The sequence below is a fragment of the Streptomyces sp. NPDC053673 genome, from assembly GCF_055585225.1.
The window spans coordinates 55415-103962 of record NZ_JBVJKN010000028.1; the positions used below are offsets into that span (position 1 = coordinate 55415).

A 48548-nucleotide genomic window follows, 5' to 3' on the forward strand; every position below is an offset into this window, starting at 1 on the left:
GAGCGCGCTCAGGACTTTGATGGCGTCGAGGTCGCCGGGGAGCGGCGCGACTCCTGTCCGCGTCAGGGCGACGTGCAGATCCAGGCGGCGCCGGTCGGGCGCTGCCAGCGCGAGGGGCACTCGCCTGCTCGGGTCGGGCGGCGGCAGAAGCTCGTCCTCGCCCGTCGCCACCGCGCTGTGAAGCCAGTCGCCGTCGCAGTCGCGCGTGCCGGGGAATCGGTAGGGATCCATCCCGGTCTCCGGCATCGCCGACGGCATCGCGAGAAGGGGCTCAGCATTCATGGAAGCCTCCCAGGTTGTGTCACTGACACCACACAAGGCGCACTGGAGCCCCGGCTGGTTGCACCCCGGAACACGCCTCACCCGAACACCGTAAAAGGCATGTCGTCACACCATCCCCGCGGCGCCCCGGACGGTCCACGGAAACGAGACACACCCCGAGCGAGGGCCACGAGGGCAGGACAACGGGTTCCTCGTACCAGCGGTGTTCAGCGCGTCGCCCGAATGGCGGAGCCTCCGGAGACCTCGGAGCAGGAAGAGATCCGGAGTGTCGCACGTGTACGAGATCTTCGGTCACTCGGTGCACCTGGTGGCGGACCTCTCGGGCATCTTCATCTTCGCCGTCACCGGGGCGCTGGTGGCTGTCCGGATGAGATTCGACGTCTTCGGCATCATGGCCCTCGCCGAGATCACCGCACTGGGCGGCGGGGTGTTCCGCGACCTCGTCATCGGCGATGTCCCTCCTGCGGCTTTCCGGGACATGGGCTACTTCATCACGCCGATCATCGCGGGCACCGTGGTCTTCTTCCTGCATCCGGTGGTCAACCGCATCAGTGGAGCGGTCCAGGTCGTCGACGCGGCGGGGCTCGGCCTGTTCACCGTCTCGGGGACGGTGAAGGCGGCTGTGTGGGGCATCGAACCGTTCCATGCCGCGGCCATCGGGATCGCGACCGCGGTCGGTGGCGGAGTGCTCCGGGATCTCCTCGCGATGGAGATCCCTTCGCTGCTGCGCCGCGACCGCGAGATGTACGCGCTGCCGGCCGTCCTCGGGGCGGGCACCGTGGCGGTGCTGCTCGAGTTCGGTCTGCTGGGTCCGATCAGCAGCGGCGCCGCCATGCTGGCCACTTTCGTCCTGCGGTTGCTGGCGCTGCGGTACGGCTGGCGCGGCCCACTGGCCCGGAAGAGCGGGGAACCTGCCGCGCCAGGTGAGGTCCCGCAGCAGGTCGGCTGAGGCAGGCGGCGAGCGCCGGCAGCGCGCTGAGCAGGATGAGCGCGGCCAGGGTCAGGAAACTGACCTCAAGGGCGGTGACGAACGCATCGTCGGCGGCGGCGCGGACCCGGTCCTGCGAGGTGCCGGGCAGCCGGGCGAGCAGATCGGACGGTGCCTGCTCCCGTGACAGTGCGTCATCGAGGGCGCCATGCTCCTCCGGGGTGAAGTCGGCACCGGAACGCTTCAGCAGTTCGTTCCGTTCCCGCCATTCGGCAGTGGTGAACAGCGCGTTCATCAGCGCGAGCCCGATCGTCGCACCGATCTGGCGGCTCTGGACCGACAGGCTCGCCCCGACTCCTCGCGCGGATTCGGGCAGAGCGTCGATGATCAGTGCGGTGGCCGATGGGTAGACCAGTGGTGGTGCCAGGCCGAAGACCAACAGGGCCGGGACGAGCAGGGCGCCCTGGTGCATCGACACGCCGTGGGCGAGCCACAGCAGGCACCCGCCCAGCAGGGCCAGGCCGGTGACGAGCAGCCACGTGCCGTATCCGCGGTCGGTGAGCCGTCCGACGACCGGCGAGAGGGCGATGGTGCCCAGGCTGGTGGTGATGAGCAGCAGGCCTGTCCGCAGGACCCCCAGGTCGAGGACGTGCTGCAGGTACAGCGTCACGTAGATGACGAGAGCGAGCGATGCGCACTGGATGAGTGCCAGGGCGGCCATCGGGACAGAAACTGCCCTGCTGCGCAGCGGCCTGAGGTCCAGTAGCGGGTCGGCGGCCCGGCGCTCCACCGCGACGAAGGCGGTGAGCAGCACGAGGCCTGCGGCCAGTGGGAGCAGGGTGCCGGGTACGGCCAAGCCCCAGTCCGAGGACCGCTCGCAGGCGAAGGCCATAAGAGTGAGGCCGGAGGCGATGAGTGCGCAGCCGGCCACGTCCATCGTCGCCCCGGCGGGCCCGTGGGTCTCGGCCAGATACCGGAGGCTGAGGACAACGACCAGAGCGGTTGCCGGGACGGTGGCGGCGAAGGCCCACCGCCAGCTCGCGTACTCCACCAGCAGGGCGATTCCCAGCGGCACCGCGATGCCGAAGCACGTGGTGACGGCGGTCTGCACACCGATCGCCCATCCGTGTCTGTGCTCGGGCAGTGCGGCCGTAAGGTTCGCCAGCGCGAGCGGCACGGCCAGCGCGATGCCCAGGCCCTGTACGCCGCGGGCCGCCACGAGGAAGGTTCCGCCCGGGGCGATCGCGCACAGCGCCGAGCCCGCCCCGAAGCAGATCATGCCCAGGAGGAATACCCGGCGGCGCCCCACGACATCACCCAGCCGGCCGCTGACCACCGCCACGGCGCAGAGGGGCAGCAGCGCCGCGACGATCACCCAGTGCAGTGTGGAGCTGTCGATGCCGAAGTCCCGCTGGATGGCGGGGAGCGCGACGATGATGCTGGTCAGGCTGGAGAACAGCAACGCGTTCGCGGTCACGGTGGCGACCATGGCCGCGCGCTGCCGGGACGTCAGTTCCCCGAGGTTGCCCATGTCGTCCCACTGTCCCGCGGCCCGCGCCGACCGGCACCCGGCCGCGGGCCACACGCGTGACGGCGTGTACGAGCGACACGGCTATCAGGCCAAACCAGTCAGGCTGACCAGTATGGACCGGCTGGACCGACTGGACCGGCATGGAGAGCGGCATGGGACTGAAGGGTGCCGGATCAGATTTCCGACATCACGCGTTCAATTTCAGTACCCCGATTCGCACATGTCTGGCGCAATGAGACCTGCGCTCGTAGCTCCAGCCCTGTTCGCCGTCATTCGTGGCGAACCAGCCACGCATCCGGCATTTCGTTGATGTTTGACTTTGTTCGGGGAAGCCTGAAGGATCATTCTCCCTCAGATGGGATCGGATTCTCGAGGATCAGCGGATGACAGCAGAAACATGTCCCCAGACTCGGTTTTCCCCTGAACGGACAACGGCACGCACGCTGGGTGTACGCGTTGCACGCTCCTACCGGCAGGCGGAGGCAGCGCTCATCGCTTTTGTTTCCTGCAAGATGGTTGCGATCGCCTGGATTTCACTAAAGTCCCACGATCCTCATAAGAGTCTGAGTTCGCTCCTCGGCTACGTCTGGGATGCCCAGTGGTACCTCGGCATCGCCAAACACGGTTACGGGCACGCCGACCTCATTCCCGGTTACGGAGGCGGTCCTCTCGGCCGACTGCAGGACCTGGCCTTCTTTCCGCTCTACCCAGGCGTGGTCCACGCGGTCGACGCGCTGCTGCCCCTCGGAGTGGTAGGCGCCGGGCTGCTGGTCACCTGGGTCTCCTCGTGCATCGCCGCCTGGGGGATTCATGCCCTGGCCGCACATCTGTACAACCGGGATGCCGCACTGATTCTCGTGACCTTGTGGGCACTGTTGCCGCAAGCCTTCGTGCAGTTGATGGCCTATCCCGAGGCCCTGTTCACGGCGTTGTGCGCCTGGTCGTTGTACGCCCTGGTGCGCGAGCGGCCGCTGACCGCCGCGGCGCTGGCAGTAGCAGCGGGCCTCACCCGGCCGCTGGGGGTCGCCATGGTCGCCGCCGTCGTGATCACTGCAGCGCTGGCCGCCCCCCGCAACCGGCGCACTTATGCCACCATTGCCCTCGCCCCACTGGGCTGGCTCGGCTACCTGATCTGGGTGGGCGCCCGCACCGGCCACGCACTCGGATACTTCCAGGTGCAGAAGGACTGGAAGACCCACTTCGACTTCGGGAGCTCGACGTTCCAGGCGGTGACGAGCGTCGTCGACGGGACCTGGTCGGCACCCATCCTGACCGTATCCGTCATTGTCGTCGCAGCCTGCGTTGTCCTGCTCGCCCTCCTCCTCCGCTCCCGGCCGCCGCTGTCCCTGGTGATCTACACCCTGGCCACCGCCGTCATCGCCATGGGCACCAGCGGGTTCATCCAGTGCAAGCCACGCTTCCTGCTGCCGGCCTTCACTCTCCTGATCCCCCTCGCCACCACCTTGGCCAAGGCCAGACCCGCGGCCATGGCAATCGCGCTGGCTCTGCTGGCCGCCGCGTCCTTCGAGTACGGCGCCTACATCGTCACCGGCGGATACACGCCCTGATCGAAACCGGCCAGCCGGCACCCCGGGCGCCACGTGGGCGAACAGACCAGTGAGAACACTCTCTCCAGCACCCTCGTGCCGTGCTCTCGAACCACGCGGTAGCGGGCCACTAAAATCGAACGCATTCGAATGCCTCCCGGTGGGACGCCGCGGGGGGGGGTCCTCACCACAGACACGAGGAAGGGACAGCACCTCCCGCAGCCGGTCGGCCGCCGGCCGTCGGTTCGCATTCTTCAGCGTCCTGCCGATCATGTCCGCGTGCGGCTGCCCCTTTCCATCAGCTGGTTGAGGGGGCCGTCGTTCAGGGTGGCCCGCTGGTCCGTCACGACCGGGAGGTCCGAGAGCGTCCCGGCTTCGACGAGTCCGGCCTGGGCGAGGACCGAGGCCTGGTCCCAGTAGATGTGTTCGCTCGAGATCAGCAGCCCGTCGAAGGACACGACGGCGATGACCGCGATGCTGACGGACCGGCCGGTCGGGGGGATCGCCGGCAGGATCCAGGGCACCGGGATGTCGTGGGTGAACGAGACGAGCATTTCGTCGACGATGCGGTCGCGGCCCGTCGTGCGGGTCAGCGGTGTGATCGTGAAGTCCTGTGGGTTGTGTCCGATGAACCACCGCCGGTAGAAGTCGCGTACGGCCGCCCGGCCCCGGGCGCCCATGGCTGTGGGGACGTGAAGCACGACTGGGCTGTCCGTCATCGTGGACATCGTCGTCTCGACGTCGAGCGTGCTGAACTCGCTGCTGGTGTGGAGCTCCCAGACGCGTTCCAGCTCCGCGGGGTCAGGGGCGGTGGTCATCGGCGGCCTCCTCGGGCTTCCATCCCCAAGCGGTGATCATTCCTGGTGAGAGCGCGGCGCAGTCGGGCGAGTCGAGCCCGCGAATCGCCTTGTCGATCGTCGCGTCGTCGACGAGGCCGGTGGCCACGATCCGCTCCCGCGCCCGGTCCCAAGTCCCGGCCCAGAAGCGGTTGATGGGGCTGCCCGGCAGCAGCGGAGGTACATGGATCTCGGCGGCCACGGGTGCGAGTCCCGCTGCCCGCAGGAGCTGCGGGTAGTCCGGCACCCAGGAGATGTCGGTGCCGATGGAGTCCCGCAGTCCCTGCCACATCGCCCGCATCACCTGGGTGTACGGGGTGTCGGCGGACGCGGCGGCGGTGGTGAGGTCGATCGCGTCGCTCAGGACCAGCACACCGCCGGGGGCGACCAGGCCGGCGAGCCTGCCGATCATGTGGTGCCAGGAGGGCAGGTGCATGAGGACGAATCGTGCGTGGACCAGCTGGAACTGGCCGGGATCGAAGTCCGGGTCGGTGATGTCCGCCTCAAGGGCGGTGAGCCCGGCGGTGGGACGGCCGGTGAGACGGCCGGTGAGAAAGCGTACGTCGCGGTCGACGGCGAGCACGGCCGCGACATGGGCCTGGCTCAGGAGGCGGCGGGCGACCGTGCCGGTTCCGGCGCCCACGTCCAGGCAGTGCCAGCCGGGACCGGCGCCCAGCAGCGTCAGCCGTGTCAGGGTGATGTCGTCGTAGGTGAGGGCGCCGAGGTCGATGCGGTCGTCCTCGCCCGGCTGCTCCGGCCGGAACACCGCCTCGCCGTAGCGGCCTTCGCGACTCGTGTCACCGCCTGTGCCGTCCATCCCGTCAACGCCGTCCATCCCGTACACGCCGTCAATGCCTGAGTGCCGTCGATGCCGTCCAGTGCCGTCAGTGCCGTCAGTGCCGTCAGTGCCGTCAGTGGAATGCTCACTCTGCCGCGGGGGCAGCGGCGGCAAGGAACTCGCCGATGGCCCGGGACCGGCGCCCGGATACCTGATCTGGGGCCGCCGTCCCGTCGATCCTGGACCCGCCGGGCCACGCGTGGCCGAGGCGCGCCGAGCGGCGGGCATCCGGGTCCCCCGGTTGCCGTTCCTCCGCGCCGGGGTGCCGTTGCGCGCCCCGCGCCCCGGCCATGGACGCCGGGCTCATGGCGGGCTCAGCCGTAGCGGAGGAAGATCTCCTGGAGGTAGTCCTCCAGCCGCCGGGTGAGCAGTGCGGGAGTCAGATCCAGGCGGCCCAGTTCGCGCCAGGGCACCGCGACCTTCTCGGCGTCCGGGGCGAAGGCGAGCGCGTCCAGGACTCGCCAGTACAGGTGGGCGGCGGGATCGTCGGTCAGCCGGCCGCCCGCGGCGAGGTAGTGGTCGGCCAGGCGCATCGCCGCGCGGGGGCCGTGCAGGAGGGCGAGGGCGGTGGAGCAGTGGGCCACGTCGAGGTCGGCGGGGCCCCAGGACGTCTCCACCCAGTCGACGACGCCGGAGATCGCGAGCCCGTCGCCGTCCTGGGTGAACAGCACGTTGCCGGGATGGAAGTCGCGGTGCAGGAAGCAGCCGGTGTAGGGCGGCGGGTCGTCGCGGATGAGGTCCACGGCGCGCTGCCACAGCTCCGGCCGGCCGGTGGCGTCAGGGATCCGTACGCGGTCCGGCGCGGTCCACGCCTGGTACGCGCGGGGGCGGGCGTCGGCCGGGACGCGTACCCGGTGGATGGCGACCAGCTGGCGGGCCAGGAGTGCGATGCGCCGGCCGGCGCCCTCGTCGCCGAGTCGTACGGTGCCGGGCAGCAGCGACATCAGCAGCGAGGGATGGTCGCAGTGCGCCGCCGTCGCGTCGAGTGCGTGGAACACGGCCGCGGGCACTTCGGTGTTCCCGAGCAGGCGCAGCACGTCCGCCTCGCGGGTCAGGAGTCCTTCGGCGTGTTGCAGGAAGAACGGCTTGACGAAGGACCGCAGGACCAGCCAGTGGGGGTCACCCCCTCCTGTGACGCGCAGTCTTCGCATGTCGGAGGTCCAGCCGCCACGCAACCGTTCCGCGGTGTCGACGCGGGCTTGCGGGTGCAGGTGCTTCTCCACCCAGGCCCGGGTGGAGGACCAGCCCTGGTCGTCGATGTCCGCTCCGTTCACCTGTGCGGGCTGCCCCTGCGTCATGCGGGCAGCCTACGACCTGTCCGTCGGACCTGCTGAGCCCCCTACTGCTTGTCGTGCACCGGTTCGTGCGGCAGTTGGCCTGCGGGGCCGACGATCCTGGGCTCGGCGAAGTCCGAGTTGTCGATGACGACATCCATCATGCGCAGCGGCTCGACTTCATCGAGATAGATGTGTTCCGCGACCAGGTACCGATTGCGGTGGATCGACTCGGCCTCGGACCCGGCCCACCCGTCCCCGTCCCGTTCGGCGCCGCGCCGGACGGACAGTTCCACGTCCACGTCGAGCCAGACGCGGAAGTCCCAGTAGTCGTTGATCTCCGGGCGGAACGCGAAGATGCCGTCCACGATCAGTACGGCGTCCGCGGCCACCGCCGTCTTCGTCGAGGAGTGGTCCCGCTGGGTCAGCGGGTCGATGCTGCACAGGGCGCAGAACTCCGCCTCCTGCGAGCGGCACGGATCGAGCAGCAGCCGCCTGGCCGCTTCGTAGTCGTAGGCGTTGCGGTAGTAGCCCTCGCCCGACTCCCGGTCGTACAGGTGCCGGTCCCTCCACGGATTCTTGAAGTCGTCCAGGGAAGCGCGCAGTACGGGGCGCCCCGCCGCGCTGATGCCTGCGGCCAGTTCGTGTCCGAAGCTCGTCTTGCCAGCGGCGGTGAAGCCGTCGATGCCCACGAGCAGACGGCCGCCGCCCAGGGCCAGGACGCGCTGTGCGACGTGTTCCACGAGCGCCTCTCGCTCGGGGGATGCCGGAGCGGGGCACGGCTGCTGCCAGGTCGAGACCGAGTGGTGCACTGCTGCTTCCTGCGACGTCATTGGGTAAACGTATCTTCGCCTTTCACCTGCGGGAAGTCCGCGTCGACTGGACCGGTTCGCGATCTTTCGCATGGCTGTCCGGGTGGCTACGATCATCAGTGACGGTGCCGTCCACCGTCACCTGCGCCCATGGAGGTCAACCATGTCCAGGACTGCCGGCAGCCATCGCGCCCACCCGATCCGTAACCTCGCGACAGCCGGCGCCGCGGTGGCCGGGCTGTTGCTCGCCGTCGGCTGTTCCTCGGGAGGCGAGGGACCCGGTGAGGCCGCGGGCGGAGTGCCCGTCGTCGAGAAGGGCAAGCTCACCACCTGTACGCACCTGCCGTATCCGCCGTTCCAGTTCGAGCAGGGCGGCAAGATCGTCGGCTTCGACGTGGCGCTGATCGATCTGGTGGCGAAGAACCTGAAGGTCGAACAGAAGATCCTCGACACGCCCTTCGAGAACTTCAAGACCGGTGCGTTCCTGAACTCCGGGGAGTGCGACCTCGCCGCCGCGGGCATGACGATCACCGATGAGCGCAAGAAGAACGTGGACTTCTCGATCCCGTACTTCGACGCCACCCAGGCGCTGCTCGCGTCCAAGAAGAGCGGTGTGACCTCGCTCGCCGACGTCAAGGCCAAGAACGCGAAGCTGGGCGCGCAGGCGGAGACCACCGGTGAGAGCTACGCGAAGTCGCAGGGGTTCGACCCGGTCGCCTTCGAGAGCTCCGACGCCGTGCTCAACGGGCTGCGTACGGGACAGGTCGACGCCGTGGTGATCGACTATCCCGTCGTCCAGGGCTGGCTCAAGGACCAGGCCAACGCCGACGCGTTCGTCCTCGGGCAGAACATCGAGACCGGTGAGCAGTACGGCTTCTCCGTGAAGAAGGGCAACGAAAAGCTGCGGGCCGCCATCGACAAGGCGATCACGGACGCCAAGGCGGACGGTACGTACAACAAGCTGTACGAGCAGTGGATCGGGCCACTGCCCAAGGGCCAGTCGTGACCTCTCGGCTGACCAGGCGGCAGCGTCGCCGTGTCTCGCAGGGCATCCAGTACGCGGTCTTCGTCGCCGCGGTGGTCCTGGTCGCCGTGCTGGCCGACTGGGACAGGCTGCAGAACCAGTTCGCCCAGAAGGACCTGGCGAGCGAGCTGTTCCCGGACATCATCACCATCGCACTGCGCAACACGGTGGTGTACACGATGTCCGGCTTCGCGTTCGGCCTGGTCCTGGGCATGGTCATCGCGCTGATGCGGCTGTCGTCGGTGGCACCGTACCGATGGGTCGCCAGTGTCTACATCGAGCTCTTCCGCGGTCTGCCGGCCCTGCTGATCTTCATTTTCGTGGGTGTGGCGGTGCCGCTGGCGTTCCCGGGGACGGAGATCCCGGGCGGCGTGTACGGCAAGGTCGCCCTCGGTCTCGGTCTGGTCGCCGCCGCGTACATGGCGGAGACGATCAGGGCCGGGATCCAGGCCGTGCCCAAGGGCCAGATGGAGGCGGCGCGCTCGCTGGGGTTCTCGCACGCCCGGGCGATGGTGTCGGTGATCATCCCGCAGGCGTTCCGGATCGTCATCCCGCCGCTGACGAACGAGCTGGTGCTGCTGTTCAAGGACTCGTCGCTGGTGCTGTTCCTCGGTGTCACGCTGAACGAGCGGGAGCTGACCAAGTTCGGCCGGGATCTGGCCAGTCAGACCGCGAACTCGACGCCCATCCTCGTCGCCGGGCTGTGCTACCTGCTGGTGACGATTCCGCTCAGTCTCGTCGTACGCCGGCTCGAGGCCCGCACCGAGAAGGCCAGGTGAGGACGAGATGTCACGGAACGAGATCGAGATCCGGGGCCTGCACAAGTCGTTCGGTGAGAACGAGGTGCTGCGCGGCATCGACCTGGACATCGCGAGGGGCGAGGTGGTGTGCGTCATCGGGCCGTCCGGCTCGGGCAAGTCGACGCTGCTGCGGTGCGTGAACCTGCTGGAGGAGCCCACCGCGGGGAAGGTGTTCGTCGGCGGTACGGAAGTCACCGATCTCGATGTCGACCTCGATGCGGTACGGCGCCGGATCGGCATGGTCTTCCAGCAGTTCAACCTTTTCCCGCATGTGACGGTGACGGAGAACCTCACGCTGCCGCAGCGGCGGGTACTGAAGCGGGACAAGGCACGGGCGGCGGCCGTGGCGCGGGAGAACCTGGAGCGGGTGGGTCTCGCCGACAAGGCCGGCGCGTACCCGGCGCAGCTGTCGGGCGGGCAGCAGCAGCGTGTGGCGATCGCCCGGGCGCTGGTGATGGATCCGGAGGTCATGCTCTTCGACGAGCCGACGTCGGCGCTCGACCCGGAGCTGGTCGGGGAGGTGCTGGCGGTGATGCGGGTGCTGGCCGCGGAGGGCATGACGATGATGGTCGTCACCCACGAGATGAGCTTCGCCCGGGAGGTCGCCGACCGCGTGGTGTTCATGGACGGCGGCGTCATCGTCGAACAGGGCCCTGCGGAACAGGTGGTGGGCGACCCACGGCACGAGCGGACGAGGAACTTCCTCAACCGGATCCTGGATCCGGCGGCCGCGGAGGAGCCGGGGGCGGGCCCGCGTCCGGGTGGCACCGACGGGGACGTACGCAAGGAGAATCCCTGAGCGTTGGGGGCAGGCCTGTGAGGGCTCACGCCGTGGCTGCCCCGACGCGGCGCCCCGCACCCAGCCGAGGACTGTCACGGAGCGCCGGGCGTGGGCATGCCCGGCGAGGAGCATGCCGGCCGGCCTCGGGATCAGAACAATCTGGCGAAACTTCTGATTACCGTGCAACCATGTGATTTTCGGGAGTGTCTCCCCCTTGTGACACCACTGTCCCCGTATCAGGAGAAATGGGGGGACGTCATGTATTACCGTCCGCGCCTTGCGGCTCTCGCCGCGGGTGTTCTTCTCACCGCCGGGGTCGCCGCGACACTCCCGGCTTCCGCGGCTCCGCCGCACTCCACAGCACCGCAGACAGCACTGGTCACGAACGCCCGCTGGGGTGGTCACCTTCGGTGCCGCCTTCGACACCAAGCCGGTGTACAAGACCGCGAAGCTGCATGATCCGGAGCGCTTCGTGATCGATGTCCGCCGCCCGTCCCCCGGCTGCGGCGCATGACCGCGTGCGGAGCGAAGGCGCTGGTCGCAGTCGCACGCTGGGAGCTGCGACCAGGGCCTGTCCGGCCGGATCGACGCGGCGGATCGAGCTCCCTTCACCTGCTCGTCGCCGAGCACGACGAGCAGCGACGAGGTGGCCCAGGTGCTGGACGGTATCGCGAAGGAACTGCGGAAGATGATCGGCGGCAGGCCCGCCAACCGAGAACGCGAGGCCTTTCACGCCTCGGCTACCCGGACGCGCAAAAGCTCCGCCCGGGCCAGTGGGGCAAGACCTGGAAGGAGTGGGCCAGAGGCAGGCGGTCCGGTCGGTTGCCGCGCAGCGGCGCCACTGCTCGGCGGTGAGCGCAGTGGCGATGGGTGGGGCAACGGGCACCGTTCGGGCGATGATGCGGCGGACAACGGGCAGCGCCTGACCGCCCGGATCCCACGAGGGGCAGTGTGACCAGGACGAACACCCGATGTGAAACGGGCACGAACGGGCGCAGCCGATGCCGCGAAGAGCCTGGTCCAATGCGTGTGCTGCTTGTAGAAACGACGCATGGGCCCGAACGGGCGCAGAGCCGCAGCATCAGTGAGCAGCAAGGAAGTGTGCCGTGGACACCGAGGAGCGTCGCCGGGGCATTCTCGAGGCGGCCCGCAATGACGGGTCGGTCGAGGTCAACGGCCTGGCCGGACGGTTCCGGGTCGCCAAGGAGACCATCCGGCGCGATCTGCACGCGCTCGAGGAGCACGGGCTGGTGCGGCGTACGCACGGCGGTGCGTACCCGGTGGAGAGCGCCGGATTCGAAACCACACTGGCGTTCCGCACGACGCGGCACGTGCCGCAGAAGTCGCGGATCGCGGTGGCCGCTGCCGAGCTGCTGGGCGATGCCGAGACGGTCTTCGTCGACGAGGGCTTCACACCGCAGCTGATCGCCGAAGCGCTGCCGCGTGACCGGCCGCTGACGGTGGTGACCGCGTCGCTGGCGGTGGCGTCGGGTCTGGCGGGCGCGGAGCATGTGTCGGTCCTGCTGCTCGGCGGACGGGTCCGCGGAGGCACGCTGGCCACCGTCGATCACTGGGCCGTGCGGATGCTCGCGGGCTTCGTCATCGATCTGGCCTTCGTGGGCGCGAACGGCATCTCCCGGGAGTACGGGCTGACGACTCCCGACCCGGCCGTCGGTGAGGTGAAGGCGCAGGCCATGCGCAGCGCCCGGCGGCATGTGTTCGCCGGGGTCCACACGAAGTTCGGGGCGGTCAGCTTCAGCAGGTTCGCCGATGTGGGCGACTTCGAGGCGATCGTCACCGACAACGGGCTGCCCTCGGCGGAGGCGCGGCGCTACTCGCTCCTCGGTCCACAGGTCATCCGCGTCTGACCCGCCCGTTCAAGGAAATCCCCGCCGGAAGAGCCCGACGCGAGCAGATCCGGCATGCCCGAGAACAAGGAGAGAATCATGGCTCTGAGGCAACGACCATCCGCCGTACGCATCCGGCTCGGCGCGGTGACGGCCGCCGCCGCGCTCCTCGCGGGGTGCGCGGGGGCCGGCGGAAGCAGCGACGCCGCCGACGGTGACACGCTCAACGTCCTGATGGTGAACAACCCGCCGATGGTTCAGCTGCAGAAGCTCACTGCGGACCACTTCACCAAGAGCACCGGCATCAAGGTGCGCTTCACGGTGCTCCCGGAGAACGACGTCCGCGACAAGATCAGCCAGGACTTCTCCAACCAGGCCGGGCAGTACGACATCGCCACCATAAGCAACTACGAGGTGCCGTTCTACGCGAAGAACGGCTGGCTGCACCCCCTGGACTCGTACGCCGCGCAGGACAAGGCCTTCGACCAGGGCGACATTCTCGAGCCGCTGGCCGAATCGCTCACGGCCGCGGACGGCAAGCTCTACGCGGAGCCGTTCTACGGCGAGTCGTCGTTCCTCATGTACCGCAAGGACGTGTTCGCCGCGAAGGGGCTGAAGATGCCCGCGAAGCCGACCTGGCAGCAGGTCGCGGATCTCGCGGCGAAGGCCGACGGGGCCGAGAGCGGGATGAAGGGCATCTGCCTGCGCGGGCTGCCGGGCTGGGGCGAGGTCATGGCGCCGCTGACGACGGTCGTGAACACCATGGGCGGCACCTGGTTCACCAAGGACTGGCAGGCCCGGCTGACCTCTCCCGAGTTCACGAAGGCCACCGAGTTCTACGTCAAGCTCGTGCGCGAGCACGGCGAGGCGGGCGCCGCGCAGGCCGGATACGCCGAGTGCCTCAACAACATGACGCAGGGCAAGACGGCGATGTGGTACGACGCCACGGCCGGTGCCGGGTCGCTGGAGGCCAAGGACTCCCCGGTCAAGGGGAAGATCGGGTACGTACCGGCGCCGGTGGACAGGACAGAGAGCTCCGGCTGGCTGTACACCTGGGCCTGGGGCATGCAGAAGGCGTCCAAGAAGGCCGACAGCGCCTGGAAGTTCATCTCCTGGGCGTCGGGCAAGGAGTACGAGCAGCTGGTCGGCGATCAGGTCGGGTGGGCCGATGTGCCGGCCGGGAAGCGCAGCTCGACCTACGCCAGTCCGGAGTACCGCGAGCAGGCTCAGGCGTTCGCCGAGGTCACCCGGGAGGCGATCGGCGCGGCCGACCCCGTGAACCCGGGAGTGCAGCCGCGCCCGGCGGCAGGCATCCAGTTCGTCGGCATTCCGGAGTTCACCGATCTCGGGACCAAGGTGTCGCAGGAGATCAGCGCGGCGATCGCGGGCCGCAAGTCGGTCGCGGAGGCGCTGGCGGCCTCGCAGAAGCTGGCCGAGAAGGTCGCTGAGGAGTACCGGTGAGTACGTCCGTCGGGACGGCGGCTCCCCTGTCGTCGTCCGCCCGCTCGGCGGTCCCTGTGCGCCCGCGACGTGGCCCGCGCGCCTGGGCCACCCGCGCGCCGCTGCTGCCCGCGCTCGTCTTCCTCATCGCCGTGACGCAGCTGCCCTTCGTGGCGACGCTCGTGATCTCGCTGTTCGACTGGAACTCGCTCGATCCGGAAGCCCGGCGATTCACCGCACTGTCCAACTACGCGTCCGTGGTCTCCGATCCCGCGCTGCGGGACTCCGTACTGACGACGGTGCTGCTGACCGCGACCGTCGTGCTGGTGAGTGTGCTGCTCGGTCTGGCCCTGGCGCTGCTGCTGGACCGTACGTTCGCCGGCCGGGGATTCGTCCGTACGCTGCTGATCACACCGTTCCTGCTGGTGCCGGTCTCCGCCGCCCTGCTGTGGAAGCACGTGCTGTACAACCCGGAGTACGGGCTGCTGAACGGGGCCTGGACCTGGATCGCGGGGTTCTTCGGCGTGACGGACCCCGCGCAGCCGGAATGGGCCTCGGACATGCCGCTCGTCGCGGTCGAGGCGGCGCTGGTGTGGCAGTGGACGCCGTTCATGATGCTCATCCTGCTCGCCGGGCTGCAGAGCCGGCCCGGCGAGATGATCGAGGCCGCCCGGCTGGACGGCGCGAGCAGCTGGCAGATCTTCCGCTGGCTGACGCTGCCCCATCTGCGGCGCTATCTCGAACTCGGCGTGCTGCTCGGCTCGATCTACATCGTGCAGAACTTCGACGCGGTGTTCACGATCACCTCCGGGGGGCTCGGCACCGCCAACCTCCCGTACACCATCTACCAGACCTTCTACCAGGCCCATGAGTACGGGCTCGCGTCCGCGGCGGGTGTGGTCGTCGTGATCGGCACGATGGTGCTCGCGACGTTCGCGCTGCGTGTGGTCTCGTCCCTGTTCCGTGAGGAGGCCGGCCGCGCATGACGACCGCTACTTCTTCGCTCGTCCGGCGTGCGCGGCAGCGGTCCGCCGCACTGGGGCTGCTGGCCTGGGTCGCCGGCCTCGGATTCTGTCTGCCGGCCGCATGGATGCTGCTCACCTCCTTCCATTCGGAGCAGGACGCGGCGACGAACCCGCCGTCCGTCGCCGCCCCGCTCACCCTCGACGGCTACCGGACGTTCTTCGCCGGGGGCGGGGCCGGGCCGCCGTGGCCACCGCTGATCAACTCCGCGACTGCAGCGGTGCTCTCCACGGTGCTGGTCCTGGTGCTGGCGCTGCCCGCGGCGTACGCGCTGTCGATCCGGCGGGTGCCCAAGTGGACGGATGTGATGTTCTTCTTCCTGTCCACGAAGATGCTGCCGGCCGTCGCCGGTCTGCTGCCGATCTATCTGTTCGCGAAGAACGCGGGGCTGCTGGACAACATCTGGCTGCTGATCCTGCTCTACACCTCGATGAATCTGCCGATCGCGGTGTGGATGATGCAGTCGTTCCTCGCCGATGTGCCGGTGTCGATCATCGAGGCGGCGCAGGTGGACGGGGCGCGGCTGCCGACGGTGCTGGCGCGGGTGGTCGCGCCGGTCGCCGGGCCCGGGATCGCCGCGACGGCCCTGATCTGCTTCATCTTCAGCTGGAACGAGTTGCTGTTCGCCCGGGTGCTGACGGGGGTCGTCGCCCAGACCGCGCCCGTCTTCCTCACCGGATTCGTCACCAGCCAGGGGCTGTTCCTGGCTCAGCTGTGCGCCGCGTCCGTCGTTGTGTCCCTGCCGGTGCTGGCCGCCGGTTACGCCGCCCAGGACAAGCTCGTCCAGGGCCTTTCCCTTGGAGCTGTCAAATGAGGGCCGCGATCGTCGAAGCCCCCGGCAAGGTGTCCGTCACGACCGTCCCCGACCCGTCGCCCGGCCCCCGCGACGTCGTCGTCAAGGTGGCGTCGTGCGGGCTGTGCGGAACCGATCTGCACATCCTGCAGGGCGAGTTCGCGCCGACGCTCCCGATCGTGCCGGGCCACGAGTTCGCGGGAGAGGTCGTCGCCGTCGGTTCCGAGGTCACCGAGCTCGCGCCGGGCGACCGGGTCGCCGTCGATCCTTCCCTGCACTGCCATGAGTGCCGCTACTGCCGTGCCGGGCGGGGCAACCTGTGCGACCGCTGGGCGGCGATCGGGGTCACGGTGCCGGGCGGTGCGGCCGAGTTCGCGGTGGCGCCGGTGGCGAACTGTGTACGGCTGCCGGACCACATCGACGTCCGGGACGCGGCGCTGATCGAACCGCTGTCCTGCGCGGTGCGCGGCTACGACGTGCTCAGCGGCACGCTCGGCGCGAGTGTGCTGATCTACGGCTCCGGGACGATGGGCCTGATGATGCTGGAGCTCGCCAAGCGCACCGGAGCGGCCGGCGTCGACGTCCTGGACATCAATCCGGAGCGCCTCGCGACGGCGGAGCTCCTCGGCTGCTCGGCGACGGCGGCCACGGCGCAGGAGCTGGACCGGGCTCCGGGCGGCTGGGATGTGGTCATCGACGCGACGGGCAACGCCGCGGCCATCCAGGACGGGCTCGGTCGGGTCGCCAAGGGCGGGACGTTCCTGCAGTTCGGTGTCAGCGACTACGCGACGACGGCGGTGATCGAGCCGTACCGCATCTACAACCAGGAGATCACCATCACCGGTTCGATGGCGGTGCTGCACAGTTACGAGCGGGCCGCGGCGCTGTTCGCCACCGGGGTGCTCGACCCTGGGGTGTTCATCAGCGACCGGCTGTCGCTGGAGCAGTACCCGCAGGCGATCGACCAGTTCCGGGCGGGGCAGGGCCGCAAGATCGTGGTGGAGCCGTGAGCGGCGGGCCCGGAGCCGATGCGGTCCTCGTGCTGGGCGAGGCTCTGATCGATCTCGTACCGGTCTCTCAGGACCCGGAGTTGAGGCGCGCGCAGCCGGGCGGCGCGCCGGCGAACGTCGCCGTGGGTCTGGCCCGGCTGGGCACGCCGGCCGCGTTCGCGGGCGGTTTCGGCGGGGACTCGTTCGGGCGCACCGTCGAGGAATGGCTGCGCTCCGCGGGCGTCGGCACGCAGCTGTGCGCCCGCTCGTCGTTGCCGACGGCGCTGGCGGTCGCCGATCCGGGGCCGCAGGGGAACGGCTACCACTTCCATCTGCGGGACACGGCCACGTTCCGGCTGCCGGAGGTGACAGCGCGGGAGGTGTCCGGCTTCGGCGCCGTCTACGCGGGCGGTCTGGCCGCCGTCGTCGAACCCGCGGCCGGGGCGGTCGCGCTGGCGGCGCGCGAGGCCGCGGAGCACGGGCTGCTGGTCGTGGATCCCAATGTGCGTGGTGAGGCGGACGACGGCCGGGAGCTGCTGCGGGAGCTCTGCACACTGGCGCAGGTGGTGAAGGCGAGCGACGAGGACCTGGCGTTGCTCTGGCCGGGGACGGATCCGGAGGTGTCGGCGAGCAGACTGGCCGGGGAGGGCCGGCTCGTCGTCATGACCCGCGGTGCCCGGGGCGGTACGGCCTTCACTTCGTCCGCCGCGCCGGTGTCGGTGCCGGCCGTGCCGGTCGCCGTGGTCAACACGATCGGCGCCGGGGACGCGTTCATGGCCGGGGTGCTCGCCTGGCTGGCCGCTGCAGGGCTCCTTCGGCGCGGGGCGCCGGCCGGTATCGGCGCGGGACCGGCCGGGGCCATGCTGGCGTATGCCGCCGAGGTCGCGGCAATGGTGTGCGCGCGGAGCGGCGGGTGCGTGCCCCCCGTGCACGCGCCCGCCGCCCCTTCCTCCGCCCCCGCTCCCGCCGGCAACGGCTGAGGTCCTGGCCTTGCCGGCGGCGGGGTGGCCGGGCGATCACGCCACGGCCGCCACGGATCAGTACGGCTCGGCGGACCGTGGCGTTCAGCGACGGGCGAAGGCGTTTGTGGAGGTGTTCATGAAGGCGTTCATGAAGGCGTTCATGAAGGCGTCCCCGGGACGGCACCCGGGCGCGCCGCAGCCTTAGAGTCTGGTCGTGCACATGTCGTGCGTGTGCGTCGAGTGCACATGTCGTGCGTGTGAGATGACGCCGCTGGGCAGCCCGGCGGTTCACTCTTCGGGGAGGCATCGGGATGACCGCAGATGCGACTGCTTCCGGGCGGGACACCGTCGTGGCCGGACCGAGGCGGCTGCCGGGGCTCGGCAATCTGCCCGCGTTCGCACGCGACCCGCTCGGCTTCTTCGAACGGCTGCGGGACCGAGGGGACTTCGTGGAGTGGCGGCTCGGGCCGCAGCGCGCTCTGTTCGTGTCGCGTCCCGAGCACATCGGGGAGCTGCTGACCGGCATCGAGACCGTCTTCCGCCACCCCGAGCTGGGCTGGGCGTTCAAGCTGGTGCTCGGGGACGGTGTGGTGACGTCGGAAGGACCGGCCTGGCGGCGCAAGCGTGCGCTGGTCCAGCCCGCGGTGCGGCCCCGCCAGGTGCGGTCCTACGCAGGGACGATGGCTCAGTGCGCGGCCGAGCTGCTGGACGCATGGCAGCCCGGGCAGCACATCGACGTGCGGCGGGAGATGCTGGCGCTCACTCAGCGGATCGCCGTGCGAACGCTGTTCGGCGCCGATACGGCCGGACGGGAGGACGTGATCGGCTCGGCCATGGATGTGGCCCAGCGAGCGATCGGCGACGAGTTCCGGGGCATCACGCTGTTTCTGCCGCCGTGGGTGGCGACACCCGGCCGCCGAAGGCTGCGCAGCGCCGTCGCGGTGATCGACGCCGAGGTGGGCCGGGTGACCGGGGAGCGACGGCGCAGCGGTGCGGAGCGGGACGATCTGCTGAGCCGGCTGCTGGCGGCGCGCGACGAGGAGGGGCGGCCGCTGTCCGACAAGGAGGTCCGCGACGAGGCGGTCACGCTGTACATCGGCGGGCACGAGACGACGGGCACCACGCTGACCTGGGCCTGGTATCTGCTGTCCCGGAATCCCCAGGCCCGTGCGCGGCTCGGCGAGGAGCTGGACCGCGTCCTCGCCGGCCGTACGCCGGACTTCGACGATCTGCGGCAGCTCCCGTTCACCGAGCAGGTGGTGAAGGAGACCCTGCGGCTGTTCCCTCCGGTGTGGCTGATGACGGGGATAGCGAAGGAGGGGTCGACGCTGGGCGGGCTGCCGGTGCCCGAGGGGACGGTGGTGTGGTCGAGCCAGTGGAGCGCACACCGGGACGCACGCTGGTTCCCCGAGCCCGAGGCGTTCCGGCCGGAGCGGTGGGACGCCGGGGCCGAGCCGGGCGTGCCCGACCATGCCTGGTTCCCGTTCGGCGGTGGTGCCCGGGCTTGTCTGGGGGCGCGGTTCGCCATGGTCGAGGCAGTGCTGGTGCTGGCGACGCTGGCGCAGCGCTTCCACGTCGACACGGGCCCGGGCGAGGTGCCGCCGAGGACCGGACTGACGCTGCAGCCCGGCGCTCCGGTGCGCGCCGTGCTGCGGCCCACCGGGGCGCCTGGAGTTACCGTGGCCCCATGACCGAACGCGACGCGGGGCACGCTGCGGGGCACGAGCCGGACGCGGTGGACATCAGCCCCACCGACTGGGTGGCCCAACAGGCCACGTTGTACGAGGAGTCGGGCGGAACGAAGGGGACGACCATACAGGGCGCTCCCTGCCTCCTGCTCGACTACCGCGGGCGGCGCTCGGGCGCCTGGCGCCGCACCGTCCTCATCTACGGCCGCGACGGCGACGACTATCTGATCGTGGCCTCCAACGGGGGCGCGGACCGGCACCCGCTGTGGTACCTGAATCTGCGGGACGAGCCGGATGTGTGGCTCCGCGTCGGCACACAGCGGTTCCCGGCGCGTGCCGAGACCCTGAAACCGGACGAGAAGGCCCGGGTCTGGCCGCACCTGGTTGACGTGTTCGCTCCGTACGCCGGGTATCAGCAGCGCACGGTGCGCGACATTCCGGTGGTACGGCTGACGCGGGTCGATGACCGTCCATGATGCTGAGCCGGTCGGCCAGTAGGGCCTTAGGCATATGTCGGAAGCACCACCGTATCGAGTGTTGCCAAATGGCTTACGTGTCCTCGCCGCCTGTGCAACAGTCGTAACCGGTCCTTTCCTCAGACCTGGCCGTGCCGCGCCTGTATCGGAGTACGACATGCCGTCCCATCTGTTCGCGGACCGTCCCGCCCCGCAACCGCCCCGGCGCGGCACGGTGGACGAGCTGATCTCACAGACCCGCCGCCTGCGCGGCGATGTGGACGCGGTCCGGCGCGACGCGGTGGTGGACGAGGACGATCCGCAGGGCCGCTGGCAGCGCGCGCTGTGTGATCTGGCGGTGCATCATCTCGATGATCTCGGCGCGCACTTGGGGCAGCTCAAGGAAGGCCTGCCCACTCTGCCGGAGCTGCTCGACGCTCTGGACGAGGAGGAGGGGCCCGGGCCGTACGAGGGCATGGCTCCGCGCACCGGTTCGCTGCTCAGCCGGGTCGGCAGTGCCGAGTGGAATCTGCTGACGGACGAGGTCAGTTGGTCGGAGGAGCTGTACCAGATCTTCGGGAGGCCCACCAAGAGCGGCCCCATGTCACTGGACGAGCTGCCTTCCATGGTGTTCGCCGAGGACCAGGGCCTGCTCACTGCGCTGTTGACGGACTGCCTCATCGACGGGAAGCCGATCGACGACGAGTTCCGCATCGTCCGGGCCGACGGCCGTGTCCGTACGCTCCACATGATGGGTGAGCCGGTGCTCGACGCCGACGGTTGCACCGCATCGATGTGGGCGGTCTTACGGGATGTCAGCGAGCTGCGCCGGACACAGCGTGCCGTGCGTGAGTCACGGGACACGCTCGCCCGCCGACAGCACATCGACCGGACCGAGCGCCGGATCACGGTGGAGATGCAGGAGGCGGTCCTGCCGCCCTGGCGTGGTTCGCTCACCCTCCCCGAGGACGGCCCCAAGGCGCTGGACCTGGCGGGCCACTATCTGCCGTCCGCAACCAGCGCACTGATCGGCGGGAACTGGTTCGACGCGCTCGAACTGCCCGGCGACCGAACACTGTTGAGCGTCGGCGACCTCACCGGCCATGGCGTGACCGCCACTTCGACGATGACGATGCTCCTGGGCGCGCTGCGCGGCATGGCCGTGGCAGGCATCCACCCCGGTCCGCTGATGGGTCACCTCAATCAGCTGCTGGACTCCGCGGCGCAGCCGGCACTCGGCAGCGCGGTGTGCTGCCACTACGACACGAGGACCCGGCTGCTGCGCTGGGCGCAGGCGGGACACCCGGCCCCGCTGCTGTTCCGCGGCGGGACAGGGCGTGCGCTGACTCAGCCGGACGGGGTGCTCCTCGGGGCGACGACCGGAGCGGCGTACGAGCAGGCTGAAGTGGAGTTGTACCCGGGGGATGTGCTGGTGTTGCACACGGACGGGCTGACGAGGGGTGCCGACGCCCGCGACGGGTCCGACGTGGACCGTCTGCTCGCTCTCGCCCCCCGCTTCGCCGTCTGCCACAACGCACAGGAATGCGTACGGTTGATCGTCGAGGAGTTCGGCGAGAGCGAGCGTCAGGACGACGCCTGCGTGATGATCGCCTGCATCAGCGGGTAGCGAGTAGGGATCGCGGACCGGACAGGACGAACCGAAGACGGGTCGAAAGCGGTCCTCAAGCGGGCAGAAATCGTCAGGGGCCCGGCACGAATTGTCTGCGTGGTCGGGTGCCCCGGCCCCCGGGGGATCTGGGTTCGGAACTGCGGGGTTCAGATCTGCCGTCGGATCTCCGGGTTGGAGCTGCGGTCGAATCGCCGGATCACGGCTACGGCCGGCTCTCCCGGTCAGATCTGTGGGTCAGGCTTGCGGATCAGGTCTGCGGGTCAGATCTCCGCGCTTCTCTGACGCTTCGACGGGCTTTGAGGCAGGGCGAGTTGGATCTCCTCTCGGAGGTCCTGGATCCTCGCGTATCCCGCGTACTGTCCAGTGAGCCGGTACATCTCGCGCAGCCGGTCCCAGGTGCGGTGCGACGAGGTCTCCCCCATCGACACCAGCGCCAACCGAGCGTATCGGTCCGCCTGTTCCGGGTCGTCGGCGATGAAGCAGGCCGAGGCCAGGGAGATGTAGTCGAAGATCTTGGATCGCTGTCGGCCGCCCTCCCGCAGTTCCAACGCCTGCTTGGCGTGGCGCTGCGCGGTGCTCGCGGCGGCGGGTTCGTGCTCGGCGAGGGTGCGGTAGGCGAGGGCCTGCATTCCGTGCAGGTCCGCCTCGTCGAACATCTGCATCCAGCTGGGCGGTGGCACATCTCCCTTGTCGGAGACGAACAGTTCCTCGGCTTCGCCGAGGGTGCGGCGCATGGCCTGGCCCTTGCCCATCGAGGCCTGCGCCCAGGCTTCGATGGTGCGCAGCATCGCGTGCGTCCGCGGCAGGGTCTGCTCGCCGGAGCCGGACTTGGCGAGCTTCATCAGATCGAGGGCGTCGTCCGGACGGCCGAGGTGCACCATCTGGCGGGCCGCCCTGGAGAGTGCTTCGCCGGCGCGGGGGCGGTCGCCGCCCTCGCGGGCCGCGTGGGCGGCGATGACGAAGTACTTCTGTGCGGTGGGTTCGAGGCCGACGTCGTGGGACATCCAGCCGGCGAGGACGGCGAGGTTGGCAGCGACGCCCCACAGGCGCCGCTGGAGATGGTCGGGGTGGCGGTAGGCGAGCATGCCGCCCACTTCGTTGAGCTGGCCCACGACGGCCTTGCGCTGGAGCCCGCCGCCGCGGGCCGCGTCCCAGGCGCGGAACACTTCGACGGAGCGCTCCAGTGCCTCGATCTCCTGCGACCCGATGGGGGCGGCCTCATAGCGGTCGAACCCAGCGGGGTCGGCGTGCAAGGGATCGTCGATGCGGGAAGCCCACGAAGGCGAGGTGGTGTTGGCGAGTGCGGGGTCGGTGTGCAGCCAGTCGTGCATGGCGCTGCTGAGTGCGGAGCCTGCGGCGAGCGCGGCGCCCGCGCCCACCAGGCCACGTCGGTTGAGCATGAGGTCCATTCCCGTGAATTCGGTGAGGACCGCCGCCGTACGTTCGGGCGCCCATGGCAGGCCGTCAGGGTTCTTCATGCTGCTGACGTCTCGCCGTTTCCCTGTGCGCCCGTGCCGTACGAACCCGAGGTCCTCGATGGTCACGACACGGCCGAGTCGCTCGGTGAACAAAGCTGCCAGCACTCTGGGCACGGGATCGCGCGGGGTCTCCCCCATGTCGATCCAACGCCGCACGCGCGAGGTGTCGGTCGCCAGCTGGGGGTGGCCCATGGCCGCCGCCTGCCGGTTCACGAGCCGCGCGAGCTCGCCTTTGGACCAGCCGGCGAGGCCGAACAGGTCTGCAAGGCGGGTGTTGGGTTCTCCGGTCACGTCAAGCCCCCAGGTTCTCGGCTGAGTTGACAGTAACCGCCTGTCAGATGCGTGGCGACTATTCGCCAGGGTTCGCCAGGGTGCGCCAGATGGTGTGCCACCCATGACTGGGTGTCAGTTAGGAACGCGCCACCCCGCCCCGGCGGCCCCACCGCATTCCCCAGGGTGCCCAAGGCTTCCGGGGCAGGGGCGCGCACGCGACTTGTCGGCACACGAAGGGATCTGTCTCGCCCATGTACACAGCATCGTCCTCCGTGTCCGCCCCGCCCCGACCGCAGCGTTCCGTGCAGGCCGGCAGCGGGCCGTTTCTCGATCCCGCCACCGTCGGCCGTACCCGGCGGTGGCCGGGGACGGTCAGCCAACCGCTCAGCGGGAGAATCGACTTGTCCGGCCCTCAGGGCGCGCAGCTCCGCATGGCGATCGCGTCGGTGCACCGCATCTGCCCGGAGTTCAATCCGGTCCAGGTGCTGCGCAGAAGCGGCCGGTCGGTCCTGCTCGTCGGCACCACAGGGCGCACGACCGCGGTTGCCAAGTGCTTACTGGACCAGTCGCCGGTGTGGGCCGAGCACCTCCGGCACGAAATAGCGGCATACCGTGCGTTCGTCCGGCACCGCCCGCCGGTGCGGGTGCCGCGGCTCATCGCCGCGGATCCGGACAACTGCACGCTGGTGATCGAGCGGATGCCCGGCCGTCCGGCCGCCCTCGCCCGGCATCCGTCGGAGGCTCCGCCGCGCGCGGACGTCCGGGCGGCGCTCGGAGCGATCACACGGCTGAACACATGGCGGCCGCCGGCCGGGATGTTCGACGCGCCGCTGGACTACGCGTCGCGGATCGCCCGCTATCACGAGCTCGGGCTGTTCACCGACCGTGACCTGGGCGATCTGCAGAAGCTGCTGCACGGTCTGGCGCATGCCGGCGGTCGGCAGGGCGTGGGCCAGTTCTGTCACGGCGACGCGCTGCTCTCGAACATTCTGCTGGCTCCGACGGGTCCGGTACTGGTCGACTGGGAGCACGCGGGCTGGTACCTGCCGGGGTACGACCTCGCGACGCTCTGGGCGGTCCTGGGCGACGCCCCGGTGGCGCGGCGGCAGATCAGCCAGCTGGCTCAGCAGTCGGGTCCCGCGGTGCGGGACGCGTTCCTGGTGAACCTGATGATGGTGCTGACCCGGGAGATCCGGACGTACGAGACGGCGGTGCAGCGGACGATGCGGGAGGCGGCTCCGGCCGGGACCGTCCAGCCGCAGCACGGCGGGATCTCGTCCGGGGAGGAGCAGCGGCTGCTGTTGCGGCGGCTGCACGACGACTGCGCGCTGGCACGGCGGGCCGTGCGCGCTGCGGTCGGCACTCGCTGACCGTCCGATACGGGGGAAGAGCGCTGCGCGCCCAGTGCCGACACACTGGACGCGCAGCGCTCTGTTGGTTGTGCCGCCAGGGCCCACCGACACCCGCGAGCTCCGCTCGTCCTCACCGCACCCCAGGCGGCCCGTACAGCCTCGACGCGGCCCGCTCCCCCGCTCCCCCTCCCCCGCTCGGGCCGACCGACAGCCGGCTCAGAGCCTGTCCTGGCGGAGCGGCACGCCCCGGGACCACGGGATTCAACTCTTGCCGCCCGTACGGACATTGGTCCATTCCGGTGAAGCGTTGCAGGCCACCGCGCCACCAGCGCTGATCCATTGACGGGACCATCGGACAGCCGCTACCCCTGTAGGCGAGTTCAGCCCTGCGTGTCCCCTTGCGCATCACCCGCCCCTGGAGGCTGCCGTGCCGGAATCCGCTCGTCCACGACCGAGAAGTATCCGCGGACGCGTGCTCAGGGCCGGTGGCGCCGTGGCGTCCGCGGCCCTGCTGCTGCCTCTGGTCTCGGCCGCCCCGTCCGCCACCGCGGAACAGCCGGCGTCCGACGCGCTGCAGCGGGAGTTCGCCGCCGCGGCCGCCGAGTACCGGGTGCCGCAGAGCGTTCTGCTGGGTGTCTCCTACCTCCAGTCCCGCTGGGACGGGCATGGCGGCGCGCCGAGTGTCACCGGCGGGTACGGCCCGATGCATCTGACCGACGCGAGGACGGCGCTGGCCGAGGCGCCGCACCATTCGCACGGCGTGGAGGACGCGCGCGGGGACGCCTCCCGGGCACCGATGACCGGCCGTGACAGGGCGGACGGGACCTGGGCAGCCCTGTCCGTCCTGCCGGACCGGCTGCGGACGCTGGAGCGGGCTGCGGAACTCACCGGCATCTCGGGTGACCAGCTGCGCACCAGCCCCGCCGCGAACATCCGGGGTGGCGCGGCCCTGCTCGCCGCCGCGCAGAAGCAGCTCGGCCAGGAGCTCAGCGCCGATCCGGCGGACTGGTACGGGGCGGTGGCACGGTTCTCCGGAGCCGACGACACGGCGACAGCGACGACATACGCCGACGATGTGTACGACATCATCCGCTCCGGTCAGCGGCGCACCACCGACAGCGGCCAGCTGGTCGCGCTGCCCGCCGACGCCGGCCTGCGCCCGGACACGGCGACCACCGCGCGGCTCGGCCTGCGCAGCGTCGACGCGGAGCAGACGGAGTGCCCGCAGACGGTGGCGTGCGAGTGGATCCCGGCGCCGTACGAGGAGTTCGGCGACGGCGACTACGGCAATCACGACAAGGCCGACCGGCCCGCGTCCCAGTCGATCAGGTACATCGTCATCCATGACACCGAGGCCACCTGGGACACCACCCTCCAGCTCGTCCAGGACCCGGAGTATGTGTCCTGGCAGTACTCGCTGCGCTCCTCCGACGGCCACATCGCACAGCATCTGCGGCTGAAGGACGTCGGCTGGCATGCCGGGAACTGGTACGTCAACGCCAAGTCGATCGGCCTGGAGCACGAGGGCTTCCTCGTCAGCCCCGACGCCTGGTACACCGAGGCGATGTACCGCGCCTCCGCACGCCTCGTGCGGTATCTCGCGAAGCGGTACGACATCCCGCTGGACCGCCAGCACATCATCGGCCATGACAATGTGCCGGGCACGGTGCCCTCGACGATCCCCGGGATGCACACCGACCCGGGTCCGTACTGGGACTGGGCGCACTACTTCGCACTGCTCGGCCGGCCGTTCGTGCCGTCCGGGGGTCCGGGCACCGCCGCGGTGACGATCCGTCCGGACTATGCGCAGCACCAGCCGTTCTACACGAGCTGCTCGAAGCCGGGAGATGCCTGTGCCCCGCACGGTTCGGGCGCGGTACGGCTGCACACCGCGCCGGACGAGTCCGCCCCGCTGGTCAAGGACGTCGGTCTGCGCCCGGGCGGCGGGGACTCCACGAACGGCGTCAACGACACGGGCGCCAGGGCCTCGACGGGCCAGCGGTACGCGGTCGCGGAGCGGCGTGGCGACTGGACGGCGATCTGGTACCTCGGCCAGAAGGCCTGGTTCCTGAACCCGCGTACGCAGCCGACCGCGGTGGCCGCGCGGGCCGTGGTCCTCACGCCCCGGGAGGGTCTGGCGGAGGTACCGGTGTACGGACGGGCCTACCCGGAGGCGTCCGCGTACCCGGCGGGTGTGCCCGTGCAGGCCGTGACACCGCTGCCGTACAAGCTGTTCGCGGGCCAGAAGTACGTGGTCGGCGACCTGACTCCGGGCGAGTACTACTTCGCGCAGACGTTCGACACGACAGGGCACAGGGTGGTGCGGGGCAAGGAGATGTACTACGAGATCCAGTTCGGGCACCGGGTCGCGTTCGTGAAGGCGGCTGACGTGCGCGTGATGATTGGTTAGCCGGGCCCTGGCGGTTCATCCGGACGGGTGATCACCGCCGCCGCGTGGGCCGGAAGGGCGACGGGTAGGGCTGGCCCGTACGCGACCGGTCCGCGCGGCTAGGGCGTGTTGCGAAAGTAGCGCCGTCCGCCCGGAGGGCGGGGCCCGCGGCGTCTGGTGCGTGCGATCGCAAGGCGGTGGGGGCACCTCCCAGGCGCAGCTCTGGGGGGAGATCATCCTCGTACTGGACGTACGTGGATGAGTCCGACAACGCAGCGTGGGGGCACCTCCCGTGCCCGCAGGGCTACGGGGGAGCGCGTGCCAGGCGTCGCGGGCCAGACGGGACTTTCGCAACACGCCCTGGCGCGGACGCTCACCGAAAGGCCGGGCATGCATGGGACAGCCCTTCGAACTGCCGGATTTCTACGTACCGTATCCGGCACGTCTCAACCCTCATGTCGATGCGGCGCGGCAGCACACCAGGGAGTGGGCGCGCCGCATGGGCATGCTGGAGGGGTCGGGGATCTGGGAGTCCAAGGATCTCGAAGCGCACGACTACGCCCTGCTGTGCGCGTACACGCACCCGGACTGTTCGGCCGAGGCGCTGTCACTGGTGACGGACTGGTACGTGTGGGTGTTCTTCTTCGACGACCACTTCCTCGAGGTGTTCAAGCGCAGCGGGAACATGCGGGGCGGCAAGGCGTATCTGGGCCGGCTGCCGGCGTTCATGCCGCTGGATCCGGCACAGGGCACCCCGGAGCCGACGAACCAGGTCGAGGCGGGTCTGGCCGATCTGTGGGCGCGGACCGTGCCGAGCATGTCGCCCGCGTGGCGGGCCCGTTTCGCGTCGGCGACCGAGCATCTGCTGAACGAGTCCATCTGGGAGCTCGACAACATCAACGAGGGACGGATCGCCAATCCCGTCGAGTACATCGAGATGCGCCGCAAGGTCGGCGGCGCGCCGTGGTCGGCGGGGCTCATCGAGTACGCGGCAGGCGCGGAGTTGCCCGTGCAGGTGGCCGGTGCCCGGCCGCTGCGGGTGCTCACCGAGGCGCGGGCCGCGCTGCGACGGGCCCTGGACGTCATGCTCGACAGCCGGCTGTGGGAGCTCCAGAACCAGGCGCAGCACCGGGTGCCCGACCCGTCGACTACATCGAGATGCGGCGCCACACCTTCGGCTCCGATCTCACGATGATGCTCTGCCGGCTGCGGCACGAGGGTGAACTTCCGCCCGGTATCCACCGCAGCGGGACGATGCGGAGCCTGAAGAGCTCCGCGTCGGACTACGCCATGCTGGTCAACGACCTCTTCTCGTACCAGAAGGAGATCGAGGTCGAGGGTGACGTGCACAACTGCGTGCTGGTCGTGCAGTCGTTCTTCGGCTGCGACCATCCGAGCGCGGTCGCGATCACGGATGATCTGATGCGTTCGAGGATGCGTCAGTTCCTGTATGTGAAGGATCATGAACTCCCCGTGCTGTACGAGGAGTTCAACCTGGACGCCAAGGGCAGGGCCGCCTTCGACGCCTGTGTGCGGGAGCTGGAGGACTGGATCGCGGGCATCGTGAACTGGCACCGGGGCGTGCGGCGCTACGGGGCCGAGGACGTGCGCCGCGGGGCGGGTTCCCCGTTGCGGACCGACGGGCCCATGGCACTGGGGATGTCGGCGGTACGGATCCTCGATCTGTTCCGGCCGGCCGCCGGTGTCGGTTCGGGCACCGGTGTCGTACGGTTTTAGGCCCCGCTTGCGTCATCGAGCGTAGCCCAGTGCGGAGCCCGGTCCACCGGTCCACAGGGTCTTCTCGTTGAGCTGGACGCGCTCGGCGGCGAGGGTTCCGTAGACGGTGGCGCCGAGCGCGCCACCGCCGACGGGCAGGGTCTCGCGTTGCCAGTCGGTGGCGGGAGCTCCGCACCAGAGTGTCCATTCATCGGAGGAGTCGACGCGCTTGGTCGAGTGCCGGTCAGCGGTGGCAGCCTCTGCCGTCGCCCCCTCAACTCCCAGCGACAGAGGCCCGATGCGGCGAGCGTCGACTTCATCGTGGCCTGCGACTGATCCTCTGAGTCATGTCCAGTCACGCCAAAAGTCCGATGAATGGCGTGACAAGGCTCATGACAAGACCGTCGCTTGGACGGAGTTCGCCCGTGCTCGGACTTCTCGCCCGAGGGAGGGTTCAGCCCTGCTGGAAGAGCTCCGCGGGCAGCGGCTTCAGCAGCGCGTACAGATCGTCGGTGATCGGCCGGTCCCAGCTGGCGATGGTGACGAGAACGTTGTCGCTGCGGTCGAACTGGACGCAGGAGATACGGCTTTCGGAGAGCTTGATCCTGCGGACGATCAACAGGTTGTCGCCTTGCATGACGGGGACGTCCTCGGTACCGACGACCGTGACCTCGTCGTCGTTCTCCAGCGCCGCGAGGAGCTGGGCGACCTCGAAGGGCACCTGGCCCTCGGTGAGCTCCCGGGCGGGCGAGCCCTCCGGCAGATTGCCGATGATCATCGCGGGGCCGCGGCCGCCGAACAGGTCGTAGCGCAGGAAGACACCCTGGCAGCTGCCGTCCGGCGCGGGCAGCAGGCCCGCGCCCAGATTGCCGGGCCAGTCCCCCGGGTCCATGGCCAGGACATCGAAGTCCGGGCCCGCGGGAGTGGCGGCGCTGCGGCGGCGGAGGAAGGACATGCCGCCATGGTACGTGTCCGGGCGCCCCGTCGACCGACCCGGGTTCCCGTCCCACGGCACGGTCCGACGGCGGCGCCTGCCGGGGCGCCCGTCAGGCGGATCGCGTGGCCAGATCACGCAGGAGAGTGACGGCCTCGTCGGCACGGTCGTAGGGCACGAACAAGTGGTCGTGGTGGAAGCCCGCGACGACGTTGCAGCTCAGGCCCGCGTCGGCGAGCACACGGGCGACGGCGGCGGTCAGTCCGACGGCTTCCAGCGCGGAGTGCACGCGCAGGGTGATCCAGCCGGCGACGTACGCGTAGGCCAGCCCGGCGGCGTCGGCCTCCTCCTGGCGCACGACAAGGGTGAGGCCCTCGTCCTCGGCGACGGTGACGACGGGGGTGAGGCCCGTTGGAACCGGGCCGCCGACGGTGGCGAAGACATAGCGGCCCGGGTTCAGTTGGGGCCGCATTCCGGTCAGCAGGCGGCGCAGATCACGCTCTCCACTCATGATCAACATCCTAGGCCACCCATTACCTCCTTGCATCCGTCACAGAATCCAGAAGAGACCCTTCCGAACCCAGGCGAACTGCCGATTCGGATCTACGATCCACAAATCGCTTGAGTGGGCGTCCGAGGTCCAGGCGCACCACCCGCGCGCCGCGTCGGGTCAGGTGAGGTCGAACTCTCCCTCGCGGGCGTTGAGCACGAAGGCACGCCATTCGGCCGGAGTGAAGATCAGTGACGGGCTCTCGGGGCGGGCACCGTTCCGCATCGCGATGAAACCCTCGACGAAGGCGATCTGGACGTCCCCCGCTCCTTGACTGCCCGACTGCCAGTTGGCCTGGCTCAGATCGAGGTCCGGCTTGTCCCACCCCGAAAGCGGCTGCTGCGTGGTGATGGTCTCGGCCACGTCCGTACTCCTCCCGGTTCGTCGTCCGGGCTCAGACTAGCGATCGTCGCCGGTCGCGGACAGGCCGCGGCGGGCCGACCGCGGCCGGCCCGGGCGGCGCCCGGGGGTCAGTTCGAGGGCGGCTCCGAGCCGACCAGCCATATGGAGAAGAACTGTGATCCGCCCCCGTAGGCGTGGCCGAGCGCCTTGCGGGCGCCGTCCACCTGATGCTCACCCGCCTGCCCCCGCACCTGCAGGGCCGCCTCGGCGAACCGGATCATTCCGGAGGCACCGATGGGGTTGGTGGAGAGCACCCCGCCGGACGGGTTCACGGGCAGATCACCGTCCAGTTCCGTGACGCCGGACTCGGTGAGCTTCCAGCCCTCGCCCTCCGCCGCGAAGCCGAGGTTCTCCAGCCACATCGGCTCGTACCAGGAGAACGGGACGTACATCTCGACGGCGTCGATCTCCCGGCGCGGATCGGCGATCCCGGCCTGCCGGTAGACGTCGGCCGCGCAGTCCTTGCCCGCCTGCGGGGAGACGAAGTCCTTCCCGGCGAAGAGGGTGGGCTCGCTGCGCATCGCGCCGCCGTGCACCCAGGCCGGGGGGTGCGGTGAGCGGGCCGCGCCCGCCCGGTCGGTGAGGATCATCGCGCAGGCGCCGTCGGACGACGGGCAGGTCTCCGAGTAGCGGATCGGGTCCCACAGCATCGGCGAGGACTGCACCTTCTCCAGGGTGATGCCGTGCTCGTGCAGATGGGCGTACGGATTCTTCAGGGCGTTGCGCCGGTCCTTGTACGCGACGAGGGAGCCGACCGTGTCGGGTGCGCCGGTGCGGCGCATGTACGCCCGTACGTGCGGGGCGAAGAAGCCGCCGGCGCCCGCGAGGAGGGGCTGCTGGAACGGAATGGGCAGCGACAGTCCCCACATGGCGTTCGACTCGGACTGTTTTTCGAAGGCGACAGTGAGGACGGTGCGGTGGACGCGGGCCGCGACCAGGTTCGAGGCGACGAGGGCGGTGGAGCCACCGACCGAACCCGCGGTGTGGACGCGGAGCATGGGTTTGCCGACGGCGCCGAGCGCGTCGGCGAGGTAGAGCTCCGGCATCATCACGCCCTCGAAGAAGTCGGGGGCCTTACCGATGACGACGGCGTCGATGTCCGCCCAGGTCAGCCGGGCGTCGTCCAGGGCGCGCCGGGCCGCCTCGCGCACGAGTCCGGCGATGGACACGTCGTGGCGGGCCGCGACATGTTTGGTCTGGCCGATGCCGACGACGGCCACGGGCTCCTTACCGGACATGCGGCTCTCCTTCGAGGACGGCGACCAGGTTCTGCTGCAGGCAGGGTCCTGAGGTGGCGTGGGCGAGGGCCCGGTCGGACGCGCCGCGGTGGATGCCAGCGGCGGCCTCGCCGATGCGGATGAGGCCCGCGGCCATGACCGGGTTGGCGGCGAGTGCTCCGCCGGACGGGTTGACCCTCACCCTGTCGTCGAGGTCGAGGGCCTTGCGGAGCACGACCTCCTGGGAGGTGAACGGGGCATGCAGTTCGGCGGTGTCGACCGGTCGTTCGAAGGCCCCGGCGCGCTCGGCCGCGAGCCGGGTGGAAGGCGAGTCGGTGAGGTCGCGTACGCCGAGGCTGTGCGGTTCGGTGCGGTGGTCCATGCCGCGGATCCAGGCGGGCCGTTCGCACAGTTCCCGGGCCCCGTCCCCGGCCGCGAGGATCACCGCGGCCGCGCCGTCGCCGACGGGCGGGCAGTCTCCGGTGCGCAGCGGCTGTACGACGTAGTCCCCCTGATCCCGCAGTCCGCGCAGCTGGGCATGCGGGTTGGCGGCGGCCGCGGTGCGGCTGCGGGCGGCGATACCGGCGAGTTCCCGTTCGCTCGTGTCCTCCGCGTCGATGAGCGCCTGCGCCTGGAGCGCGGCGAGGGCGACCGAATCGGGCCAGAGCGGGGCGACGTAGTAGGGGTCGAGCTGGCGGGTCAGCACATCGCGCACGGAGCCGGGCGAGGACTTCCCGTACGCGTAGACCAGTGCGGTGTCGGCCTCTCCGGTGAGGAGCTTCACCCAGGCCTCGTAGAGCGCCCAGGCGCCGTCCATCTCGACATGGGACTCGGAGATCGGCGGCCAGGCTCCGACACCGTCCAGGGCCATCGTGAAGGAGAAGGCGCGTCCGGCGAGATAGTCGGACGATCCGGAGCAGGTGAAGCCGATGTCGCCGGTGCGCAGTCCGGTCCGGTCGAGGACCTCGTGCAGAACCGGCATCAGCATCTCGACCTCGGAGAGCTCTTCGCTGCTACGCCGGTGGTCGGTCTGGGAGAAGGCGACGATCGCGACGTCTCGCATGGCTACAACAGCTCCTTGTAGGTGTCGTAGTCCGCGTCGGGTTCGCCGGTCGGCCGGTAGTGGTCGGGGTAGCGGCCTCCTTCGGTCCACACGGGTTCGACCCGCAGCCCCATGCGCACCTGGTCGTACGGGATCCCGCCGATGCGGCCGTGCAGGGCGAGGTCCGCGCCGTCGAGGGCGATGTGCGCATAGACGTAGGGCACCTCGATGTCCAGGCTCGCCGGATGACGAGACTTGATGTTGACGATGCAGTACGTGGTGACCGTGCCGCGCGGGCCGACCTCGACCTGCTCGGAAGTGGCGACGCCGCAGGTGGGGCAGGCGCCGCGGGGCGGGACGTACACCTTGCGGCAGGACGGGCACCGTTCGCCGGTGGTGCGCTGCCCGGCGAGGGCGTTGATGTAGCGGGTCTGGGCGCGGCCGGGGCTGTAGGTGTAGTCGAGCCGGGCGGGCGCGACGATGCCGGTGACGGGGTTCTCGAACTCCCCGCTGTGGCCCTGTGCCGGGGCGGGCTCCTGGCTGTCCTCGTACGGTTCGAAGCAGGCGATGTCGGTGATGGCTCCGGTGCGCTCGGCGGCCCAGCGGACACGGACGCGCATGCCGGTGCGTACGGCGTCGGGGCCGGGTGCGTCGAGGGCGTGCAGCAGCGCGGTGCCGGCCCCGTCGAGTGTCACCAGGACCCACGCGAAGGGGGTTTCGAGGGGCTGGCCGTGGCGCGGCTGTGGGTTCCAGGCCCAGGTGGTGACGGTGCCGGTGGCGGCGACCTCGACGAGGTCGCGTATCTCTTCGGCGGTCTCCGGGTCGTACTCGACGGGTGGGACGAGCACGCGGCCGTCGGAGGTCCTCACACCGAGGACGGTGCGTTCGCGCAGGCCGGTGAGGAAGGCGGACTGGACGGGACCGAGGGAGCGGGTGAAGGGGAACTCGACGACGAGCGGTGCGCGCAGCACCTCCGGTGCGGGGGCGGCTGACATGGGACTCCGTTTCTGTGCTCCGGGGGCGGTTGCGTGTCAGGCGCCGGATCATGCGCGGCGGAAGACCGGAGGGCGTTTCTCGGCGAACGCCCGGGAGCCCTCCTTCGCGTCGGCGGTGTCGAAGACGGACCAGCCGCGTTTCAGTTCTGCCGCGAGCCCTTCGGTCTCCGTCATCTCGGCGGTCTCGTACACCGACGCCTTCACGGCCTCCACGGCCAGCGGGCCGCAGTCGTTGATCTGTCCGGCGATGGCGAGGGCCTTGTCCAGGGCGGTGCCGTCGGGGACGACGTGACCGACGAGCCCGATGCGTTCTGCTTCGGCGGCGGTGTAGGGACGGCCGGTGAGGAGCATTTCGAGCGCGTGGGTGCGCGGAATCTGCCGCTGGAGCCGTACGGTCGAGCCACCGATCGGGAAGAGGCCGCGCTTCACCTCGAAGAGCCCGAAGGTGGCGCTCTCGCCCGCGACTCGGATGTCGGTGCCCTGAAGGATCTCCGTGCCGCCGGCCACACAGTGGCCCTCCACGGCGGCGATGACCGGTTTGCGGGGCCGATGGTGGCGCAGCATGGCCTTCCAGTGCAGATCGGGGTCGGCGCTGAGCCGGTCCCGGTACTGCTGCCCGTCCATCCCCTTGCCCGCAAGAGCCTTGAGGTCCATCCCGGCACAGAACGCGCCACCCGCGCCGGTGAGGACGACGGAGCGGATCTCGTCGTCCTCGTCGGCCTCCAGCCAGCCGTCGTGGAGCCCGACCAGCATCGGCAGCGACAGTGCGTTCTTCGCCTCGGGCCTGTTCAGGGTGAGCACCAGTGTGGCGCCCTCGCGCTGCACGGTGAGGTGTTCCGTACCCGCCATGACCGTCCTCCCGTCTCAAGACCTAGTGCCGCGACCGGCAATGTTTGCCCGTCGAGGAGCGTCGTCCGGTGCGTGCCATCGCAAGGCGGCCGGAAGTCCTTGTAGCGGAGCTACCAGGGCTTTCGGCCAACGCAGCGAGGGTGCGTGCCGGGCGGCGCGACAGGGCAAAGCTTGCCGGGAGGGGCACTAGAACAGGTTGCAGGAGGCCGGGGTCCAGTTCAATAGTTTTCTGACAGTCAGTCAGATTTCTTCTGCGGGACCCCTTCCCACTTGTGTGCGGCGGCGCTCTAATGACCGCTCCGAGGCAGTTGTCAGCGCCGAGTGCGGCCGGGGTCAGGAGGAATGGTGGAGTACAACCTTGCCGACCTGTTCGAGTCGGTCGTGGACGTGGTCCCGGACCGCGAGGCGCTGGTCCACATCGACCATCCCGGAACGGGCGCGGAGCGCCGGCTCACCTACGCGGAGCTCGACGCCGCCGCGAACCGCGTCGCACACCACCTCGCCGGTGCCGGCCTGGAGCCCGGCGACCACCTCGGGCTGCACCTCTACAACGGCATCGAGTATCTGCAGACCGTCCTCGGCTGCCTGAAGGCACGCCTCGTCCCGGTCAATGTGAACTACCGCTACGTGGAAGAGGAGTTGGTCTACCTCTACCGCGACGCGGATCTCGCCGCTCTGGTCTTCGACGCCGAGTTCACGGAACGGGTCGCGGCCGTCCTGAGGCGGGCGGAGAAGCTCCGGCATCTCGTACGGGTGGGGACCCCTCCCGAGAACGCCCCCGCGCTCGACTGCACGGCCTTCACGGACGCCGAGGCGGCCGGCTCGCCGGAGCGCGGCTTCGGTCCGCGCTCGGCGGACGACCAGTTCATCATCTACACCGGCGGCACCACCGGGATGCCCAAGGGTGTGATGTGGCGGCAGGAGGATCTCTTCTTCGCCGGGCTCGGCGGCGGCGCGCCCACCGGGGAGCCGGTGAAACGGCCGGAGGAGCTCGCCGAGCGGGTGGCGGCGGGGGGCGACGGCATCACGTTCTTCCCCACTCCCCCGCTGATGCACGGGACGTCGACGCTCACGGCGTTCATCGGCTTCAACTTCGGGCAGCGGGTCGTGCTCCACCGCAAGTACGTGCCCGAAGAGGTGCTCCGCACGATCGAGCGGGAGCGGGTGACGTCCGTGTCGCTGGTCGGCGACGCGATGCTGAGGCCGCTGATCGACGCGCTGAACGGATCACTGAAGGGCACGGACCTCTCCGCGCTGTTCAGTGTGTCCTCGTCGGGCGCGATCATGTCCGAGACGGTGCGCGAGCAGTTCAAGGCGCTGGCGCCGAACGTGATGCTGCTGAACAACTTCGGCTCCTCGGAGTCCGGCTTCAACGGTACGGCGACGGACGACTCGGGCCAGGACAAGGGCTTCCGGCTGCGCGTCAACGCCCGTACGCAGGTCATCGACCCGGCCACGTACGAACCCGTGGCCGTCGGTGAGCCGGGCCGTATCGCTCAGCGCGGCCATGTGCCGCTCGGCTACTACAACGACCCGGACAAGACCGCCGAGACCTTCTTCCACAAGGGCGACGAGCGGTGGGTGCTGCTCGGCGACATGGCGACGGTCGACGAGGAGGGCGTCGTCACCGTCCTCGGTCGCGGCTCGCAGTGCATCAACACGGGCGGAGAGAAGGTCTATCCGGAGGAGGTCGAGCAGGCACTCAAGGCCCATCCGGACGTGTACGACGCGCTGGTCGCGGGGGTGCCCGATGCGACATGGGGCAACCATGTGGCGGCGGTCGTGCAGTTGCGGGCAGGCGCGGATCCGCTGGATCTGGACTCCGTGCAGGCGCACTGTCGTACGCGGCTGGCCGGGTACAAGATCCCCCGGCAACTGGTGATCACACCGGCGATCCAGCGCTCGCCGAGCGGGAAGGCGGACTACCGCTGGGCGCGGGCGGTGGCGACGGCGGAGGCGGGGGGCGAGGGTCAGGCCGTCCCGGGCCGGTGACCTGACGTACCGAAGTACCGGCGCGCCGACGAACCGACATCCCGGAGCGCCGACGTTCCGTAGCGTCGGCGTACCGGCGCGCATGCGGTGTGCCGGATGCCAGCGGCCCCGGCAGCGGACCTGCTGCCGGGGCCGCGGTGACACTTCCGGATGGCTCCGTGGACGGCCGTCGGTCGTCTACGACTCGTCGTTCACCCAGAGCTGGTACTTGCCGTTGACGGGCTTGCAGTGCCACTGGGAGTAGGCGGAGTTCTTGCCGTCGTCGTAGCACTCCCTGTGGGTGCGGTAGGTGCCGACGTAGATCCACGAGTAGGCGATCGGCGCCGCGGCCGTCGTGTTCATGCCGGAGGACGCGGGTGTGGCCTGCGCGGTGGCGACGGTGCCCCCGGTCAGCAGGGCGGCTCCCATCGCGGCCGTGGCGAGCACAAGTCCAGTACGCATGTCTGCCCTTCGAGTCGAAATCCTGCTGTCGGCGAGATCCTGAGGCACGAAGGAGCGAGGAGGAACAGGGATGGGATGTCCCGGACGTCCCTGGCGTGTCCCGGACGCTCCGCTTCGTGTCCGGGCTGGTCAGCACGCCGTCCCTCGACCGTGTCCGCACGCCCTCCGCGTGTCCCGGTCGCGGAAGCAGCGGCTCGTGATCGAGTCACGGCTCGTCATCTGTGGGGCATCGTGATTGGCGGGGATGGTCGTTGACGGCTCGCCGGACACCACCAGATGATCAACTTCATGGAAGAGGAGCGAGGTCGGGAACTCGGAGAGATCGACGACTTACCCGCATTCATGGAGTTGCTGCGCCGGCTCAAGGAAGACTCCGGTCTGTCCTACCGGCAGTTGGAGGAGCGCGCAGCGGAGGCGGGGGACGTACTGCCGCGCAGCACCGCGTCGAGCATGCTGGGCCGTGACGCCGTACCGCGACCTGATCAACTGGCTGCCTTCGTGAAAGCCTGCGGAGAAGGGCTGCCGGTGGCGGAATGGCTGCAGGCGCGGGACAGGATCGCCGGTGGGCCGGGGACCGGTGTCGCCGGGACACCACCGCCACGGCGTGGTCCGCTCAACAAGCCACCGCGCAGGGTTGCAGCACTGGCCGTGTCGGTGGCCGTCCTGATCCTGGCCGCCGTCGGGGCATGGAGGCTGACGGCGGCCGGCTCACCGGGGAACAGCCCGGACCGGATCGCGCCTTCCGCGTCCACCGGCGTCGCGCCGGCACTGCTGAGCGGCTGGGTACTCATTCGCCCGGTCACTGCTCCTGACCTCTGCCTGACCGACGGACGGGTCCTGGACCGCCGGTACACCCCGCTGGTGGCCGTTCAGCGGCCGTGCACCAAGGCGGCACCACAGGCCACCAGGCTGGAGCCGATGGGCGGGGACACGTTCCGGATCCAATGGCACCATCCGGACTACGGCAAGGGCTGCCTCAAGGCACTCGCCGAGGGCCCGGGCGCGGGGTTGCTGGAGCCGTACGACGACTGCGCGCAGGGCAGCCTGTTCCACCTCGAACCGTCCGGCTCCTACGAAGGCGGCAGGTACGTCCTTCGCGTGGACGGTCAGGGATGTGCGGGGATCAAGGCCTCGGACACGGCCGAGGGGACCGAGGCCGTGATGGAGCGGTGCAGGGGCAAGGGCGGCCAGGTGTTTTTCATCGGGCCCGCGTCCTGACCCGGTACGGCACGGCGGCGTTGGGAGTCGGGTTGAGCAAGGCCGTGCGGATGTACGTATTCCCCGGCAGGCAGCCAACTCCGGAGGACCCCCATGGCCGAAGCCGGCAGCAACGTCACCGAGCTCTTCCGCACGTCGACGGCGCACAGCCCCTCGTACGCGTCGCTCAACAGGGCGGCAGGGGACAGCCGCGCGATCATCGATTTCTGCATCCCCTGCAATCCGTACTTTCCGACGCCCGAGATGTTCGAGGAACTGGGCGACCGGCTGCGGGAGATCCTCACGTACTACCCCAGCGGCGCGGACACCATCACCACCGAGCTGTGCTCGGTGCTCGGCCTCAACCCGCAGACGGTGGCCATGGGCAACGGCTCGACCGAGCTGATCACCTGGATCGACCATCTGCTGGTGCGTGAGTCGCTCGCCGTGCCGGTCCCGACGTTCGGCCGCTGGACCGACCAGCCGATGGAGACGGGCAAGCGGGTCGACATGTTCCCGCTGCCGGAGTCCTCGGGGTTCGCCCTCGATCCGGCCTCGTTCGTGGAGTTCATACGGACCCGGGGGTCCCGTACGGCCGTCATCTGCAATCCGAACAACCCGGACGGCGGGCTGCTGCCGCGCCATGCCGTCCTCGCGCTCCTCGACGCCCTTCAGGACCTGGACCTGGTCGTCGTGGACGAGTCCTTCCTGGAGTTCGCGGACGCCGAGGCGGAGACCAGCGTCGTCGCCGACGCGGTGCTGCGCCCGAACACGATCGTGCTGCGCAGTCTCGGCAAGAATTTCGGCCTGCACGGCGTGCGCTTCGGCTACCTCGTCGCCAATCCGGGCCTTGCGGGGCGGATCAGGGCGGCGCTGCCGAAATGGAATCTCAACTCCTTCGCGGAGACCGTGGTGTTCATGCTCAAGGAGCACCGGCTGGAGTACGCGCACAGCCTGCGACTGGTGCAGCGCGACCGCCAGGAGATGATCTGGCATCTGAGCCGGCTGCCCGGCCTGACCGTCCACCCGTCCCAGGGCAACTTCGTGTACGTGCGGCTGCCGGAGGGGGTCGACGGCGCGGCGCTGCGGGACCGGCTGCTGGAGGAGCACGGAGTGCTGGTCCGGGAGTGCGGCAACAAGATCGGCAGTTCCAGCCGCTATCTGCGGCTCGTGGTGCGGCCGCAGACGGATGTGCAGCAGCTGGTGGCGGGTCTTGAGCAAACCCTGTACGCGGCACACCACGCGCAGGGGACGGTCCGGGGTCCGGTACCGGGAACGGTGCCGGGACCGGTGCCTGGCCCGATGCCCGCGCTCGCGCTGCCGTACGCGTCCGGCACCGCGGCGGTGGACCGTCTCGTGCAGGGGGCCTGACTCGCAGGCCGGGGCCGCAGCCGGGGCCGGCGACGCCCGTCCGGAATTCGGTTGCCGGGCGCTGCGGCCGGTGCTGAAGTGACCGGATGGATCATGACGAGGTGCGGGCCCTGTACGACCGGCAGATGCGGCAGGGGGCACCGGCCGACGGCCCGGGCGCACGCGTCGAGCGGGTGGGTGGCGTGGTGCGGCAGACCGCCGGGGACCACGGCTGGAACGGAGTCGTGTGGTCGGGCCTGGACGCGGCCACCGCGGACGAGGCCATCGCGGACCAGATACGGCATTTCACCTCTCTGGGGCGCGAGTTCGAGTGGAAGCTGTACGCACACGACGGGCCGGCCGATCTCGCACAGCGGCTGCTCGCAGCCGGATTCGAACCGGAGCCCGAGGAGACGCTGCTGATCGCCGCGGTGGACGACCTGCCCATGGCCGTGGAACTGCCGGAGGGCGTGGAACTTCGCCAGGTGACCGACGCGGCCGGTGTGGACCTCGTGGCCCGGGTCCATGAGCAGGCCTTCGGCACGGACAGTTCGCGGCTGAGGGCGCAGCTCCTCACCCGGCTGTCCGCCCGCCCGGCCACGGTCGTGGCGGTCGTCGCGATGGCCGGGGACCTACCGGTGAGCTCCTCCCGGCTGGAGCTGCCTCCTGACCGCGACTTCGCGGGGCTGTGGGGCGGCGGCACCGTGCCCGGGTGGCGCGGCCGCGGCATCTACCGGGCCTCGGTCGCCTTCCGCAGCGGTATCGCGGCCGCCCGCGGCTACCGCTACCTGCACGTGGACGCCATGCCGACGAGCCGCCCGATTCTTCGGCGCCTCGGCTTCACCGCGTTGAGCACGACGACGCCGTACGTGTACCAGCCGGAAACGTCGGACTGACGGTCGCGCTGCGGACCGGTTCAGCCGACCGGCTGCAGCCACCCACGGACGCGGACCACGCCCGCACCGAACCGCCGGTCCATGTCCCGCTGCACGTCGTCGGTCGCCACGACGGTCCTGATGTGCACGGCATTGTGTACGACGTCGATGCTCGCCTCCAGGGCGCGCGGCAGCTCCTTCACCGACTGCTCCCGCACCTTACGCAGTTCGGCCTGGGAGTGCGCGGCGGTGGTCAGGCAGAGCGGGCCGCCCCAGTGACCTTGCGGATCTCGCGTTCGTGGCCGGTCAGGTCCCGGGTGAACCGCATGACGAGGACGGTACCGGCGCCGTCGCCGCCGGTCCGGCTGTCGATCCAGCCTCCGGCGAACTCCGGGTCCTTCTCCGCGAGCTGGAGGGCACGCTCGTAGTCCTCGACGTCGGCCTTCGAGCGGTCGACGGGCTTGCGGCCGCCTGCCGGTGCCGGGCAGGGGGCCGAGAAGTCGGGGTCCCGAGCATCGTCCTCGGGGATCTCACGGGCGTCGGAGGCGCGGGACCTCGCGGGTTCGGTGAGCGTGAAGCGCGTGCCGTCCCAGGTGCCGGTGAGTTCGTACGAGCCCCAGGTCGTGCCGTGTCGGGACTCCCGCTTCACCGACTTCCAGGTCCACCCGACGACATCGGGGCCGCTGCACTGCGGAGGCAGCGACGTCAGGACCGCCCAGCAGAGCTGGGGTCCGTGCGATGAGCTCTCCAGGACCGTCGCCTGGACCTTGTAGTGCTGCTGTGGGGGTGTCGAGGACGGGGCGACACGGCCGGGAGTCGTTTGCTGCCCGCAGGCGGCGACCAGGAGGAGAGCAGGAATCGCGGCGATCCTCGGCTTCATGCCGCTTCGACGCATGGCGGCTCGGCCCGGTTCCCGCCTGGTCCGGACCGGGTTCCGCGCGGACGCCCCGCGCGACGACCGGACCGCGGCTGTCCGCGGCCACCCGCGCCGACCGGGCCGGAATCCTCGGTGGCCCCGGGACCGCGGACCGGTCCGCCAGACCCTGTCCGGGAGCGGGTCAGTCCGTGGACAGGCCCGCCGCCGAGTGCCTCAGGGCCTCCAGCACCGGGCTGAGGAGGGGGTGGGCCTCGGCGCCGCGGCGGACCGCCGCGAAGACGCGGCGGGTGGCGGCCGGGCCCGCGACAGGCAGGACGACGGTGTCCTTGAGCTCCATGCCCCGCAGCGCCGACCGCGGGACGAGTGCCACTCCGGCGCCCGCCCCGGCCAGCGCGACGACGGCCCTGAAGTCGTCGGACGAGTGGGTCAGCCGCGGCTCGAAGCCGGCGAGTTCGCAGGCGAGGAGCATCACCTCGTGGCACGGGTTGCCCGGGTACGGGCCGATCCAGTCGGAGTCGGCCAGCTGGGCGAGCTCCACGCGGTTGCCTCCCGCCAGGGGATGCGTGCAGTGGAGGACCGCGTCGAAGGGCTCCGCGTAGAGCGGGACGCGGGCGAGGCGCCGGTCGTCCTCGCGAGGTGCTCCGCGGTACTCGACCGCGAGGGCCAGATCGGCCTCGCCGTCCAGGACCATGGGCAGGCTCTCGTCACCCTCGGCGTCCCTGACCCGTACGCGGATGCCCGGATGCTCCCCGGCGAGCCGTCCGATCGCCGGGGCGAGGACCTCGGCGATGCCGGTGGCGAACGCCGCGACCGTGACCTCCCCGGACGCGCCGCCCGCGTACGCGGCGAGCTCGGCCTCGGCCCGTTCCAGCTGGGACAGCACCGCATGGGCGTGGGCGAGCAGGATCTCACCGGCCGCGGTCAGCCGTACGCCGCGGCCGCTGCGGATCAGCAGCGTGTGGCCGGTCTCCTGCTCCAGCGCGGCGAGCTGCTGGGAGACGGCCGAGGGGGTCAGATACAGCGCTGCGGCCGCGGCGGTCACCGTACGGTGGTCCGCCACGGCACGCAGTATGCGGAGCCTGCGCGGGTCGATCACCCGGCCATTGTCGCCCGAGCGTCGACGAAGGCGGCAACCGCCCGCTCCACGTCCTCGGTGGAGTGCGCGGCGGAGAGCTGGACGCGGATCCGGGCCTGGCCCATCGGGACCACCGGGTACGAGAAGCCGATCACGTACACGCCGCGCTCCAGAAGCAGCTCGGCCATGCGGCCCGCCTCGGCGGCGTCGCCGATCATGACGGGCGCGATCGCGTGGTCGCCGGGCAGGATCTCGAAGCCCGCCTCGGTCATCTTCGTACGGAAGAGCGCGGTGTTGGCGGCGAGCTTCTCCCGCAGGTCACCGGCGGACTCCAGCAGGTCGAGGACCTTGAGGGAGGCGGCGGCGATCACTGGGGCGAGGGAGTTCGAGAACAGGTACGGGCGCGAGCGCTGGCGCAGCAGCTCCACGATCTCCGCGCGGGCGGCGACGTAGCCGCCGGACGCGCCGCCGAGGGCCTTGCCGAGCGTGCCGGTGATGATGTCGACGCGGTCCATCACTCCGTGCAGCTCGGGGGTGCCCCGGCCGCCGGGGCCGACGAAGCCGACGGCGTGCGAGTCGTCGACCATGACCATCGCGTCATAGCGGTCCGCGAGGTCGCAGATCTCCTGGAGCGGTGCGACGTAGCCGTCCATGGAGAAGACGCCGTCGGTGACGATCAGGCGGCGGCGGGCGCCGGACGCCTCCTTGAGCTTCGCCTCCAGGTCGGCCATGTCGCGGTTGGCGTAGCGGAAGCGGGCGGCCTTGGAGAGGCGGATGCCGTCGATGATCGAGGCGTGGTTGAGGGCGTCGGAGATGACGGCGTCCTCGGCGCCGAGGAGGGTCTCGAAGACGCCTCCGTTCGCGTCGAAACAGGAGGAGTAGAGGATCGTGTCCTCCTGGCCCAGGAAGGCGGAGAGCCGGCTCTCCAGCTCCTTGTGGACCTCCTGGGTGCCGCAGATGAAGCGGACCGAGGCCATGCCGTAGCCCCAGCGGTCCAGGGCCTCCTTGCCGGCGGCGACGACCTCGGGGTGGTCGGCGAGACCGAGGTAGTTGTTGGCGCAGAAGTTCAGCACGTCACCGGGGGCGCCGCCGGCGGTGACGGCGACGGACGCCGACTGCGGGGTGCCGATGACCCGCTCGGGCTTGTGGAGTCCGGCGGCACGGATCTCGTCGAGGGTGGCGCGGAGGTCATCGCGTACGGACGCGTACATAGGGGGTGCTCCCTGGGGTCACTGGGCGTGCGGGGCAAGCAGGTGAGGCGGACCGAGCAGCAGAATCAGGAGGTCCAGTCGAGGATGATCTTGCCGCTGCGGGCGGTGGCGGCCTCGTCGAAGGCCGCGTCGAAGTCCTGGTAGCCGTAGCTGCCGGTGATGACGGGGCTGAGGTCGAGCCCGCCTTCCAGCAGCACGGTCATCGCGTACCAGGTTTCGAACATCTCGCGGCCGTAGATGCCCTTGATGGTGATCATCGAGGTGACGATCTTGGACCAGTCGACGGCGAACTCCTGCGCGGGCAGTCCGAGCATGGCGATCCGGCCGCCGTGGGTCATGTTGTCGATCATGTCGCGCACGGCTTCGGGGCGGCCGGACATCTCCAGGCCGATGTCGAAGCCCTCCTTCAGGCCGAGGGTGCGCTGGGCCTCGGCGATGTCGGTCTCTGCGACATTGACCGCGAGGGTGGCGCCGGCCTTGCGGGCCAGGGCGAGGCGCGGCTCGCTGACGTCGGTGATCACGACGTTGCGGGCGCCCGCATGCCGGGCGACGGCGGCCGCCATGACGCCGATGGGGCCCGCGCCGGTGATCAGGACGTCCTCGCCGACGAGCGGGAAGGACAGCGCGGTGTGCACGGCGTTCCCGAACGGGTCGAAGATCGCGGCGATGTCCAGGTCGACCTTGGTGCGGTGCACCCACACGTTGGACGCGGGCAGGGCGACGTACTCGGCGAACGCGCCGTCACGCCCGACGCCGAGCCCGACGGTGCTGCGGCACAGGTGGCGGCGGCCCGCGAGACAGTTGCGGCACTTGCCGCAGACGAGGTGCCCCTCGCCGCTGACCAGGTCGCCGACCGCGATGTCCTGGACGTCCGTGCCGATGGCGGCGACCTCGCCGACGAACTCATGGCCCGCGACGAGCGGGGTGCTGATCGTCTGCTGGGCCCAGCCGTCCCAGGAGCGGATGTGGAGATCGGTCCCGCAGATGCCGGTACGGAGCACCTTGATCAGCACATCGCCGGGGCCGTACTCGGGCTCGGGGACGTCCATGAGCCACAGCCCGGGTTCGGCGTGCTGCTTGACGAGTGCCTTCATGGTGCGGCTCCAGGCGTGGCGATGCTCAGGGCTGACCAGGCACGAGAGCGCCGGTCGGTGGACGGGCACCAATCTGCCGAGCACGGAGCGTTCAGTCCATCGAGGATTTCTTAAACGGGCCGACAGCAAAGCTTCACGCACCGGGTGCCGGGCGCCCGGTCGGGCGCCCGGCACCGCGTCCGACACGGCTTTCGGAGTCAGCGCCGGGTCCGGAGTCGGCGCCGTCGGGAATCTGATGCGGGAATCAGCTGCTGGAGTGATCTGCCGGCATCAGATGCCGAACTCCCTCAGCGCGGCCAGGAACTCCTCCGGCCGCGCCTCATGGACGAGATGCCCGGCGTCGATGGTGACGAGCCGCGCCGCGGGGATCAATGCCGCCAGCCGTGCCAGCTCCTCCTGATCGACATGGCTCGTCGCCCCACCTCCGATCACGAGGGTCGGAGCGGTGATGGCGCCGAGGCGCGCGCGCCACGCCGGGTCGGGATCGTTGAGCTGGGCATCGAGAGACGGGACCACCGGCCAGTCGAAGTCGAGGACGCCGGCGGGCCGTTCGGCCGGGCCGCGCGGCGGGTCGAGCGCAACGAGCGGCGCCGCGTCCTCGACGACCAGGCGGCCCAGCAGCTCCGGCTCGTCCTCGGCCAGCAGATACCCGGCCGCCCCGCCCATCGAGTGCCCGATCAGGTCCGTACCGCGCAGTCCCAGGGACGTGATGAGCGCGCGCAGGTCGTCGCGGAAGAGTTCGAAGGAGTAGGTGCCGGGCCAGTCGCTCAGCCCATGGCCGCGGAAGTCGATGGCGTACACCCGGCGGGTGACGGCGAGCTGTTCCGCGATCTGTGTCCAGCCCCGGCTGCTGCCGCCCCGTCCGTGGGCGAGGACGACGGGCGGGGCGCTCTCGTCGCCCCAGGTGCGGTAGGCGAGACGCGTCCCGTCGGGGGCCTCGACGCTGCGTACGGCGGGGTCGAGGAAGGCGGCGACGGTGCGGGTGAAGGCGCCGGGGTCGTCCAGCCAGGGATAGTGGCCGGCGCCGCGCTGGACGGCGGTCGTCCCGTGCGGGAACAGCGCGGCGATCTCCGCGGCGCGGGATGGGGTGGGCCCTCCGTCGTACTCGCCTGCGAGCACGAGGACCGGCGCGTCCAGGGCCGCGACGGCGTTCAGCGTGGCGGCCGGGTCGAAGGCACCGTCCGCGAAGTAGGCGCGCCGCGCCTGCGGGTTGGCCTGGTGTGCGTCGTCCGCCGCGTGCGCCCTGGCAGCGGCGTCCCAGCGGCCGTACATGAACGGCACGATGTCCGGCCAGAGGTCGTCGGCGTCCCGGCCCGCCCAGAACGCCTCCCATGCGGCGCGGCCCTCGGGGTACCAGGACTCGCTGTGGCGCAGCGCGACGGCATCGCGCCAGTCCTGTTCGGTGGCCTCGACGCCGAGGGCGCGGGTGCCGGGGGTGACGAGGGTCAGCGAGCGCACCCGCTCGGGGTACGCGGCGGCGTACAGCAGCGCGAGGTTGCCCGAGGCCGAGTGTCCGAGGAAGTCGGCGGAGTCGAGTCCGAGATGCGCCCGCAGCGCCTCGACATCCTCGACGAGCCGGTCACAGCGGTACGTCGCCGGGTCGTCCGGCACCGCGGAGTCACCGGTGCCGCGCAGGTCGAGCCGTACGAGTGTGCGGTGCGCGCCGAGCCCGCCCAGGTCGCCGAAGTAGGCGGATGCCCGCATCGGACCCCCCGGAAGACAGATGAGCGGCTCCCCCGCCCCCTCGACGTGGTAAGCGAGTGTGGTCCCGTCGTACGCGCTGAAGCTCGGCATACCGCGATCTTCTCCGCGTGTCCGCGATCCTGCCAACGGTCCCCGGGATCCGGCGGGGCCGTTTTCGCCGCAGGCGATCGCGCGCCGGGCATGAACCCGCAGGGCATGAACAGACCCCGGAGAATCTCCGGGGCGTCGCTCACTTCCGCGGCCCGGGATGGTCCGGGTCCTGGTGGGCTTCCGGAAGGGGGTTGTGGCCCTCGCTCCAGTGGTTGACCCAGCCGCACAGGGGACACGAGTACCGGCCGTCGATGCCGTGCACCTCGGTTCCGCACTGTTTGCAGTCGGTCCGCGTGATCTCGGTGCCGGTGACCGCCGGCTCGGGCGCCGGATCGGGAAGCCATCTGGGCATGGGGCGACTGTACCGTCCACGGATCCGGGGGTGACCGGGAGGACCAGCGCCGTACAGAAGTCAGGACGCCGGTCTTGACGCCCGGGCGGGTGGCTGGATTACTGATCACGGACAGCTTGACCGAATGATCGGTCGTCCGACTTGCGACGGTGACACGGGAGTCTTCCGTATGACGGACAGGACGGACAGGACGGACCTCACGCATCTCACGGATCTCACGGACCTGGCGGATCTGCTGGACGCCGGGGAGCGACTGAGCCACGAGGAGCTCCGGGCCCTGCAGCTGGAACGGCTGCGGGCCACCCTGCGCCATGCGTACGAGAACGTCGGATTCTACCGGGAGTCGTTCGACAAGGCGGGGCTGCGACCCGAGGACTGCCGCTCGCTCGACGATCTCGCGCGCTTTCCGTTCACCACGAAGGCCGATCTGCGCGATCACTACCCGTTCGGGATGTTCGCGGTGGAGCAGTCGCGGGTACGGCGCATCCACGCCTCCAGCGGCACGACCGGGCGTCCCACGGTCGTCGGGTACACCGACCGCGACCTCGACACCTGGGCGGACGTCGTGGCCCGCTCGATCCGCGCGGCCGGCGGGCGGCCGGGGCACAAGGTTCATGTGGCCTACGGATACGGGCTGTTCACCGGCGGCCTCGGCGCGCACTACGGGGCGGAGAGGCTGGGCTGCACGGTCATCCCGGCGTCGGGCGGGATGACGTCCCGACAGGTCCAGCTGATCCAGGACTTCCGGCCCGAGATCATCATGGTGACGCCCTCGTACATGCTGACGCTGCTGGACGAGTTCGAGCGGCAGGGCGTCGATCCACGGGCTACCTCGCTCAAGGTCGGGATCTTCGGCGCGGAGCCGTGGACCGAGGAGATGCGGCGCGAGATCGAGGAGCGGTTCGCGATCGACGCGGTCGACATCTACGGGCTGTCCGAGGTGATCGGTCCGGGCGTGGCACAGGAGTGCGTCGAGACCAAGGACGGCCTGCACATCTGGGAGGACCACTTCTACCCGGAGGTCGTGGATCCGTTCACGGGCGAGGTGCTGCCGGACGGGGAGGAGGGAGAGTTGGTGTTCACCTCGCTCACCAAGGAAGCGATGCCGGTGATCCGGTACCGGACCCGGGATCTGACGCGACTGCTGCCGGGGACGGCGCGGGTGTTCCGGCGGATGGAGAAGGTCACCGGCCGCAGCGACGACATGATCATCCTGCGTGGGGTGAATCTCTTCCCCACCCAGATCGAGGAGATCGTGCTGCGTACGCCGGGTGTCGCCCCGCACTTCCAGTTGCGGCTGACCCGCGAGGGCCGGATGGACGCGCTGACTGTACGGGCCGAGGCCCGCGGCGCGGCGTCGCCCGATCAGCGGGCCGCCGCCGCGCGGGAGATCGCGGCGGCGGTGAAGGACGGGATCGGGGTGTCGGTGGCGGTGGAGGTGGTCGACCCGGAGGCGCTGGAACGCTCGGTGGGCAAGATCAAGCGGATCGTAGACCTCCGCGACGCGGCCCAGGGGGACTAGATGAATGAGTCCGATGTGTGTGCTGGTCGCGACCATGGCGAAGGGCGCCCGTTGGTCAGTGTGTGAAGACAAACCTGGACGCCCTTCTGGC

General features: G+C 70.1%; 43 protein-coding genes and 2 pseudogenes (1 of these 45 cut by a window edge). 22 read left to right on the forward strand and 23 right to left on the reverse strand.

Annotated features, from left to right (window positions below; translation table 11 throughout):
* Positions 1–282 carry the 5' portion of a hypothetical protein gene (locus ACZ6ZQ_RS29975; protein WP_469771643.1) on the reverse strand. The gene continues 63 nt to the left of window position 1, outside the view, so 282 of the gene's 345 nt are visible here — the first part of the coding sequence; the start codon lies at positions 280–282; its stop codon lies beyond the left edge, outside the window.
* Between the two features lie 265 nt (positions 283–547).
* On the opposite strand from ACZ6ZQ_RS29975, the gene ACZ6ZQ_RS29980 reads away from it, so the two are divergent.
* Positions 548–1231 carry a trimeric intracellular cation channel family protein gene (locus ACZ6ZQ_RS29980; RefSeq protein WP_469771644.1) on the forward strand — a complete coding sequence of 228 codons (684 nt, stop codon included), beginning with the start codon at positions 548–550 and terminating at the stop codon, positions 1229–1231.
* 295 nt (positions 1232–1526) lie between these two features.
* On the opposite strand, the pseudogene ACZ6ZQ_RS29985 reads toward ACZ6ZQ_RS29980, so the two are convergent.
* A pseudogene (locus ACZ6ZQ_RS29985) lies at positions 1527–2741 on the reverse strand (MFS transporter); the annotation flags it as partial.
* Positions 2742–3253: 512 nt separating this feature from the next.
* On the opposite strand from ACZ6ZQ_RS29985, the gene ACZ6ZQ_RS29990 reads away from it, so the two are divergent.
* The gene (locus tag ACZ6ZQ_RS29990; RefSeq protein ID WP_469771645.1) at positions 3254–4309 is read left to right on the forward strand and encodes a hypothetical protein; all 1056 of its coding nucleotides are present in this window, start codon (positions 3254–3256) and stop codon (positions 4307–4309) included.
* A 248-nt stretch (positions 4310–4557) separates the two neighbouring features.
* Here ACZ6ZQ_RS29990 and ACZ6ZQ_RS29995 read toward each other — a convergent pair whose 3' ends face one another.
* The 4 genes from ACZ6ZQ_RS29995 to ACZ6ZQ_RS30010 form a co-directional block, all read right to left on the reverse strand.
* Positions 4558–5106: a nuclear transport factor 2 family protein gene (locus ACZ6ZQ_RS29995; protein WP_469771646.1), complete on the reverse strand. Its 549-nt coding sequence runs from the start codon at positions 5104–5106 to the stop codon at positions 4558–4560.
* On the reverse strand, positions 5090–5941 hold the full coding sequence (locus ACZ6ZQ_RS30000) for a class I SAM-dependent methyltransferase (protein ID WP_469771647.1): 852 nt from the start codon (positions 5939–5941) through the stop codon (positions 5090–5092). Before ACZ6ZQ_RS30000 ends, ACZ6ZQ_RS29995 begins: the two co-directional genes overlap by 17 nt.
* 335 nt (positions 5942–6276) lie before the next feature.
* Positions 6277–7260 carry a phosphotransferase family protein gene (locus ACZ6ZQ_RS30005; RefSeq protein ID WP_469771648.1) on the reverse strand — a complete coding sequence of 328 codons (984 nt, stop codon included), beginning with the start codon at positions 7258–7260 and terminating at the stop codon, positions 6277–6279.
* A 41-nt stretch (positions 7261–7301) separates the two neighbouring features.
* Positions 7302–8069, reverse strand: coding sequence for a nucleoside/nucleotide kinase family protein (locus ACZ6ZQ_RS30010; RefSeq protein ID WP_469771649.1), 768 nt, complete (start codon positions 8067–8069; stop codon positions 7302–7304).
* 142 nt (positions 8070–8211) lie between these two features.
* Between ACZ6ZQ_RS30010 and ACZ6ZQ_RS30015 the strand changes: the two genes are divergently transcribed.
* The 12 genes from ACZ6ZQ_RS30015 (at position 8212) to ACZ6ZQ_RS30070 (ending at position 21477) form a co-directional block, all read left to right on the forward strand.
* Entirely contained in the window at positions 8212–9054 is an 843-nt protein-coding gene (locus tag ACZ6ZQ_RS30015; RefSeq protein ID WP_469771650.1) for an ABC transporter substrate-binding protein, read from the forward strand.
* Positions 9021–9851, forward strand: a complete 831-nt coding sequence (locus ACZ6ZQ_RS30020; RefSeq protein ID WP_469771651.1) for an amino acid ABC transporter permease — start codon at positions 9021–9023, stop codon at positions 9849–9851. The genes ACZ6ZQ_RS30015 and ACZ6ZQ_RS30020 overlap by 34 nt, the downstream gene beginning before the upstream one ends.
* Before the next feature lie 7 nt (positions 9852–9858).
* Entirely contained in the window at positions 9859–10671 is an 813-nt protein-coding gene (locus tag ACZ6ZQ_RS30025) for an amino acid ABC transporter ATP-binding protein (protein ID WP_469771652.1), read from the forward strand.
* A gap of 1088 nt (positions 10672–11759) precedes the next feature.
* The gene (locus ACZ6ZQ_RS30030) at positions 11760–12521 is read left to right on the forward strand and encodes a DeoR/GlpR family DNA-binding transcription regulator (RefSeq protein WP_469771653.1); all 762 of its coding nucleotides are present in this window, start codon (positions 11760–11762) and stop codon (positions 12519–12521) included.
* A 78-nt stretch (positions 12522–12599) separates the two neighbouring features.
* Complete coding sequence (locus tag ACZ6ZQ_RS30035) at positions 12600–13961, forward strand: ABC transporter substrate-binding protein (RefSeq protein WP_469771654.1); 1362 nt, start codon at positions 12600–12602, stop codon at positions 13959–13961.
* A gap of 26 nt (positions 13962–13987) precedes the next feature.
* Positions 13988–14926, forward strand: coding sequence for a carbohydrate ABC transporter permease (locus ACZ6ZQ_RS30040; RefSeq protein WP_469771684.1), 939 nt, complete (start codon positions 13988–13990; stop codon positions 14924–14926).
* The gene (locus ACZ6ZQ_RS30045) at positions 14923–15777 is read left to right on the forward strand and encodes a carbohydrate ABC transporter permease (protein ID WP_469771655.1); all 855 of its coding nucleotides are present in this window, start codon (positions 14923–14925) and stop codon (positions 15775–15777) included. The genes ACZ6ZQ_RS30040 and ACZ6ZQ_RS30045 overlap by 4 nt, the downstream gene beginning before the upstream one ends.
* Positions 15774–16766, forward strand: a complete 993-nt coding sequence (locus ACZ6ZQ_RS30050) for a zinc-dependent alcohol dehydrogenase family protein (RefSeq protein ID WP_469771656.1) — start codon at positions 15774–15776, stop codon at positions 16764–16766. The genes ACZ6ZQ_RS30045 and ACZ6ZQ_RS30050 overlap by 4 nt, the downstream gene beginning before the upstream one ends.
* Entirely contained in the window at positions 16763–17725 is a 963-nt protein-coding gene (locus tag ACZ6ZQ_RS30055; protein WP_469771657.1) for a PfkB family carbohydrate kinase, read from the forward strand. Before ACZ6ZQ_RS30050 ends, ACZ6ZQ_RS30055 begins: the two co-directional genes overlap by 4 nt.
* A gap of 293 nt (positions 17726–18018) precedes the next feature.
* Complete coding sequence (locus ACZ6ZQ_RS30060) at positions 18019–19398, forward strand: cytochrome P450 (RefSeq protein WP_469771658.1); 1380 nt, start codon at positions 18019–18021, stop codon at positions 19396–19398.
* A complete protein-coding gene (locus ACZ6ZQ_RS30065) occupies positions 19395–19871 on the forward strand; it encodes a nitroreductase family deazaflavin-dependent oxidoreductase (RefSeq protein ID WP_469771659.1) in 477 nt (158 codons plus the stop codon). Before ACZ6ZQ_RS30060 ends, ACZ6ZQ_RS30065 begins: the two co-directional genes overlap by 4 nt.
* 157 nt (positions 19872–20028) lie before the next feature.
* Positions 20029–21477: a PP2C family protein-serine/threonine phosphatase gene (locus ACZ6ZQ_RS30070; protein ID WP_469771660.1), complete on the forward strand. Its 1449-nt coding sequence runs from the start codon at positions 20029–20031 to the stop codon at positions 21475–21477.
* A gap of 263 nt (positions 21478–21740) precedes the next feature.
* Here the strand turns inward: ACZ6ZQ_RS30070 and ACZ6ZQ_RS30075 are convergent, their stop codons facing one another.
* Complete coding sequence (locus ACZ6ZQ_RS30075) at positions 21741–23249, reverse strand: DNA-binding protein NsdB (RefSeq protein WP_469771661.1); 1509 nt, start codon at positions 23247–23249, stop codon at positions 21741–21743.
* Positions 23250–23482: 233 nt separating this feature from the next.
* On the opposite strand from ACZ6ZQ_RS30075, the gene ACZ6ZQ_RS30080 reads away from it, so the two are divergent.
* The 3 genes and pseudogenes from ACZ6ZQ_RS30080 to ACZ6ZQ_RS30090 all read left to right on the forward strand — a co-directional run.
* Positions 23483–24601, forward strand: coding sequence for an aminoglycoside phosphotransferase family protein (locus ACZ6ZQ_RS30080; protein ID WP_469771662.1), 1119 nt, complete (start codon positions 23483–23485; stop codon positions 24599–24601).
* Between the two features lie 454 nt (positions 24602–25055).
* Positions 25056–26993, forward strand: coding sequence for an N-acetylmuramoyl-L-alanine amidase (locus ACZ6ZQ_RS30085; protein WP_469771663.1), 1938 nt, complete (start codon positions 25056–25058; stop codon positions 26991–26993).
* 373 nt (positions 26994–27366) lie between these two features.
* Positions 27367–28517: pseudogene (locus ACZ6ZQ_RS30090) on the forward strand (terpene synthase family protein); the annotation flags it as partial.
* Positions 28518–28721: 204 nt separating this feature from the next.
* Here ACZ6ZQ_RS30090 and ACZ6ZQ_RS30095 read toward each other — a convergent pair.
* From ACZ6ZQ_RS30095 to ACZ6ZQ_RS30130, 8 genes are all read right to left on the reverse strand, one after another.
* Entirely contained in the window at positions 28722–28988 is a 267-nt protein-coding gene (locus ACZ6ZQ_RS30095; RefSeq protein ID WP_469771685.1) for a glycoside hydrolase N-terminal domain-containing protein, read from the reverse strand.
* A 154-nt stretch (positions 28989–29142) separates the two neighbouring features.
* Positions 29143–29643 carry a hypothetical protein gene (locus ACZ6ZQ_RS30100; RefSeq protein ID WP_469771664.1) on the reverse strand — a complete coding sequence of 167 codons (501 nt, stop codon included), beginning with the start codon at positions 29641–29643 and terminating at the stop codon, positions 29143–29145.
* Positions 29644–29734: 91 nt separating this feature from the next.
* Positions 29735–30133: an ACT domain-containing protein gene (locus ACZ6ZQ_RS30105; RefSeq protein ID WP_469771665.1), complete on the reverse strand. Its 399-nt coding sequence runs from the start codon at positions 30131–30133 to the stop codon at positions 29735–29737.
* Positions 30134–30292: 159 nt separating this feature from the next.
* Positions 30293–30535 carry a DUF397 domain-containing protein gene (locus tag ACZ6ZQ_RS30110; RefSeq protein ID WP_469771666.1) on the reverse strand — a complete coding sequence of 81 codons (243 nt, stop codon included), beginning with the start codon at positions 30533–30535 and terminating at the stop codon, positions 30293–30295.
* Between the two features lie 107 nt (positions 30536–30642).
* Positions 30643–31812: a thiolase domain-containing protein gene (locus tag ACZ6ZQ_RS30115; RefSeq protein ID WP_469771667.1), complete on the reverse strand. Its 1170-nt coding sequence runs from the start codon at positions 31810–31812 to the stop codon at positions 30643–30645.
* Positions 31802–32854, reverse strand: coding sequence for a thiolase domain-containing protein (locus tag ACZ6ZQ_RS30120; protein WP_469771668.1), 1053 nt, complete (start codon positions 32852–32854; stop codon positions 31802–31804). The genes ACZ6ZQ_RS30115 and ACZ6ZQ_RS30120 overlap by 11 nt, the downstream gene beginning before the upstream one ends.
* Before the next feature lie 2 nt (positions 32855–32856).
* Positions 32857–33828, reverse strand: a complete 972-nt coding sequence (locus ACZ6ZQ_RS30125) for a Zn-ribbon domain-containing OB-fold protein (protein WP_469771669.1) — start codon at positions 33826–33828, stop codon at positions 32857–32859.
* A 48-nt stretch (positions 33829–33876) separates the two neighbouring features.
* Positions 33877–34677, reverse strand: coding sequence for a crotonase/enoyl-CoA hydratase family protein (locus ACZ6ZQ_RS30130; protein ID WP_469771670.1), 801 nt, complete (start codon positions 34675–34677; stop codon positions 33877–33879).
* Between the two features lie 345 nt (positions 34678–35022).
* On the opposite strand from ACZ6ZQ_RS30130, the gene ACZ6ZQ_RS30135 reads away from it, so the two are divergent.
* Positions 35023–36669 (forward strand): acyl-CoA synthetase, encoded by a 1647-nt coding sequence (locus ACZ6ZQ_RS30135; RefSeq protein WP_469771686.1) that lies wholly within the window; start codon positions 35023–35025, stop codon positions 36667–36669.
* 177 nt (positions 36670–36846) lie between these two features.
* Here the strand turns inward: ACZ6ZQ_RS30135 and ACZ6ZQ_RS30140 are convergent, their stop codons facing one another.
* A complete protein-coding gene (locus ACZ6ZQ_RS30140; RefSeq protein WP_469771671.1) occupies positions 36847–37110 on the reverse strand; it encodes a hypothetical protein in 264 nt (87 codons plus the stop codon).
* 288 nt (positions 37111–37398) lie between these two features.
* On the opposite strand from ACZ6ZQ_RS30140, the gene ACZ6ZQ_RS30145 reads away from it, so the two are divergent.
* From ACZ6ZQ_RS30145 to ACZ6ZQ_RS30155, 3 genes are all read left to right on the forward strand, one after another.
* The gene (locus tag ACZ6ZQ_RS30145) at positions 37399–38328 is read left to right on the forward strand and encodes an RICIN domain-containing protein (protein ID WP_469771672.1); all 930 of its coding nucleotides are present in this window, start codon (positions 37399–37401) and stop codon (positions 38326–38328) included.
* Between the two features lie 93 nt (positions 38329–38421).
* Positions 38422–39678: a pyridoxal phosphate-dependent aminotransferase gene (locus ACZ6ZQ_RS30150; protein WP_469771673.1), complete on the forward strand. Its 1257-nt coding sequence runs from the start codon at positions 38422–38424 to the stop codon at positions 39676–39678.
* Positions 39679–39764: 86 nt separating this feature from the next.
* Positions 39765–40553, forward strand: coding sequence for a GNAT family N-acetyltransferase (locus tag ACZ6ZQ_RS30155; RefSeq protein ID WP_469771674.1), 789 nt, complete (start codon positions 39765–39767; stop codon positions 40551–40553).
* A gap of 20 nt (positions 40554–40573) precedes the next feature.
* On the opposite strand, the gene ACZ6ZQ_RS30160 is transcribed toward ACZ6ZQ_RS30155, so the two are convergent.
* The 7 genes from ACZ6ZQ_RS30160 to ACZ6ZQ_RS30190 form a co-directional block, all read right to left on the reverse strand.
* Positions 40574–40735: a hypothetical protein gene (locus ACZ6ZQ_RS30160; RefSeq protein WP_469771675.1), complete on the reverse strand. Its 162-nt coding sequence runs from the start codon at positions 40733–40735 to the stop codon at positions 40574–40576.
* A gap of 50 nt (positions 40736–40785) precedes the next feature.
* Positions 40786–41412: a hypothetical protein gene (locus tag ACZ6ZQ_RS30165; RefSeq protein ID WP_469771676.1), complete on the reverse strand. Its 627-nt coding sequence runs from the start codon at positions 41410–41412 to the stop codon at positions 40786–40788.
* Positions 41413–41590: 178 nt separating this feature from the next.
* The gene (locus ACZ6ZQ_RS30170; RefSeq protein WP_469771677.1) at positions 41591–42505 is read right to left on the reverse strand and encodes a LysR family transcriptional regulator; all 915 of its coding nucleotides are present in this window, start codon (positions 42503–42505) and stop codon (positions 41591–41593) included.
* Complete coding sequence (locus ACZ6ZQ_RS30175; RefSeq protein ID WP_469771678.1) at positions 42502–43695, reverse strand: glycine C-acetyltransferase; 1194 nt, start codon at positions 43693–43695, stop codon at positions 42502–42504. Before ACZ6ZQ_RS30175 ends, ACZ6ZQ_RS30170 begins: the two co-directional genes overlap by 4 nt.
* A gap of 65 nt (positions 43696–43760) precedes the next feature.
* The gene (tdh, locus tag ACZ6ZQ_RS30180) at positions 43761–44789 is read right to left on the reverse strand and encodes an L-threonine 3-dehydrogenase (protein ID WP_469771679.1); all 1029 of its coding nucleotides are present in this window, start codon (positions 44787–44789) and stop codon (positions 43761–43763) included.
* Positions 44790–45059: 270 nt separating this feature from the next.
* Positions 45060–46583 carry an alpha/beta fold hydrolase gene (locus ACZ6ZQ_RS30185; protein ID WP_469771680.1) on the reverse strand — a complete coding sequence of 508 codons (1524 nt, stop codon included), beginning with the start codon at positions 46581–46583 and terminating at the stop codon, positions 45060–45062.
* Positions 46584–46722: 139 nt separating this feature from the next.
* Positions 46723–46935, reverse strand: a complete 213-nt coding sequence (locus ACZ6ZQ_RS30190; protein ID WP_469771681.1) for a hypothetical protein — start codon at positions 46933–46935, stop codon at positions 46723–46725.
* Between the two features lie 169 nt (positions 46936–47104).
* On the opposite strand from ACZ6ZQ_RS30190, the gene paaK reads away from it, so the two are divergent.
* Positions 47105–48457, forward strand: a complete 1353-nt coding sequence (paaK, locus tag ACZ6ZQ_RS30195) for a phenylacetate--CoA ligase PaaK (protein ID WP_469771682.1) — start codon at positions 47105–47107, stop codon at positions 48455–48457.
* Positions 48458–48548 lie beyond the last annotated feature (91 nt).

Coding starts and splice junctions, on each gene's coding strand:
- ACZ6ZQ_RS29990 (WP_469771645.1), top strand. CDS start 3,254: ATGGTTGCGATCGCCTGGATTTCACTAAAGTCCCACGATCCTCATAAG.
- ACZ6ZQ_RS29995 (WP_469771646.1), bottom strand. CDS start 5,106: ATGACCACCGCCCCTGACCCCGCGGAGCTGGAACGCGTCTGGGAGCTC.
- ACZ6ZQ_RS30000 (WP_469771647.1), bottom strand. CDS start 5,941: ATGGACGGCACAGGCGGTGACACGAGTCGCGAAGGCCGCTACGGCGAG.
- ACZ6ZQ_RS30005 (WP_469771648.1), bottom strand. CDS start 7,260: ATGACGCAGGGGCAGCCCGCACAGGTGAACGGAGCGGACATCGACGAC.
- ACZ6ZQ_RS30010 (WP_469771649.1), bottom strand. CDS start 8,069: ATGACGTCGCAGGAAGCAGCAGTGCACCACTCGGTCTCGACCTGGCAG.
- ACZ6ZQ_RS30015 (WP_469771650.1), top strand. CDS start 8,212: ATGTCCAGGACTGCCGGCAGCCATCGCGCCCACCCGATCCGTAACCTC.
- ACZ6ZQ_RS30025 (WP_469771652.1), top strand. CDS start 9,859: ATGTCACGGAACGAGATCGAGATCCGGGGCCTGCACAAGTCGTTCGGT.
- ACZ6ZQ_RS30035 (WP_469771654.1), top strand. CDS start 12,600: ATGGCTCTGAGGCAACGACCATCCGCCGTACGCATCCGGCTCGGCGCG.
- ACZ6ZQ_RS30045 (WP_469771655.1), top strand. CDS start 14,923: ATGACGACCGCTACTTCTTCGCTCGTCCGGCGTGCGCGGCAGCGGTCC.
- ACZ6ZQ_RS30050 (WP_469771656.1), top strand. CDS start 15,774: ATGAGGGCCGCGATCGTCGAAGCCCCCGGCAAGGTGTCCGTCACGACC.
- ACZ6ZQ_RS30060 (WP_469771658.1), top strand. CDS start 18,019: ATGACCGCAGATGCGACTGCTTCCGGGCGGGACACCGTCGTGGCCGGA.
- ACZ6ZQ_RS30065 (WP_469771659.1), top strand. CDS start 19,395: ATGACCGAACGCGACGCGGGGCACGCTGCGGGGCACGAGCCGGACGCG.
- ACZ6ZQ_RS30070 (WP_469771660.1), top strand. CDS start 20,029: ATGCCGTCCCATCTGTTCGCGGACCGTCCCGCCCCGCAACCGCCCCGG.
- ACZ6ZQ_RS30080 (WP_469771662.1), top strand. CDS start 23,483: ATGTACACAGCATCGTCCTCCGTGTCCGCCCCGCCCCGACCGCAGCGT.
- ACZ6ZQ_RS30100 (WP_469771664.1), bottom strand. CDS start 29,643: ATGTCCTTCCTCCGCCGCCGCAGCGCCGCCACTCCCGCGGGCCCGGAC.
- ACZ6ZQ_RS30105 (WP_469771665.1), bottom strand. CDS start 30,133: ATGAGTGGAGAGCGTGATCTGCGCCGCCTGCTGACCGGAATGCGGCCC.
- ACZ6ZQ_RS30115 (WP_469771667.1), bottom strand. CDS start 31,812: ATGTCCGGTAAGGAGCCCGTGGCCGTCGTCGGCATCGGCCAGACCAAA.
- ACZ6ZQ_RS30120 (WP_469771668.1), bottom strand. CDS start 32,854: ATGCGAGACGTCGCGATCGTCGCCTTCTCCCAGACCGACCACCGGCGT.
- ACZ6ZQ_RS30125 (WP_469771669.1), bottom strand. CDS start 33,828: ATGTCAGCCGCCCCCGCACCGGAGGTGCTGCGCGCACCGCTCGTCGTC.
- ACZ6ZQ_RS30130 (WP_469771670.1), bottom strand. CDS start 34,677: ATGGCGGGTACGGAACACCTCACCGTGCAGCGCGAGGGCGCCACACTG.
- ACZ6ZQ_RS30140 (WP_469771671.1), bottom strand. CDS start 37,110: ATGCGTACTGGACTTGTGCTCGCCACGGCCGCGATGGGAGCCGCCCTG.
- ACZ6ZQ_RS30145 (WP_469771672.1), top strand. CDS start 37,399: ATGGAAGAGGAGCGAGGTCGGGAACTCGGAGAGATCGACGACTTACCC.
- ACZ6ZQ_RS30150 (WP_469771673.1), top strand. CDS start 38,422: ATGGCCGAAGCCGGCAGCAACGTCACCGAGCTCTTCCGCACGTCGACG.
- ACZ6ZQ_RS30155 (WP_469771674.1), top strand. CDS start 39,765: ATGGATCATGACGAGGTGCGGGCCCTGTACGACCGGCAGATGCGGCAG.
- ACZ6ZQ_RS30165 (WP_469771676.1), bottom strand. CDS start 41,412: ATGAAGCCGAGGATCGCCGCGATTCCTGCTCTCCTCCTGGTCGCCGCC.
- ACZ6ZQ_RS30175 (WP_469771678.1), bottom strand. CDS start 43,695: ATGTACGCGTCCGTACGCGATGACCTCCGCGCCACCCTCGACGAGATC.
- tdh (WP_469771679.1), bottom strand. CDS start 44,789: ATGAAGGCACTCGTCAAGCAGCACGCCGAACCCGGGCTGTGGCTCATG.
- ACZ6ZQ_RS30185 (WP_469771680.1), bottom strand. CDS start 46,583: ATGCCGAGCTTCAGCGCGTACGACGGGACCACACTCGCTTACCACGTC.
- ACZ6ZQ_RS30190 (WP_469771681.1), bottom strand. CDS start 46,935: ATGCCCAGATGGCTTCCCGATCCGGCGCCCGAGCCGGCGGTCACCGGC.
- paaK (WP_469771682.1), top strand. CDS start 47,105: ATGACGGACAGGACGGACAGGACGGACCTCACGCATCTCACGGATCTC.